The organism is Methylopila capsulata (assembly GCF_016907975.1).
GTDB classification, from domain to species: Bacteria; Pseudomonadota; Alphaproteobacteria; order Rhizobiales; family Methylopilaceae; genus Methylopila; species Methylopila capsulata.
On record NZ_JAFBCY010000003.1, the window covers coordinates 894,867 to 950,215 of the forward strand.

At 71.3% G+C, this 55,349-nt stretch carries 53 protein-coding genes and 1 tRNA gene (2 of these 54 cut by a window edge); 20 read left to right on the plus strand and 34 right to left on the minus strand.

All coding sequences use genetic code 11. The features are described from left to right. Together JOD31_RS15430 and JOD31_RS15435 are read left to right on the plus strand one after the other, a co-directional pair. A protein-coding gene (locus JOD31_RS15430) for a Tim44 domain-containing protein (protein WP_204951307.1) crosses the window boundary here: on the plus strand, nt 1–27 show its 3' end. It extends 999 nt beyond the left edge of the window; 27 of the gene's 1,026 nt are visible here — the last part of the coding sequence; the start codon falls outside the window, past its left edge; its stop codon occupies nt 25–27. Between the two features lie 169 nt (nt 28–196). Beyond that, the gene (locus JOD31_RS15435) at nt 197–2,998 is read left to right on the plus strand and encodes a [protein-PII] uridylyltransferase (protein WP_204951308.1); all 2,802 of its coding nucleotides are present in this window, start codon (nt 197–199) and stop codon (nt 2,996–2,998) included. Between the two features lie 78 nt (nt 2,999–3,076). Here JOD31_RS15435 and JOD31_RS15440 read toward each other — a convergent pair whose 3' ends face one another. Next, a complete protein-coding gene (locus JOD31_RS15440; protein WP_204951309.1) occupies nt 3,077–3,511 on the minus strand; it encodes a DUF4279 domain-containing protein in 435 nt (144 codons plus the stop codon). 188 nt (nt 3,512–3,699) lie between these two features. Between JOD31_RS15440 and JOD31_RS15445 the strand changes: the two genes are divergently transcribed. Beyond that, nucleotides 3,700–4,773, plus strand: a complete 1,074-nt coding sequence (locus tag JOD31_RS15445; RefSeq protein WP_204951310.1) for a fatty acid desaturase family protein — start codon at nt 3,700–3,702, stop codon at nt 4,771–4,773. A gap of 9 nt (nt 4,774–4,782) precedes the next feature. Here JOD31_RS15445 and JOD31_RS15450 read toward each other — a convergent pair whose 3' ends face one another. From JOD31_RS15450 to JOD31_RS15480, 7 genes are all read right to left on the minus strand, one after another. Then, on the minus strand, nt 4,783–6,369 hold the full coding sequence (locus JOD31_RS15450) for a hypothetical protein (protein WP_204951311.1): 1,587 nt from the start codon (nt 6,367–6,369) through the stop codon (nt 4,783–4,785). Beyond that, entirely contained in the window at nt 6,366–8,060 is a 1,695-nt protein-coding gene (locus JOD31_RS15455) for a molecular chaperone HscC (protein WP_204951312.1), read from the minus strand. The genes JOD31_RS15450 and JOD31_RS15455 overlap by 4 nt, the downstream gene beginning before the upstream one ends. Before the next feature lie 163 nt (nt 8,061–8,223). Next, the gene (locus JOD31_RS15460) at nt 8,224–9,873 is read right to left on the minus strand and encodes a cisplatin damage response ATP-dependent DNA ligase (protein ID WP_204951313.1); all 1,650 of its coding nucleotides are present in this window, start codon (nt 9,871–9,873) and stop codon (nt 8,224–8,226) included. Nucleotides 9,874–10,023: 150 nt separating this feature from the next. Next, nucleotides 10,024–11,082 (minus strand): ligase-associated DNA damage response exonuclease, encoded by a 1,059-nt coding sequence (locus JOD31_RS15465; RefSeq protein WP_204951314.1) that lies wholly within the window; start codon nt 11,080–11,082, stop codon nt 10,024–10,026. A 72-nt stretch (nt 11,083–11,154) separates the two neighbouring features. Beyond that, nucleotides 11,155–12,144, minus strand: coding sequence for a complex I NDUFA9 subunit family protein (locus JOD31_RS15470; RefSeq protein WP_204951315.1), 990 nt, complete (start codon nt 12,142–12,144; stop codon nt 11,155–11,157). 73 nt (nt 12,145–12,217) lie between these two features. Then, nucleotides 12,218–13,270, minus strand: coding sequence for a hypothetical protein (locus JOD31_RS15475; RefSeq protein WP_204951316.1), 1,053 nt, complete (start codon nt 13,268–13,270; stop codon nt 12,218–12,220). A gap of 131 nt (nt 13,271–13,401) precedes the next feature. Further along, on the minus strand, nt 13,402–14,376 hold the full coding sequence (locus tag JOD31_RS15480; protein WP_204951317.1) for a DMT family transporter: 975 nt from the start codon (nt 14,374–14,376) through the stop codon (nt 13,402–13,404). Nucleotides 14,377–14,579: 203 nt separating this feature from the next. On the opposite strand from JOD31_RS15480, the gene moaB reads away from it, so the two are divergent. After that, nucleotides 14,580–15,146 carry a molybdenum cofactor biosynthesis protein B gene (moaB, locus tag JOD31_RS15485; protein WP_204951318.1) on the plus strand — a complete coding sequence of 189 codons (567 nt, stop codon included), beginning with the start codon at nt 14,580–14,582 and terminating at the stop codon, nt 15,144–15,146. On the opposite strand, the gene JOD31_RS15490 is transcribed toward moaB, so the two are convergent. Then, nucleotides 15,137–15,814 carry a glycosyltransferase gene (locus tag JOD31_RS15490; RefSeq protein ID WP_204951319.1) on the minus strand — a complete coding sequence of 226 codons (678 nt, stop codon included), beginning with the start codon at nt 15,812–15,814 and terminating at the stop codon, nt 15,137–15,139. The two genes, moaB and JOD31_RS15490, sit on opposite strands and share 10 nt — an antisense overlap. Nucleotides 15,815–15,941: 127 nt before the next feature. On the opposite strand from JOD31_RS15490, the gene JOD31_RS15495 reads away from it, so the two are divergent. The 4 genes from JOD31_RS15495 (at nt 15,942) to JOD31_RS15510 (ending at nt 19,523) form a co-directional block, all read left to right on the plus strand. Next, the gene (locus JOD31_RS15495; RefSeq protein ID WP_204951320.1) at nt 15,942–17,084 is read left to right on the plus strand and encodes a PA0069 family radical SAM protein; all 1,143 of its coding nucleotides are present in this window, start codon (nt 15,942–15,944) and stop codon (nt 17,082–17,084) included. Between the two features lie 83 nt (nt 17,085–17,167). Beyond that, the gene (locus tag JOD31_RS15500; RefSeq protein ID WP_204951321.1) at nt 17,168–17,599 is read left to right on the plus strand and encodes a VOC family protein; all 432 of its coding nucleotides are present in this window, start codon (nt 17,168–17,170) and stop codon (nt 17,597–17,599) included. Between the two features lie 42 nt (nt 17,600–17,641). Beyond that, nucleotides 17,642–18,307, plus strand: coding sequence for a ribonuclease HII (gene rnhB, locus JOD31_RS15505; RefSeq protein ID WP_204951322.1), 666 nt, complete (start codon nt 17,642–17,644; stop codon nt 18,305–18,307). Between the two features lie 97 nt (nt 18,308–18,404). Then, complete coding sequence (locus tag JOD31_RS15510) at nt 18,405–19,523, plus strand: site-specific DNA-methyltransferase (RefSeq protein WP_204951323.1); 1,119 nt, start codon at nt 18,405–18,407, stop codon at nt 19,521–19,523. Between the two features lie 4 nt (nt 19,524–19,527). Here the strand turns inward: JOD31_RS15510 and JOD31_RS15515 are convergent, their stop codons facing one another. Beyond that, nucleotides 19,528–20,691 carry an MFS transporter gene (locus JOD31_RS15515; RefSeq protein ID WP_204951324.1) on the minus strand — a complete coding sequence of 388 codons (1,164 nt, stop codon included), beginning with the start codon at nt 20,689–20,691 and terminating at the stop codon, nt 19,528–19,530. Next, nucleotides 20,688–21,800 (minus strand): A/G-specific adenine glycosylase, encoded by a 1,113-nt coding sequence (gene mutY, locus JOD31_RS15520; protein WP_204951325.1) that lies wholly within the window; start codon nt 21,798–21,800, stop codon nt 20,688–20,690. Before mutY ends, JOD31_RS15515 begins: the two co-directional genes overlap by 4 nt. Nucleotides 21,801–21,866: 66 nt before the next feature. Between mutY and JOD31_RS15525 the strand changes: the two genes are divergently transcribed. The 4 genes from JOD31_RS15525 (at nt 21,867) to JOD31_RS15540 (ending at nt 28,589) form a co-directional block, all read left to right on the plus strand. Further along, nucleotides 21,867–22,388, plus strand: a complete 522-nt coding sequence (locus JOD31_RS15525) for a DUF721 domain-containing protein (protein WP_204951326.1) — start codon at nt 21,867–21,869, stop codon at nt 22,386–22,388. Between the two features lie 122 nt (nt 22,389–22,510). Beyond that, a complete protein-coding gene (locus JOD31_RS15530; protein ID WP_204951327.1) occupies nt 22,511–23,179 on the plus strand; it encodes a DsbA family protein in 669 nt (222 codons plus the stop codon). Nucleotides 23,180–23,278: 99 nt separating this feature from the next. Beyond that, a complete protein-coding gene (smc, locus tag JOD31_RS15535) occupies nt 23,279–26,728 on the plus strand; it encodes a chromosome segregation protein SMC (protein WP_204951328.1) in 3,450 nt (1,149 codons plus the stop codon). 148 nt (nt 26,729–26,876) lie between these two features. After that, nucleotides 26,877–28,589 carry an ABC transporter ATP-binding protein gene (locus tag JOD31_RS15540; protein WP_204951432.1) on the plus strand — a complete coding sequence of 571 codons (1,713 nt, stop codon included), beginning with the start codon at nt 26,877–26,879 and terminating at the stop codon, nt 28,587–28,589. A 19-nt stretch (nt 28,590–28,608) separates the two neighbouring features. On the opposite strand, the gene JOD31_RS15545 is transcribed toward JOD31_RS15540, so the two are convergent. The 5 genes from JOD31_RS15545 to JOD31_RS15565 form a co-directional block, all read right to left on the minus strand. Continuing rightward, nucleotides 28,609–29,838 carry an alpha/beta hydrolase gene (locus tag JOD31_RS15545; protein WP_210341500.1) on the minus strand — a complete coding sequence of 410 codons (1,230 nt, stop codon included), beginning with the start codon at nt 29,836–29,838 and terminating at the stop codon, nt 28,609–28,611. A 147-nt stretch (nt 29,839–29,985) separates the two neighbouring features. Continuing rightward, on the minus strand, nt 29,986–31,080 hold the full coding sequence (gene ada / locus JOD31_RS15550; protein ID WP_204951329.1) for a bifunctional DNA-binding transcriptional regulator/O6-methylguanine-DNA methyltransferase Ada: 1,095 nt from the start codon (nt 31,078–31,080) through the stop codon (nt 29,986–29,988). 170 nt (nt 31,081–31,250) lie between these two features. Then, entirely contained in the window at nt 31,251–32,960 is a 1,710-nt protein-coding gene (gene rpsA / locus JOD31_RS15555) for a 30S ribosomal protein S1 (RefSeq protein ID WP_204951330.1), read from the minus strand. Between the two features lie 364 nt (nt 32,961–33,324). Further along, a complete protein-coding gene (locus JOD31_RS15560) occupies nt 33,325–33,909 on the minus strand; it encodes a hypothetical protein (protein WP_204951331.1) in 585 nt (194 codons plus the stop codon). Nucleotides 33,910–34,004: 95 nt separating this feature from the next. Beyond that, the gene (locus JOD31_RS15565) at nt 34,005–34,931 is read right to left on the minus strand and encodes a polyprenyl synthetase family protein (protein WP_204951332.1); all 927 of its coding nucleotides are present in this window, start codon (nt 34,929–34,931) and stop codon (nt 34,005–34,007) included. A 136-nt stretch (nt 34,932–35,067) separates the two neighbouring features. Here JOD31_RS15565 and mtgA point away from each other — a divergent pair, with 136 nt between their 5' ends. Together mtgA and rpmF are read left to right on the plus strand one after the other, a co-directional pair. Beyond that, nucleotides 35,068–35,772 carry a monofunctional biosynthetic peptidoglycan transglycosylase gene (mtgA, locus tag JOD31_RS15570; protein WP_204951434.1) on the plus strand — a complete coding sequence of 235 codons (705 nt, stop codon included), beginning with the start codon at nt 35,068–35,070 and terminating at the stop codon, nt 35,770–35,772. A 150-nt stretch (nt 35,773–35,922) separates the two neighbouring features. Beyond that, nucleotides 35,923–36,105 (plus strand): 50S ribosomal protein L32, encoded by a 183-nt coding sequence (gene rpmF, locus JOD31_RS15575; protein WP_020186752.1) that lies wholly within the window; start codon nt 35,923–35,925, stop codon nt 36,103–36,105. A 91-nt stretch (nt 36,106–36,196) separates the two neighbouring features. Here rpmF and JOD31_RS15580 read toward each other — a convergent pair whose 3' ends face one another. Next, nucleotides 36,197–36,550, minus strand: a complete 354-nt coding sequence (locus JOD31_RS15580; RefSeq protein WP_204951333.1) for a YkvA family protein — start codon at nt 36,548–36,550, stop codon at nt 36,197–36,199. A 70-nt stretch (nt 36,551–36,620) separates the two neighbouring features. Continuing rightward, nucleotides 36,621–37,043, minus strand: coding sequence for a metallopeptidase family protein (locus JOD31_RS15585; RefSeq protein ID WP_204951334.1), 423 nt, complete (start codon nt 37,041–37,043; stop codon nt 36,621–36,623). 457 nt (nt 37,044–37,500) lie between these two features. Here JOD31_RS15585 and JOD31_RS15590 point away from each other — a divergent pair, with 457 nt between their 5' ends. The 3 genes from JOD31_RS15590 (at nt 37,501) to JOD31_RS15600 (ending at nt 38,919) form a co-directional block, all read left to right on the plus strand. Continuing rightward, on the plus strand, nt 37,501–37,812 hold the full coding sequence (locus JOD31_RS15590) for a hypothetical protein (RefSeq protein WP_204951335.1): 312 nt from the start codon (nt 37,501–37,503) through the stop codon (nt 37,810–37,812). A 252-nt stretch (nt 37,813–38,064) separates the two neighbouring features. Next, nucleotides 38,065–38,394 (plus strand): hypothetical protein, encoded by a 330-nt coding sequence (locus tag JOD31_RS15595; protein ID WP_204951336.1) that lies wholly within the window; start codon nt 38,065–38,067, stop codon nt 38,392–38,394. Nucleotides 38,395–38,616: 222 nt separating this feature from the next. After that, nucleotides 38,617–38,919 carry a hypothetical protein gene (locus tag JOD31_RS15600; protein WP_204951337.1) on the plus strand — a complete coding sequence of 101 codons (303 nt, stop codon included), beginning with the start codon at nt 38,617–38,619 and terminating at the stop codon, nt 38,917–38,919. Nucleotides 38,920–38,956: 37 nt separating this feature from the next. Here JOD31_RS15600 and JOD31_RS15605 read toward each other — a convergent pair whose 3' ends face one another. The 11 genes from JOD31_RS15605 to dnaK form a co-directional block, all read right to left on the minus strand. Beyond that, nucleotides 38,957–39,568, minus strand: a complete 612-nt coding sequence (locus tag JOD31_RS15605; protein WP_204951338.1) for a pyridoxamine 5'-phosphate oxidase family protein — start codon at nt 39,566–39,568, stop codon at nt 38,957–38,959. A 25-nt stretch (nt 39,569–39,593) separates the two neighbouring features. After that, a complete protein-coding gene (locus tag JOD31_RS15610) occupies nt 39,594–40,226 on the minus strand; it encodes a response regulator transcription factor (RefSeq protein WP_204951339.1) in 633 nt (210 codons plus the stop codon). 107 nt (nt 40,227–40,333) lie between these two features. Beyond that, the gene (locus tag JOD31_RS15615; RefSeq protein ID WP_204951340.1) at nt 40,334–41,524 is read right to left on the minus strand and encodes a pyridoxal phosphate-dependent aminotransferase; all 1,191 of its coding nucleotides are present in this window, start codon (nt 41,522–41,524) and stop codon (nt 40,334–40,336) included. A gap of 110 nt (nt 41,525–41,634) precedes the next feature. Beyond that, entirely contained in the window at nt 41,635–42,252 is a 618-nt protein-coding gene (locus JOD31_RS15620; protein WP_309299055.1) for a GNAT family N-acetyltransferase, read from the minus strand. After that, complete coding sequence (locus JOD31_RS15625) at nt 42,159–42,452, minus strand: DUF1330 domain-containing protein (RefSeq protein ID WP_204951342.1); 294 nt, start codon at nt 42,450–42,452, stop codon at nt 42,159–42,161. The genes JOD31_RS15620 and JOD31_RS15625 overlap by 94 nt, the downstream gene beginning before the upstream one ends. Before the next feature lie 71 nt (nt 42,453–42,523). Beyond that, on the minus strand, nt 42,524–43,231 hold the full coding sequence (gene pyrF / locus JOD31_RS15630; protein WP_204951343.1) for an orotidine-5'-phosphate decarboxylase: 708 nt from the start codon (nt 43,229–43,231) through the stop codon (nt 42,524–42,526). Then, nucleotides 43,228–43,809: an NADPH-dependent FMN reductase gene (locus tag JOD31_RS15635; RefSeq protein WP_204951344.1), complete on the minus strand. Its 582-nt coding sequence runs from the start codon at nt 43,807–43,809 to the stop codon at nt 43,228–43,230. Before JOD31_RS15635 ends, pyrF begins: the two co-directional genes overlap by 4 nt. Before the next feature lie 55 nt (nt 43,810–43,864). After that, on the minus strand, nt 43,865–44,488 hold the full coding sequence (locus JOD31_RS15640; RefSeq protein WP_204951345.1) for a class I SAM-dependent methyltransferase: 624 nt from the start codon (nt 44,486–44,488) through the stop codon (nt 43,865–43,867). 87 nt (nt 44,489–44,575) lie between these two features. After that, complete coding sequence (gene dnaJ, locus JOD31_RS15645) at nt 44,576–45,712, minus strand: molecular chaperone DnaJ (RefSeq protein WP_204951346.1); 1,137 nt, start codon at nt 45,710–45,712, stop codon at nt 44,576–44,578. A 158-nt stretch (nt 45,713–45,870) separates the two neighbouring features. Beyond that, nucleotides 45,871–46,728: an FkbM family methyltransferase gene (locus JOD31_RS15650; protein WP_204951347.1), complete on the minus strand. Its 858-nt coding sequence runs from the start codon at nt 46,726–46,728 to the stop codon at nt 45,871–45,873. Between the two features lie 64 nt (nt 46,729–46,792). Continuing rightward, nucleotides 46,793–48,706: a molecular chaperone DnaK gene (gene dnaK, locus JOD31_RS15655; RefSeq protein ID WP_204951348.1), complete on the minus strand. Its 1,914-nt coding sequence runs from the start codon at nt 48,704–48,706 to the stop codon at nt 46,793–46,795. 239 nt (nt 48,707–48,945) lie between these two features. On the opposite strand from dnaK, the gene JOD31_RS15660 reads away from it, so the two are divergent. Then, a complete protein-coding gene (locus JOD31_RS15660) occupies nt 48,946–49,539 on the plus strand; it encodes an alpha-ketoglutarate-dependent dioxygenase AlkB (RefSeq protein WP_204951349.1) in 594 nt (197 codons plus the stop codon). Between the two features lie 6 nt (nt 49,540–49,545). Beyond that, nucleotides 49,546–49,749, plus strand: a complete 204-nt coding sequence (locus JOD31_RS15665; RefSeq protein ID WP_204951350.1) for a hypothetical protein — start codon at nt 49,546–49,548, stop codon at nt 49,747–49,749. Nucleotides 49,750–49,785: 36 nt separating this feature from the next. On the opposite strand, the gene JOD31_RS15670 is transcribed toward JOD31_RS15665, so the two are convergent. Both JOD31_RS15670 and JOD31_RS15675 read right to left on the minus strand, forming a co-directional pair. Next, complete coding sequence (locus tag JOD31_RS15670; protein WP_204951351.1) at nt 49,786–50,598, minus strand: metallophosphoesterase family protein; 813 nt, start codon at nt 50,596–50,598, stop codon at nt 49,786–49,788. Nucleotides 50,599–50,799: 201 nt separating this feature from the next. Then, nucleotides 50,800–51,105 carry a hypothetical protein gene (locus tag JOD31_RS15675; RefSeq protein ID WP_204951352.1) on the minus strand — a complete coding sequence of 102 codons (306 nt, stop codon included), beginning with the start codon at nt 51,103–51,105 and terminating at the stop codon, nt 50,800–50,802. A gap of 236 nt (nt 51,106–51,341) precedes the next feature. Here JOD31_RS15675 and JOD31_RS15680 point away from each other — a divergent pair, with 236 nt between their 5' ends. Beyond that, nucleotides 51,342–52,028, plus strand: coding sequence for a DUF2161 domain-containing phosphodiesterase (locus tag JOD31_RS15680; protein ID WP_204951353.1), 687 nt, complete (start codon nt 51,342–51,344; stop codon nt 52,026–52,028). Between the two features lie 65 nt (nt 52,029–52,093). Here the strand turns inward: JOD31_RS15680 and JOD31_RS15685 are convergent. From JOD31_RS15685 to JOD31_RS15695, 3 genes are all read right to left on the minus strand, one after another. Beyond that, nucleotides 52,094–52,169, minus strand: a tRNA-Phe gene (locus JOD31_RS15685). Between the two features lie 74 nt (nt 52,170–52,243). Next, the gene (locus JOD31_RS15690; protein ID WP_204951354.1) at nt 52,244–53,479 is read right to left on the minus strand and encodes an SLC13 family permease; all 1,236 of its coding nucleotides are present in this window, start codon (nt 53,477–53,479) and stop codon (nt 52,244–52,246) included. 111 nt (nt 53,480–53,590) lie between these two features. Continuing rightward, on the minus strand, nt 53,591–55,349 hold the 3' portion of the coding sequence (locus tag JOD31_RS15695; RefSeq protein ID WP_204951355.1) for a calcium-binding protein. The gene runs 407 nt beyond the window's last position; 1,759 of the gene's 2,166 nt are visible here — the last part of the coding sequence; its start codon lies beyond the right edge, outside the window — the gene reads right to left on this strand; its stop codon occupies nt 53,591–53,593.

Sequence of the window (55,349 nt, forward strand, 5' to 3'; positions counted from 1 at the left end):
CTCTCGGGCATCCAGCAGGCGCAGTAACCGCCTCGGCATCAGCCGCCTTTCCGCTAGCGTTCTTCGAGGCGTCGCTCCGCAACCGGAGCGGCGCCTCGATCGCATCCGCTCGGCGGCGCGAACCTTGCCGCATGGCGCATTAACGTCTTCGCGCCTATGGTCCGCGGCTCATGACCTCCCAAAGCCTCGAGTCCTGATGTCCACCGTCCGCCAACGCTTGCGCGTCGCGCGCGACGCCCGCGCCCTTTGCGACCGCGCCGCCCTCGAGGCGGACCTCTCCCGGATCGCCCGCGAGGCCGGCCCGAGCCGCGACCGGCACAGCCTCATCGTCGGCCGCGTGAAGCAGGCGCTGGCCGAAGGCCGCGCCGTCGCCCGCTCCTGGCTGATCGAGGACGGCGCGGGGTCGGCCTGCGCGGAACGCCTGTCCGGCCTGATGGATTCGGTCGTGCAGGCGCTGTTCGGCCACATCGTCAGCGACCTCTACCCCCGGCTGAACCCCTCCTCCGGCGAACGGCTGGGGATCGCCGCCGTCGGCGGCTACGGGCGCGGCACCATGGCGCCGGGCTCCGACGTCGATCTGCTGTTCCTGCTGCCCTACAAGCAGACCGCCTGGGGCGAGAGCGTGGTCGAGGCCATGCTCTACGTGCTGTGGGACGCGGGGCTGAAGGTCGGCCACGCCACCCGCTCGATCGACGAGTGCATCCGCCTCGCCCGCGCCGACATGACCATCCGCACCGCGGTGCTGGAAGCGCGCCACGTCGCCGGCGACGCCGAGCTCATCGACGAGCTGATCACCCGCTTCGACGCCGAAGTGATCAGCAACACCGCGGCGGAGTTCGCCGCCGCCAAGCTGCAGGAGCGCGACGAGCGGCTCGGCAAGGCCGGCGCCTCGCGCTATCTGGTGGAGCCCAACGTCAAGGAGGGCAAGGGCGGCCTTCGCGACCTCAACACGCTGTTCTGGATCGCGAAGTACGTCTACCGCGTCCGGGACGTGAACGACCTCGTGGCCGCCGGCCTGTTCTCCGCGGCCGAGCTGAAGCTGTTCAAGAAGTCCGAAGACTTCCTCTGGGCGGTGCGCTGCCACCTGCACTTCATCACGGGCCGCCCCGAGGAGCGTCTGTCCTTCGACCTGCAGCGCGAGATCGCGATCGCGCTCGGCTACACCGAGCATCCCGGCCTGCAGGACGTCGAGCGCTTCATGAAGCACTACTTCCTGGTGGCGAAGGACGTCGGCGACCTCACCGCCATCCTCTGCCACGCGCTGGAGGAGCGCGAGGCCAAGCCCCGACCCAAACTTGACCGGTTCCTCACCAAGCTGAAGCCGCGCCGCAAGCCGAAGGAGCTTGGCGACTTCACCGTCGAGGCCGAACGGCTGAACGTGAAGGACGATCAGGTCTTCGCCCGCGATGCGGTGAACCTGATCCGCCTGTTCCACGCCGCCGACCAGAACGGCCTCGCCCTGCACCCGGTCGCGGTGCGGCTGGTGACGAAGTCGCTGAAGCTGATCGACGGCCGCCTGCGCGACAGCCCGGAGGCCAACGCGCTCTTCCTCGAGATTCTCACGTCGAAGCGCTCGCCCGTGGTGACCTTGCGGCGGATGAACGAGACCGGCGTGCTCGGCCGCTTCATTCCCGACTTCGGCAAGATCGTCGCGATGATGCAGTTCAACATGTACCACCACTACACGGTGGACGAGCATCTGCTGCGGGCGATCGGCGTGCTCGCCGAGATTGACGGCGGCGACGCGGCCGACAGCCATCCGCTCGCCAATGAGATGATGCCGACGGTGCGCGACCGCACCGCGCTCTACGTCGCGCTGTTCCTGCACGACATCGCCAAGGGCCGTCCCGAGGACCACTCGGTCATGGGCGGCCGCATCGCCCGGCGGCTCTGCCCGCGGTTCGGCCTCTCGGCCGCGCAGACCGACACGGTCGCCTGGCTGATCGAGCAGCACCTGACCATGTCGATCGTCGCCCAATCCCGCGATCTCTCCGACCGGCGCACGATCCAGGATTTCGCCAAGCTGGTGCAGAGCCCCGAGCGGCTGAAGATGCTGCTGATCCTCACGATCGCGGACATCAAGGCGGTCGGGCCCGGCGTCTGGAACGGCTGGAAGGGCCAGCTGCTCCGCACGCTCTACTGGGAGACCGAGAACCTCCTGACCGGCGGCCGCGACATCGGCGACCGGAACAGCCTGGTGGAGCAGGCGAAGACCGAGCTGCGCGCCGCGCTGCCGGACTGGAGCGACAAGACCTTCGCGGGCTACGCGCAGCGGCACTACCCCGCCTATTGGCTGCGGGTGGAGCCCGCGCGGGCCGAGGCGCACGCCCGCTTCCTGCGCGCCTCCTGCGCCGACGGCTGCAAGCTCGCGACCGACGTCAAGACCGACGCCTTCCGCGGCGTGACCGAACTGACGGTGTTCGCGCCCGACCACCCGAAGCTACTGGCGATCATCGCCGGCGCCTGCGCGGCCGGCGGCGCGAACATCATGGACGCGCACATCCACACCACCACCGACGGCTTCGCGCTGGACTCGATCTTCATCGGCCGCGCCTTCCCGGACGACCACGACGAGATGCGCCGCGCCCGCCGGATCGCGGAAAGCGTGGAGCAGGCGCTGGTCGGCGACATCTGGCTGTTCGACATCGTCGAGAAGCGCACGAAGGGCGCGGCCGCCAAGGGCCGCACCCGGCCGTTCGAAGTAGAGCCCGAGGTCACCGTCACCAACGCCTGGTCCGACCGGCACACGGTGCTGGAGCTCGTCGGGCTCGACCGGCCGGGCCTGCTCTACGAACTCACCACGGCGATCTCCAAGCTCAACCTGAACATCGCCTCCGCCCATGTCGCGACCTTCGGCGAACGCGCCGTCGACGTGTTCTACGTGACCGACCTGACCGGCGCGAAGATCACCGCGACGGTCCGCCAGGCCGCCATCCGCCGCCGCCTGCGCGCCGTGCTGGAGACCGACGACCGGGACGAGGCGAAAGCGGCGAAGTAGGAGCGGCGCTGCGGCCCACGCCTATCGACTTTCTCGCCATGTCAAACCAGAAGGGTGCAGGGCCGTGGGGGTCACCGCTCAGGCGCCGAAGACCTCTTCTGAGTGATCCGAAAGCTTCGCTATCGGACCATAAATATCGAGTCCTAACTGAATCCCTCGGCTTCCGAGCATCAACAAAATCGAAGGGTCGAGTTCGATTCCTTCGTTGACCTCACTCATGAACAGACCGCAAAACACATCGCATTCGTAATGCGTTGTGACCCTCTTCCAAACGTCGATATCACAGACCAACTTGGCGAAAATCTCCTTGAGTTGGCCGTTGAGGTCCCCGGGAACGCGAACGTCAGCTTGAAGCTGCCATCGTCCGGTTCTCTCCTTAAATTTTTTGGCTCGGACATCGCCTTTACGGGCGCTCGCCGTCGGCGAACAGCCTAGCAATTTTGTCATTTCATCCGGATCAAGATCGTCGCCGAATATCCTGAGACAGGCAATTGTTTCCGCCATGTCCGCCATCAGCAACCTCATCTTTGTTTACTGACGCTTTCTAACATCAACAGCGTCCCCAGACAAACTAGGTTATGGCTTCAATGCGCGGTCCGCCCTCCCGACGCACGCGAGCCTTTCCTTGGGCGCAGGTGTCCAAACAGGCCCCCGGTGGTATAAGCGTCCGCGTCGCTCCCGACCCGAAAGCGCATGCCCCGATGTCCGCATCCGGAACCGCAGCCCCCGAGCCGAACCTCGTCGCGCAGGCCCACAAGCTCTGCGCCGACCTCACGCCCGCGCGGCCCTGGATCTACTGGACCGACCTCGTCCTCACCGCGTTCACCGGCTACGCCGCCTTCGCCGGCGCGGCGCTCGCGCCGGGGCTGGGGCTCCGAAGCCTGTTCTTCGTGGTCGCGGCGCTCGCCTTCTACCGCGGCGTCAGCTTCATCCACGAGGTCAGCCACCTGCGCCCGCAGGACGTGCCGGGCTTCCGAAACGGGTACGACGCCTTGATCGGCGTGCCATTCCTCACGCCGTCGCTGATGTACGAGGGCGTGCACAACCAGCACCACGCCAAGTCGCGCTACGGCACCAAGCTCGACCCCGAGTATCTGCCGCTGGCGAGCGGCCCGGTCGTGCAGGTGCTGCTGTTCCTGCTCGTCTCCGCGCTTGCGCCGGTCGGCCTGTTCCTGCGGTTCGCGCTGCTGGCGCCGCTGTCGGCTCTCCACCCGAAGATCCGCGCCTTCGTTATCGAGCGCTGCTCGGCGCTCGCGATCAACCCGGAGTTCCGCCGAGACATCCCGACCGGCGACCAGGCCCGCCGCTTCCGCCTGCTGGAGACGCTGTGCTCGGTCTGGGCGATCGCGGTGCTCGCCTTGACCGCAGCCGGCGTGATCTCGCTGACCGTGTTCCTGACCGCGCTCGCGCTGGGCGCCGCAGTTGGCGTCGTCAACCAGTTCCGGACGCTCGTCGCCCACCACTGGGAGAACGACCACGGCGCCGAGATGACCGCGACCGAGCAGTTCCTCGACAGCGTCAACGTGCCGCCGCCTGCCACGCTTCCGATGCTCTGGGCGCCGGTCGGCCTGCGCTACCACGGCCTGCACCACCTGCTGCCGCGCCTGCCCTACCACGCGCTGGGCGCCGCCCACGCCCGCCTCTGCGCGACGCTGCCGCCCGAGAGCCCCTACCACAAGGGCAGCCACCGCGGCTTCTGGCACGTGACGGGGCGGCTGCTGGGCGAGATCAGGGGCCGGAAATCCGGCGTGGCTGAGGCTGTCCCTGGGGAATAGGCGTGGCGATCAGACCGGGTCGCCGCCCAACGACTGCTTGAGCTTCCGGGCGGCCGCCACGGTCTCCTGCACCGATGGCTGCGTCATGTGCCCGAAGCGACGGATCGTTTCGTCGCAGCGACCTCCAGCCTCCGCTATCTGACCTTTTCGCGCGAGGACGTTGGCCTGTCCAAGCAAAGCGCTTGCGATCTCTGGCGCGAGACCGACGTCCGCTTCTCTGTCGAACCTCTCGATGGCCTGCGCGTAGCTGGAGTAGGACTCATCGAACGCCCCGGCGGCGAAGGCGAGCCTTCCGCGATCGACCAACCCTCTGACGACGAGTTGCTTCGCGATCATGTTCTGAAACGTGCCGGCCGCCCGAACGAGGTCGCCATAGGCGCTCGCCGCGGCCTCTTTACGTTGAGCGAGGTCGAGCGCAAGCGCCTTGTTGTAGTAGGCGAGCGCGACGGCATGCTCGATCGCCGGGGTGACGATCAGTTCGGGATCCCGGATCACCCGATCGTAGCCCCGGATGGCGGCGTCGAGATCGCCAGCCGCGCGATCGTCTTTAAAAATGAGGGAAATAAGCGACCCGGCCGCCAGCCGCCGATTCGCCTCCTCGACGACGCGGACCACGGCGACCTCGCGGGCGTTCTGAACGGGGCCGTCAGCCCAGCTGTGCGCGAAGAGATAGACCAGGGCGAGCAGCCCAAGAAAGACAAAGCCGGACGAAAGAAAACTGCGGGCGTTGCGCGCTTCGGCTTCGAACCACGCCTCCACGACGTCAGGCGCGATCGCAGGCGACAGCGCCTGCACACGCCCCTCGTCCAGGCGCCTCACGAAACCCATGACGCGGCCCGTCACAAACGGCGCTCGGCTGGCGAACCTCGCCCAGGTTCGGGCTCGGGGGGCGGTGAGGACATGGGCCGCGAAGCGCGTGACGCTCCTGCTCCCGCCCAAGCCGCGCATATGATCGGCGAGATCCTTCCGGTTCCCCGGCTCGAGCAGCGCCGAGACCGTCGCGCGGCGTCGCGAGAGGTCGCCCAGCTCGACGGCGCGGCGTCGCAGCATCTCGACCGCGAGCGGGTCGCAGCCGGACAGCACGTCGTCCGCTCCGAAAGCCGCGATGACCGCCTCCAACGGCTTTGGACCGATCTCCGGCGTCTCGTCGTGCACGTAACGCAGCACGTGCCAGGCGACCGCCGACCGCACAGCCCAAGGCCAATCGGCCGTCTCCCGCGCCAGCCAGGCCGGCAGCGCCTGCGCGTCGCCGGAACGAATGCGCTCGCCCAACGCCAGGAGGAAGGCGTTGAGGTCGAGCGAAAAGCTTTCGGGTTCGTCGTCGCGCGCGCCCTCGCCCGGCCCGGCCTCGCCCTCGGCCGCCGGAGCCGCGCCGCCGCCCTCGGCGCGCGCCGAAGCTTGCTCTCCGGGGTTCGCGCTTTCGATGACATGGCGCGAGCGCACGCAGGCGAGCGCCGCCTCGTAGAGCTCGCGCAGGTCCTGGAAGGCGCGCGGGTCGTCGTCCGGCCGGGTGGATTTGAGACGCTGGGCGTAGGCGCGCTTCACCGCGCGCTCGTCGGCGTCGAGCGGAAGCCCCAGCGCGACCAACGGGTTCAACGGACGCGCTCGATGTCCGCGAGGGCGTCCGCGAAGGCGGAGCGCTCGTGCCGGATGCGCCGCTCGTCCTGGCTCTCGAGGGCTCCGCGAAACGCCAGCATCATGGCCTGCAGCCGGTCGCGGTCGACGAGTTGCTCCTCGTAGAGCCGCTCGGCGCGCGCCATCAGCGCCAGGTTTTCCTGCTTCTCGCGGGGATGCACCTTCAATTCGGCCAGGGCCGCCAGCCGATCGCGCAGCTCCCGCTCGCTCAAGGCTCCGGCGCTTTGGCGCAGGATCAGCTCATGCGTCGCGCCGGTCGCCTTCACCTTGGCTTCGACCTGCAGGATGCCGTTGACGTCGTAGGTGAAGCGCAGCAGCACGCCGCGGTCGACGTTCGGCCCGGCGGCAGGGATCGGGACCAGCAGCGAGCCGAGCTTCACGTTCTTTTCGGCGATCGGGTTCTCGCCCTGGAACACGTTGAACTCAACCTTGGTCTGCCGCTCTTCGACGGGCGAGACCTCCTGCTCCCGGCTCACCGGCACGGTGCTGCCCCGCGTGATGATCGGCAGCAGGAATCCCGGATGGTAGCCGCCGCTCCCGTCCTGGCGCACGACGTCCGTCCCCAGTGTGTAGGGGCAGACGTCCGTAAGAATGACCTCCTTGAGCGTCCCGCTTCGGGCCTTCAGTCCGCTCGCGACGACAGCGCCGCGGGCGATGGCGTGGTCGGGGTCGACATGGCGCAGAGGCAGTCTCCCGAGGAGACGGGACACCGCGCGCACGACCATCGGCATCCGGGTCGCGCCGCCGACCAAGATCACCTCGTCGAGGTCCGAAGGCCCGAGGTTGGCGTCCCGCAGCGTCCGCTCGAGCGGGATCCGGAGCCGCTGCATCAACGGTTCGGCCAACAGAGCGAACCGCGCTTCGTCGATCGACCAGGCGTGGGCGCGCCCCACCGCCACCAGTTCGACGCTCGCGGCTCCCGCGGCCTGGCTCAGGCTGGTCTTGAGCCGTTCGATCCGCCGGCGGAGACTCGCCATCTCCGCGCGCTCGACGGCCTCCGGCGCAATCTTGAGATCATCCAGCGCCGCCGCCACCAGCACGTCGAGGAAATCTTCGCCGCCGAGGAAGTTGTCGCCAGCGGTCGCATGCACCTCCACCACGTCGTCGAACATCTCCACGATCGACACGTCGAGCGTGCCGCCGCCGAGGTCGAACACCAGGAAACGGCCTTCGCCGCGGCGCTCATGCAGCCCATAGGCGAGCGCCGCCGCCGTCGGCTCGTTGATCAGGCGGTCCACCCGGAGGCCGGCCATCTCCCCAGCCGTGCGCGTCGCCGTGCGCTGGGCGTCGGAGAAATAGGCCGGCACCGAAATCACCGCTTCGGTCGGCCGCACGCCGGTGGCGGCCTCCGCATCGGCGACGAGGCTTCGCAGAACGAGAGACGACAGCTCTTCGGGCCGAAAGCGGCGGTTCCCCAACGCGGTCTCGCGGGCTGCGCCCATCCATCGCTTGAAGTGCGCGACACTCCGGTCAGGCTGGGTCAGCAGCCGATCCCGCGCGCCCTCGCCGACCAGCACGCCGCCGTCTTCGTCGACGCTGACCGCGGACGGGGTGAGCAATCCGCCCGACGCGTTCGGGAACAGCTGGGGACCATCGTCGAGATAGGCGCCGATCAGCGAATGCGTGGTTCCGAGATCGATGCCGACGATCATGATGGCTCCCGACGGCGCCGACCGCCGACGCAAGCTGCTTTTAGCCGGCCCCGCATCCTTCGAAAAGGACCGCTCGTCCCGGCTCGGGACACGCGTCCCCCTCCCCTCAAAGCCGCTCTAGCGTCGGCGATCGCGTCAGCCGCGCACAGTGCCCGGCTGACGCTCAGGCGCCGGCCGCCTCCCGCTCCTCGATCAGCCGTTCCAGGCTCTCGAGCCGGTCGGCCTCATGGGGCGGCTTGTCCCAGCGGATGCGGGCCACGCGCGGGAAACGCATCGCGACGCCCGACTTGTGGCGCGCGGACTTCGCGATGCCCTCGAAGGCGATCTCCAGCACCAGCCCGATCGCCTCGGTGTGCGTCACCTCGCGCACGGGCCCGAAGCGGTTGGTGGTGTTCTTGCGCACGAAGCGGTCGAGCTCGACCAGCTCCTCGTCGGTGAAGCCGAAGTAGGCCTTGCCCACGGGCGTGAGGCGCGGGCCCTCGGCGTCCTCGGTCCAGACGCCGAAGGTGAAGTCGGAGTAGAACGACGAGCGCCGGCCATGGCCGCGCTGGGCATACATCAGCACGGCGTCGACCGTCATCGGGTCGTGCTTCCACTTGAACCACAGCCCCTTCGGCCGGCCGACGACATAGGGGCTGTCGCGGCGCTTCACCATCAGCCCCTCGACGGCTGCCGCGTCCGCGCCGGCGCCGGCCGACGCGGGGTCGAGCCTGGCGGCGGCGAGGCCGTCCCAGTCGTCGAAGGCGACCAGCGGCGACAGGTCGACCCGGGGATTGGCCTCGCGCGCGACAAAGGCCTCCAACCGTGCGCGGCGCTCGGTGAAGGGCAGCTCGCGCAGGTCCTCGTCGCCGTCGAACAGCAGGTCGTAGGCGCGGATGTGGGCCGGGAACTCGGCGGTGAGCTTCGGCGTCACGGCTTTGCGGTTGAGGCGCTGCTGCAGCACGTTGAACGTCTGGACGCGACCCTCCCGCAGGATCAGCAGCTCGCCGTCGATCGCGCCGTCGAAGGTCAGCTTGTCGAGCAGGTCGGGGAAGGCGCCCGAGACGTCCTCGCCGGAGCGGCTCCACAGCCGCGCCACGTGGCGCCCCTCCGCGTCGCGGCCGGCCGAGGCCTGCACGCGGATGCCGTCCCATTTCCACTCCGCCGCGAACTCGCTAGGATCGAAGGCGCGGAAGTTGGCGTCCTCCAGCGGGTGGGCGAGCATCGGCGGGCGGAAGGGCGCAGGGTCCTCCGCGTTCGGCCGCTCGGCGCGGCCCTCGACCCAGGCGAACAGGGCGTCGTAGGGCGGCTCCAGCCCGGGCCACACCAGCTCCACGTCGTCGGGCTTGATGTCCTCTCCGAGCGCCGCCACCGCCGTCTTGGCGAGCCGGGCGGAGGCGCCGATGCGCAGGCTGCCGGTGATGAGCTTCAGCAGCGCCCAGCGCCCGGTCTCGTCCAGCGCGTCGAGCCACTGGGCCAGGCGCTTCGGCAGGTCGATCTTGGCGGTCGAGGTCAGGCCCTCGACGATCTCGGACAGCGGCGGCGCGCGGTTCGCCCGCGTTTCGCCCGGCCACATCAGCGCGACGGTCTCCGCGAGGTCGCCGACATAGTCGTAGGACATGGCGAACAGCGTGGGGTCGGCGCGGTCCGTGATCAGGCCGCGGATCAGCCCGGCCTTGGCGTGGCGGAACGCCAGCGCTCCGGTCAGGGCCGCCAGCGCCCAACCGCGCTCGGGGTCCGGCGTCTCGCGAAAATAGTCCGCCATCAGCCGCACCTTGGCGTTGCGGCGCGGCTCGTACGACAGGCGATCGAGCAGGAAGGCGAAGCGGTTCATGCCTTCGCGCCTCGCAGAGAGAGACGCGTCATGCCCCGGCTTGTCCGGGGCATCCGGATCCGGGACGCGCGCGGCGGCGCCCAAGCGATGCGCCGGCGCGATCCGCTTCGGGCTGGATGCCCCGGACAAGCCGGGGCATGACGGCGTGCTTTATGCTCGAGCTTGAGCACGGTCATTGCCCTCCCCCTCCCCCGCCGGCTCGTCCGTCTCGCCCTCGTCGCCGTAGCCCACCAGCCGGAGCGGGCGGGCTTTCAGGCCCGACGTCCCGCACCAGTGCACGAGGGCGTCCTCCTCGCCATGGGTGACCCAGATCTCTTCGGCGCCCGTGTCGAGAATGGTCTGGCGCAGGTCGTCCCAGTCGGCGTGGTCGGAGACGACCAGCGGCAGCTCGACGCCCTTCTGGCGGGCCCGCGCGCGGACCCGCATCCAGCCGGAGGCGGCGACCGTCACAGGGTCCGGGAACTTGCGCGCCCACAGTTCCCGCAGCGCCGAGGGCGGGCAGAGCACGATCGCGCCCGCGAGCTCCTTGCGGTCGGCGGCCTTGACCTGGACGGTCTCGCCAAGGTCGATCCCGAGATCGCGGTAGGTCTCCGTCACCCGCACCATGGCGCCGTGCAGGTGGATCGGCCGGTCCCAGCCGCGCAGCCGCAGCAGCTTCATCAGCCGCTGGGCCTTCCCCAGCGAATAGGCCCCGACAAGGTGCGCCCGCTCCGGAAACAGCGCGACGCTGTTGATCAATTTCGCCACCTCGTCAGCGGCGTCGGGGTGGCGGAACACCGGCAGGCCGAAGGTCGCCTCGGTCACGAACAGGTCGCAGGGGACCACCTCGAACGGGGCTGCAGTGGGATCGCCCTGGCGCTTGTAGTCGCCGGAGACGACCGCCCGGAACCCCTTCCACTCGAACAGGATCTGCGCCGCCCCGAGCACATGTCCCGCGGGATGGAAGCTCACGGTGACGTCGTTGATCGTCGTCTTCACGCCGTAAGGAGCCGGCTGGCGCGTGGCGCAGAAGGCCTCGCCGTAGCGCGCGGCCATGATCGCGAGCGTCTCCGGCGTCGCCATCACCGCGTCGTTGCCGGGCCGGGCGTGGTCGGCGTGGCCGTGGGTGACGAGCGCGCGGGCGACCGGCCGCATCGGGTCGATGTGGCAATCGGCCGGAGGGCAGTAGAGGCCTTGAGGCGTGGGAACGAGCAGGTCTTCGGGGCGCATCTCAGCCGGGAGATAAGCCTCCGGCGACGGAGGAACAGGCGCGCCGGACCGAAGACCCGCTTCCGCCGCCTCTTACGCTTCCCGCGCCTTGCCGAACTGGCCGGTCTTGCGGAAGCGCCAGAGGTAGCTCAGGACGACAGCCTCGATCGGGGCCGGGGTGATCCCAAGCCCTTCGAGCGTGCGGCCCGCGGCGCGGGCCTCGTCGGAGACCACATTGTCGGTCTCGAGCATCGTCACCTGGTCGACGGTGAGCGGCGCGTTCGGCAGCAGCTGCAGGATCTTGGCCTGCGCCTTGGCGAGACCGAAGGGCAGCGGCAGCAGCAGGCGCGACCGGTCGGTGACCTGCAGCACGTACTCGAGGATCTGCCTGAAGGTGAGGACTTCGGGGCCGCCGAGCTCATAGGCGGCGCCGGCCGCAAGCTCGCCGCGGAGTGCCTTCGCCACCGTCTGGGCGACGTCGCCCACGAACACCGGCTGGAACCGGGTCGTCCCGCCGCCGATCAGCGGCAGCGCGGGCGAAAACCGCGCCATGGCCGCAAAGCGGTTGAAGAAATCGTCCTCGGGGCCGAACACGATCGACGGCCGCAGGATGGCGGCGTCCGGAAAGGTGTCGAGCACGGCCTGCTCGCCGGCGGCCTTGGTCTGGCCGTACTGCGCCTTGCTGGCGCGGTCGGCGCCGATCGCCGACATCTGGACGACGCGCGCGACGCCGGCGGCCTTCGCCGCCTCCGCCACGACCTGCGGACCCTTGGCCTGGACGGCCTCGAAGCGCTGCTTGCCGCTTTCCGCCAGGATGCCGACGAGGTTCACCACCGCGTCCGCGCCGCGCACCGCCTGGGCGACCGATTCCGGGAAGCGCAGGTTCGCCTGCACCGCGACGATCTGGCCGACGCCGCCGAGCGGCTGCAGGTGGCCGGCGAGGTCGGGCCGGCGGACCGCGACGCGCACGCGCCAGCCGTCCTTCGCGAGCGCCCGCACCACGTGGCGGCCAACGAAGCCCGAACCGCCGAAGACCGTGACGAGCCTGTCGCCGATCGGACGGGAGGGAGAGGCGAGGGCCATCGCGGGCGGCTCCTTCGAGCGGTTCAAAACGCGCTCAGAGACCTAGAGCATCGTCCAAACGTCGTAAAGCGGATCAGACGCGCGCGGCCGCGAAACGCACGGCGCGGAACGACAGGTTCGACACAGCGCCCGCCAGCAGCCCGCCGAACCACAGCAGCGCGGCCCAGAGATGCGCGAGGATCATTTCGCCGAGGCGGATCGTGGGGCGGAAGCCGCGGAGCGAGGCGCGGCCGGTGAGCTCCGCCACCGCGCGCGCCTTGACGCCGAACCGCCGGGCGAAGGGCGCGAGATCGGCGAGGTCGTCGCCGGAGCGCACGAACTTCATCAGCCGCACGGTCTCCGCCGGGCCCGCCACGGCGCTCGCCGCGCGCAGCTCCCCCGCCATACCGCCGAAGGCCCGCAGGGCCGGCGTCGCCGCGCCCTCCCCGGCCCTCGCGCCGCGCAGCGCGGCGGCCTCCACCCGTCGGGCGTCCGCCGCGCGGCCCAGGGTGCGGGTCAGGTGGGCGGCGAAATCGGCGGTCAGCGTGCCGGCGCGGCGCGCGGCCTTCAGGATCGAGACGCCGACCTTGGCGGGCGCCGCGGCGCCGCCGCTCGCGACCGTCGCCGCGGTCAGCCCGACGCCGGCGGCGGCGAGCGCGATCATCAGGTCGCTATGCTCCTCGCCGCGGACGATCTTGGCGCCCTCCCCGACCAGGTCGCGCACGTCGCCGATCACGGTGAGGTCCGACGCGACGGCTCCGGCGAGCGCCGCGGGCCCGTCCGCGGAGCCTGTCGCGAACCCCTGCGCGAAGCCGCGGGTCGAGCGCCAGGCGGCGGCGCCGGGCGTCTCCGCGGCGGCGAGCCGGGCGAGCGTGTCCACTGAAAGCGGCCGGTTCAGCTCGGCGGCGAGCTCCACGTAGCCGCGGGCGAGCGCGACGTCCTCGGCGTCGAGCGCGGCGCTGGCCTGGCGTTCGAGACGATCCTGCGGCGCGACCTCGGCGAGCGTGCGCTCGATCGCGACGTCGAGCGGCACGGCGAAGCCGAAGTCCCGGGCGGTCCCGATCGCGACGGCCGCGACCGACAGGCAGAGCCCGACGCGGGAGAGCCGCGCGGTCCAGTCCACGGCGGTCGCGAGACGGGCTCCCATTCAGGCGGCGCGGTCGGCGGGAAACTGGGGAACGGCGAGGGTCATACGAGAGCCGGTTGGGACGAGACGCTTCCGAAGATGGGCGCAAGGGGTCCCGCGCTCAAGTCGGATGGATCTAACGCCGGGGCCGCTCAGCTCGCGACCCCTCGCTTCAGCGCCCGCCAGGGCCGCCCGTCGATCGCGGCGAGGCCGAGGGCGATCGCGCCCATCCCGACAAACTCCCGCGCGTCGAGCCGCTCGCCGAGCACCAGCGCGCCCAGCAGGATGGCGCTCACCGGCACCAGGAAGGTCACGAGCGCGGCGTTGGTGGAGCCCGCGCCGGCCAGAATGCGGAAGTAGATGACGAAGCCGAGGGCGGTCGAGAACAGGCCGAAAGCCACGAGCGACGCCGTCACATGCGGCGAGGGAAGCGCAGGCGCGCCCTCGAAGACCAGCAGCGCCGCGACCATGATGACGCTCGACAGGCCGAGCTGGGACGCGGCGGTGATCAGCGGCGGCCGGCCGCGGAACCGGCGGGCGTAGATGATCGCGGCGGCGTAGCACATCGCCGCGCCGACGATGCAGAGCGCCGGGAGCAGCGCGTCGCTGACGCCTTCGAGCGCCCGCGGGCCGATGATGACCGCGACCCCGACCATGCCGACGGCGACGCCCGCGAGACGGCCGCCGGTCGCGCGCTCGTCCTGGGTCGTCACGTGGGCGAGCAGCACCGTCCAGAGCGGCGTCGACGCGTTGAGGATCGCGGCGAGGCCGCTCGGAAGCCCCTGCTGGCCATAGGCCAGCAGGCAAAACGGCGCGACGTTGTTGATCAGCGCGAGCACAAGATAGTCCCGCCACAGACGCCCCTCGCGGGGAACGGCGAGGCCCTTCGCAAGGACCACCGCCCAGAGCGCAGCGGCGCCGATGCCGACGCGGGCGGCGACGAGCGTGAGCGGCGTGACCTCCGCCAGCGCCACCTTGCTCAGGAAGAACGCGCCGCCCCACAGCATGGAGAGCACGATGAGCAGGCCCCATTCGGTGCGGCTCATCGTCGGGGCGGCGACGACCGGCGGGGCGACCGGAGCCGCGGACGCTGCGACGACGGCCGCTTCGGATGACTGTATCGACATGGATGTCCGCTTCTGGCGCGCGGCCGCACCATGCTCCCTGCGAGGGCGCCGCGACCAATTCAAAAAGTCGCCCCCAGCCATTCGAGGCCGTGATCAAGCGACGAACGCATGGTAGCCGCCACCGCGGCCCATGCGCGCTCCGCTTCCGGCCGTCGAATTCCGCCCTAAGATGCCCCGACCGCACCGACCGAGGTTTCGCGCCCATGTCCCGCATCGACGACGCCCGCCCCTTCGTGCCGCTCGGCGTCGCGATCGTGACCGTCTCCGACACCCGCTCGGAGGCCGACGACACCTCGGGCGCAACGCTGGCCGCCCGCGTGACGGAGGCCGGGCACCGGGTCTCGGGGCGGAAGATCGTGCGCGACGAGCGCGAGGCGCTGCGGGCGGCGGTCTGCGCCTTCGTCGCGGACCCCGCCACCGACGTGGTGCTGACGACGGGCGGCACCGGCTTCACCGGGCGCGACGTCAGCCCGGACGCCCTGGAGCCGCTGTTCGAGAAGCGCATGGACGGGTTTTCGAACCTGTTCCACGCCTATTCCAACGGGACGATCGGGACCTCGACGCTGCAGTCGCGCGCGACGGCCGGCGTCGCCGGCAAGACCTTCGTGTTCGTGCTGCCGGGCTCCGGCGGCGCCTGCCGCGACGCCTGGGACGGGGTGCTGAAGGCGCAGCTCGACTACCGTCACCGCCCCTGCAATTTCGTGGAGATCCTTCCGCGGCTCGACGAGCACCTCAAGCGCGGGAAGCTGAAGGCGACCCCTCAGCCGTAGAGCCGCGACACCAGCCGGGGCGGCACACGCAGCATCAACAGCCCGGCGCCGAGCGCGGCCCGCGGGCCTGCGAACCTCTTCTTGAGCGTCGGCGTCAGCGCGCGGGCGCGCAGCCGCATCACCTTGCTGCGGCCGATGCGGCGGATGAGGTCGGCCTCCGCCATGGCGGGAAGCGAACGGAACCCACCGAGCTTCTCATAGAGCGCGCGATGGATCAGCAGCCCCTGCTCAAGCCGCGGCAGGCCGGTCAGCGCCTCGCCGATCCGCGCCAGGGTTTCCGAGGCGCGCGCGCCGGCGCCGAACTGGTCGAGCCCGAAGCTGAAGACGGCGGCGCGCGAGGTGGTCTCGCCGCGGCGCTCCAGCGTTTCGACCAGGCTGCGGACCTCGCGGAACCAGCCTTCGTCCAGCACCGAGCCGGGCTCCAGAAACAGGATCCAGGGCGACTTCGCGCCCCGCGCCGCCGCGTCCAGGCGGCTGGCGCGATCGGCGAACCCGCCGACCACCTTGCAGCCGGCGAGATCCGCAATCTCGAGCGTGGAATCCGTCGATCCGCCGTCGGCGATGGTGACGTCGCGCACGACGCCTTCCGCCGCCCCCGGCACCAACGCCGCAAGCGTCGCGACCAGAACGGCTTCGTCGTTTCGTGTCGGAATGACCACGCTGAGCATAGCCCCAAGCGTTAGCACGGGTTTCGCCCCGCGTCCGTCTCCTTTTTGCAGCGCGGCGCGTTCGATTTTACCGGCGCCGGACGATATCGTTCTTGTTTTGTTCGATCGGCGAGATTAGCTTCGTTGCATGTCGCAGCCAGCCCGCGCCCACATCGCCGCACCTCCCCCGACTGCCGCGCCGCCGGGCGCGCCAGTGGACCTCGCGCGCCGCAGGGGACGCGGCGCGGTCACCAACGCCAGCGGCCGGTTCGAGCCCTATGTGCGGGTGGCGGAGGACGACGGCTGGGACAGCACCGAAGAGCTGCCGCCGTTCCGCACCGAAGTGACGCTTGAGACGGCGCGCACCGCGATCACTCGCAATCAGTCGCCGGACATCGCCTTCGATCGGTCGGTCAATCCCTACCGCGGCTGCGAGCACGGCTGTGTCTACTGCTTCGCACGGCCGACGCACGCCTATCTCGGGCTGTCCGCGGGGCTCGACTTCGAGTCGAAGCTCACCGCCAAGCCGAACATCGCCGAGGCGCTGCGGCGGGAGCTTGCGGCCCCGGGCTACAAGCCGCGCACCATCGCGCTCGGGACCAACACCGACCCCTACCAGCCGATCGAGCGGACGCACCGGCTGACGCGGCAGATCCTCGAGGTGCTTGAGGAGACGCGCCATCCCGTCGGCATCGTCACCAAGTCCACGCTGGTGCTGCGCGACCTCGACATCCTCTCGCGCATGGCGGAACAGGGCCTCGCCAAGGTCGCGCTCTCCATCACGACCCTCGACGCCACGCTCGCGCGGCAGATGGAGCCGCGGGCGCCGACGCCGTCGAAGCGGCTCGAAGCGGTGGCGGCTCTGACGCGGGCGGGCGTGCCGACGACGGTGCTGACGGCGCCGATCATCCCCTCGCTCAACGACCATGAGATCGAGCGTCTGCTCGAGGCCGCGAAGCAGGCGGGGGCGAGCGAGGCCGGCTATGTGCTTCTCCGCCTGCCGAACGAGATCAAGGACCTGGTGCAGGAGTGGCTGGTCGAGCACCATCCCGCCAAGATGCGCCGCATCCTGTCGCTGGTGCGCGAAACCCGCGGCGGCAAGCTTTACGATTCCGGCTGGGGCGTGCGGCAGACCGGCGAGGGCGTGGTGGCCTGGACGATCGGCCGGCGTTTCGAGCTGGCGGCCCAGAGGCTCGGCCTCGATCGGCGTCATCTGCGGTTGCGGACCGATCTGTTCACCCCTCCCGCCCGTACGGCGAAGGACGGCGGCCTGCAGCTTTCGCTGTTCTGACGACGCCCTACGCCCAATCAGGCGTTGACGGCGGCGCGTCCGGACAGCGTTAGATGCGGCGTTGCGTATGACGAGAGCGTTCCATGCCGATTCCCCTGCGCCTGTCCCTCGTCACCCTCGGCGTCGCGGACGTCGCGCGGTCCACCGCGTTCTATGAGGCGCTCGGCCTGGTCGCCTCGTCGGCCAGCACCGAGGCCGTCACGTTCTTCAACACCGAGGGGCCGGTGCTCTCGATCTACGGCCGCGAGGCGCTGGCGGCCGACGCCCAGGTCCCCGCCGGCGGCTCGGGGTTTTCCGGCGTCACGCTCGCCTGGAACCTCGACTCCGAGGCCGACGTCGATAAGGCGACGGTGCGTGTCGTGGCGGCCGGCGGCCTGATGGTGAAGGCGCCGGAGAAGGCGTTCTGGGGCGGCTACTCCGGCTATGTCGCCGACCTCGACGGCCATCTGTGGGAGCTCGCGCACAACCCCGGCTTCGTGGTCGACGCGGCCGGCCGCCTCCGCGCGCCGGACTGATCGGTCTCGCGCGCAGACGCCGAATCGCGCGACAGTGGCGGCATGCCCGCCGCCCGACCCGACGCCAGACGATCGCCCGTCCTCAAGCTGGTCGCGACCTTCGCCCGCGAGACCGCGGCGCGCGCGGCCGGCCTCGGCCCGGTCGCGGGCGTGGACGAAGCCGGCCGCGGGCCGCTCGCAGGACCTGTGGTGGCGGCGGCCGTCGCGCTCGACCCCGAACGCATCCCCGCCGGCCTCGCCGACTCCAAGGCTCTGACGGCGGCCCGGCGCGAGGCGCTGTTCGCCGAGATCATGGCGAGCGCCGACGTCGCCTTCGTGGCCGCTTCGACCGAGCGCATCGAGCGCCTCAACATCCGCGGCGCGACGCTCTGGGCGATGACCCGCGCCGTCGCGGGACTCCAATCCCGGCCGGCGCTCGCCCTGATCGACGGGCGCGACGTGCCGCCGGCGCTCGGATGCCGCGGCGAGGCCGTGATCGGCGGCGACGCCACCGTGCTGTCGATCTCGGCCGCCTCGATCGTCGCGAAGGTCGTGCGCGACCGGATGATGACGCGGCTCGGCGAATGCGTGCCCGGCTACGGCTTCGAGCGGCACATGGGCTATGGCACGCCGGAGCACCTCGCCGCGCTGAGCCTGCTCGGCCCCTGCGCGCACCACCGGCGGGGCTTCGCGCCGGTCTCGGCGCTGCTGGCCCAGGCCGCCGGCTGAGCGTTAACCCTCCGTTCACCCTGTTCCTTGAGGCGCTCTTTACGTTACCGAACCAAGAATCCGTCCGACAGTCGCGTAAACGAACGGATCGGATCTCATGGCTCTTCGGCTCAACCGCGCCCCGGCGCGGCACGACGCTCCGGCGCTCCCCCTCGACACCATCCTGATCGGCGACTGCGTCGCGGAGCTCGAGAAGCTGCCGTCGGCGTCCGTGGACCTGATCTTCGCCGACCCGCCCTACAACCTGCAGCTTCAGGGCGACCTGCGTCGGCCGGACCAGAGCCTGGTCGACGCCGTCGACGACTCGTGGGACCAGTTCGAGAGCTTCCAGGCCTACGACGCCTTCACCCGCGCCTGGCTGATGGCGGTGCGCCGCGTGCTGAAGCCGACCGGCACCATGTGGGTGATCGGCAGCTACCACAACATCTTCCGGGTCGGAACGGTGCTGCAGGACCTCGGCTACTGGGTGCTGAACGACGTGGTGTGGCGCAAGACCAACCCGATGCCGAACTTCCGCGGCCGGCGCTTCACCAACGCACACGAGACCCTGATCTGGGCGGCGAAGAGCGCCGACGCGAAGGGCTACACCTTCAACTACGAGGCGCTGAAGGCCGGCAACGAGGATCTGCAGCCGCGCTCCGACTGGCTGATCCCGATCTGCTCCGGCGGCGAGCGCCTGAAGGGCGACGACGGCAAGAAGGTTCATCCGACCCAGAAGCCCGAGGCGCTGCTGGCGCGCGTGCTGCTGTCGTCGTCGAAGCCGGGCGACGTCGTGCTCGACCCGTTCTTCGGCTCCGGCACCACCGGCGCGGTGGCGAAGCGTCTCGGCCGTCACTTCATCGGCGTCGAGCGCGACCGCGACTACGCCGCGGCCGCCCGCGCCCGGATCGACGCGGTGGAGCCGGAGGCGGCAGACGCGATCGTTCAGGCGCCCGCCAAGCGCGAGGCCCCGCGCGTCGCCTTCGCGACCCTGGTCGAGCGCGGCCTTGTGCGTCCCGGCGCGAAGCTCGTCGACGCCCGCCGCCGCTACGAGGCCACGGTGCGCGCCGACGGCACGCTGGCCTTCGGCTCCGTCATCGGCTCGATTCACCGCATCGGGGCGCTCGCGCAGGGCGCCGATGCCTGCAACGGCTGGAGCTTCTGGCATGTCGAGGACGCGCGCGGCCTGACCTCGATCGACGCCTTCCGCGACGCGGTCCGCGCCGAAGGCGTTTGAAGGACTAGAGCTTCGCGGCGCGGCGCACGAACAGCGCGATCGCGAGCGCCGCGAACACCAGCGGCAGAAGCGCCCAGCGCAGGCCGACGCCGTGCGCGAGGAAGCCGATGAGCGGCGGGCCCAGCAGCCCGCCGCCGTAGGCCATGGTGGCGACCATCGACAGCGCCGCGCCGGGCGCGACGCCGGGCAGCCGGGCCGAGGCCGAGAACAGCACCGGCACCACATTCGCGAACCCGAGCCCCGCCACCACGAAGCCAGCGATCGCGACGCCAGGCGTCGGGGCCGCGACGACGATCGCGAGCCCCGCCGCGGCGACCGCGCCCGAGACCTGCACCGCCCGCAGCGGCCCCAGCCGCGCGACGAAGGCGTCTCCCGTCAGCCGGCCGAAGGTCATGGCGGCGGAGAAGGCAGCGTAGCCGACGGCCGCGAGCGCGGGCGTCGCCCCTGTCGCCTGGATCATGAACACCGCGCTCCAGTCGATCATCGCGCCTTCGGAGACGAACGCCGCGAGCGCCAGCGCGCCGAGGCCGAGCACCACCCCGCGCGGCAGCCTCAGGCCGTGCGGCTCGTCCGTCGGCCCGTGCGCCGCGATCGCGAGGCGGGTCGCGGCGAGCGCGACCACCGCGCCGAGCGCGAGCGCCGAGAGGCCCATGCCGGCGACGGCGCCGACGTCGAGCGCGATCAGCCCGCCGGACGCGGTCGCGCCCGCCAGTCCCCCGATCGAGAAGAAGGCGTGGATCGACGACATGATCGGCCGCCCCCACGCCGTCTCGATCGCCGCCGCCTGGGCGTTCATGGACACGTCGATGGCGCCCATCGCCAGGCCGATGAGGCCGGCGGACGCGACCAGCGCGGGATAGCTCGGCGCGAACGGCGGCAAAGCAAGCGCCGCGGCGAGCGCGAGGCCCGACGCGATGGTCATGGCGACCGCGCCGAAGCGGTGGAGCAGCAGCCCGGTGGGCGGCATCGCGCACACCGCGCCGATCCCCATCGCCAGCAGAACGAACCCCAGCGCGGCGTCGTCGACCCCGAGCCCGGCCTTGAGCAAGGGGATATGCGCCGCCCACACGCCCATTGCGGCGCCGGCCACAAAGAAGGCGGCGGCGACCGCCGCGCGCGCGAAGATCAGCCGCCGGCGATCGGCGGTCGAGGCGACGGTTGCGGTCATAGGCTTGCGGACTTCGATCGGGCGGGACCGGCGTCGGCGCGGGCGTGCGCCACGACCTTGCGGAACACGGACGGCAACGCCTCGCCGTCGAGGTCGCGCCGCGCGACCCAGCGCGCGCCCGCCGGCGCCGGCGTCGCCTGCGGCACGACGGCGGCGAGCACCGCGAGGTCGAGCGCGAAATGGCTGAAGACATGGGTCACGACGCCCGGCAGCCGCCGCCAGTCGGCTGAGAGCGGCGCCTCCTCGGCGAGCCTCCCCAGGGGCGCGGCGAGATCGACGGTCTCGCTCCAGACGCCGGTGGGCGGCTCGGTCATGCCCCCGAGCAGGCCCCTGGGCGGCCGAGACCGCATCAGCGCCGCGCCGTCGGGCCGCTCCACCCAGTAGGCCACGCCGCGCCGGGTCGGCCGGTCGGCCTTCGCCGCCTTGCGCGGAAAGCTCTCCTGGTCGCCGCGGGCGCGGGCGAGGCAGGGATCGTCCCAGGGGCAGAGCGCGCAGGCGGGCTTGCGCGGCGTGCAGATGGTGGCGCCGAGATCCATCGTCGCCTGCGCGAAGTCGCCGGGCCGCTTGGCGGGCGCAATCGTGGCGGTCAGGGCCTTCAGCCGCGGCTTCGCGCCGGGCATCGCAGCCTCGACCGCGAACAGGCGCGACACCACCCGCTCGACGTTGCCGTCCACCACCACCGCGGGCCGGTCGAAGGCGATGGCGGCGATCGCGGCGGCCGTGTAGGGCCCGACGCCGGGCAGAGCCAGCAGGTCGACCTCGGCGGAGGGAAAGGCGCCGCCGTGGCGCTCCATCACCGCCTGGGCGCAGGCGTGCAGGTTGCGGGCGCGGGAGTAGTAGCCGAGGCCGGCCCAGAGCTTCAGCACCTCCTCCAGCGGCGACGCGGCCAGCGCCGCGACGTCCGGGAAGTGCTGGAGGAAGCGCAGGAAGTAGGGTCCCGCCGCCTTCACCGTGGTCTGCTGCAGCATGATCTCGGACAGCCAGACCCGGTACGGGTCCGCCCGCTCGTCCGCCTCCGCGCGCCACGGCAGGCGCCGCCGATGACGGTCGTACCAGGCGAGCAGGGCCGAGGGATCGGGCGCGGGCAGGGTTTCGGCGGCGGTCGCCAAACGATACTCTCGGAGTTTAGGACTGGGGGCGTCGCTCGGCGCCCAACCTACAGAGCGCCGCCGCCCATGCAACCGCCCCGCCGCCGCGCCATCGCGCTGTCAGATCTGCTGCCGAACGCGCTCGGGCCGGCCGCCGCGCGTCAGGGCTTCGCGGGCGCGGAGATCATGGCGCGATGGGACACGATCGTGGGGCGGGAGATCGCGGCCTTCGCCATTCCGCAGAAGCTCGCGGCCCCGCCGCGTGGCTCCGCGACCGACCCGGACTCGCCGCCGCCGACCTCCGTTCTCCACCTGCGCGTCGAGGGGGCCTTCGCGCTCGAAGTCCAGCACCGCACGGCGGAGATCCTCGAGCGCGTGAACGCCCATCTCGGCTGGCGCTGCGTCGGCCAGCTCAAGTTCCGCCAGGGACCAATCGCAGGCTTCCGGCTGTCGCGCCGCACGCCGCCGCCCACGCTGCCCCCCGCCACGCCCGGCGAGAGCGCCAAGGTCGAAGCGGCCGTCGCTCCGGTCGCCGAACCCGAGCTTGCGGCGGCGCTCGAACGGCTCGGCCGGGCGGTGCTCGCGCGCCGACGGGTCACGGGGGCGTGAGCGCCTCCGACGAAGGCCGGGCATGCTGCCGCCACATTCCGCTTGCGAATAGAATGTGAAGCCACGACGCTGCGCGCCGCCGCGCGTTCGCCTGGCCACCGCAGATTTTTGAGGACGCCCCCGTGACGCTCACCCGCCGCCGCTTTCTCGAGACCGCCGCCGCGCTCGCGCTGACCGCAGCCGCCGCCGGGGCGCTGTCCCGCACGCCGTTCGGCCTCGTCTCCGACGCCGCCGCCCAGGCGCCGTCCGCCGAGGACCTCGCCATGGCCGGCCCGCTGGGCGACAAGGTCGAAGGCAAGGACGACGCCCCCGTCACCATCATCGAATACGCCTCGATGACCTGCGGGCATTGCGCCCAGTTCGCCGCGACGACCTTCCCGAAGCTGAAAGAAAAATACATCGACACGGGCAAGGTCCGCTTCATCCTGCGCGAGTTCCCGCTCGATCCGATCGCCGCCGCCGGCTTCATGATCGCCCGCTGCGCCGGCGACGACAAATATTTCGCGGTGGTCGACGCGCTGTTCGCCCGCCAGCGGGACTGGGCCTACGCCACCGACCCGGTCGCGGGCCTGCAGACGCTGGCCAAGCAGTTCGGATTCACACAGGAGACCTTCGAGTCCTGCTTGACGAATCAGGAGATGCTGGACGGGATCAACGCGGTGCGTGCGCGCGGCGCGGAGAAGTTCGGCGTGAACTCCACCCCGACCTTCTTCATCAACGGCAAGATCCAGCGCGGGGCGATCGGGTTTGAGGACCTGGAGAAGATCCTGGAGCCGCTGCTCAAGGCCTGACGCGTCGGGCCTGCTGGACCCGCGCGCGCCGTCGGTCCGGCGGCGGAGCTTCGGTGACCGCGGCCTGACGGGCGCCGGCGCGCGCCAGGGCCGGCGTCCATGAACTTCGCCAAGCTCAAGGTCGCAGGCTTCAAGACCTTCGTGGAGACGACCGAGGCCCCGATCGAGCCGGGGCTCACCGGCATCGTCGGCCCCAACGGCTGCGGCAAGTCCAACCTCGTCGAAGCCATGCGCTGGGTGATGGGCGAAAGCTCGTTCAAGTCGCTGCGCGCCTCCGGCATGGAGGACGTGATCTTCGCAGGCTCCGGCGGCCGTCCGGCCCGCAACCACGCCGAAGTCACGCTCACCCTCGACAACGCCGCCCGCACCGCGCCGGACCCGTTCAACGCCTCCGACGTGATCGAGGTCAGCCGCAAGATCGCCCGCGGCCTCGGCTCGACCTACCGCATCAACGGCCGCGAGGTGCGCGCCCGCGACGTCCAGCTGCTGTTCGCCGACGCCTCCTCCGGCGCGCGCTCGCCGGCGCTGGTCGGCCAGGGCCGCGTCGGCGAGATCATCAACGCCCGGCCGGACCAGCGCCGCCGCATCCTCGAGGAGGCCGCGGGCATCGCCGGCCTCTACGCCCGCCGCCGCGAGGCCGAGCAGAAGCTCGAGGCCGCGGAGGCGAACCTCGTGCGCGTCGAGGACGTGCTGGGCCAGCTCGACAGCCGCGCCGAGGCGCTCCGACGGCAGGCGAAGAGCGCCCAGCGCTACCGCGCGCTAACCGACGAGATCCGGGCGGCCGAGGGCCTTGCGCTGCTCGCCGAGCACGACGCCGCGACCGCGGGCGTCGCGGAGGCCGAACGGCTGGAGACCGCCGCCGTCGCGAGCGTCGCGGACGCCCTGCGGGCGCAGGGCGAGGCCGCCCGCGCCGAGGCGGTCGCGGCCCACGCGCTGCCGCCGGCCCGGACCGCCGCGAGCGACGCGGAAGCCGCGCTGCGCCGCCTGACGCAGGAGGCGGCGGCGCTCGAAGGCGAGGAGGCCCGCGCCCGCGCCCGCCTCGTGGAGCTCGCCCAGCGGCTGACGCAGCTCGACGGCGACCTCGCGCGCGAGCGGACGCTGGCCGAGGACGCGAGCGCCTCCCTCGCCCGCCTCGCCGACGCCGAGGCCGGCCTCGGGCCTTCCTCCGACGAGGCCGACGCCGAGACCCGGGCCGCGGCGCAGGAGCGCCTCGCGCGCGCCGACGAGGCGCTCTCCCAAGCAGAAGCCGCCCTCGCCGCCGAGACCGCCGCCGTCGCGGCGCGCCTCTCGGAACGCCGCGAGCTGGAGCGCCGCCGCCGCGAGGCCGCCGACCGGCTGTCCGCTCTCGAGCGCGAGGCCGCGACCCTCGCCGCCGAGGCGGAGCGGCTCGCCCGCGAGGCCGGCGCGGCCGGCGATCAGGCGGCGCTGAAGGAGCGGGCCGAGGCCGCGCGTCATGCGCTCGCGGCGGCCGAGCAGGCGGCGGACGCGGCCGAGGCCGCCCACGCCCGCGCCCGCGCCGACGAGACCGCCGCCCGCGCGCCCGCGGCCCAGGCCAACGCCCGCGCCGAGCGCGCCGTCACCGAGGCGCGAACGCTCGCCAAGCTGCTGGCGACCGACGAACGCCGCGCCTTCGCCGCGGTGGTGGACCTGATCTCGGTAGACCCAGGCTTCGAGACCGCGCTCGGCGCGGCCCTCGGCGACGACCTGGACGCCGCCGTCGACCCGCGCGCGCCGGCGCACTGGGCGCGGCTGGACGGTTCGTCGGACGCGGCGCTTCCCGAAGGCGCGACGCCGCTGTCGTCCCATGTCGCGGCGCCGCCGGAGCTCGCCCGCACGCTGGCGCAGGTCGGGGTCGTCGCGCGTGCGGACGGTCCCCTGCTCCGGGCTCGATTGTCGCCCGGCCAGCGGCTCGTCAGCCGCGAGGGCGACCTGTGGCGCTGGGACGGCCTGACGCTCGCCGCCGACGCGCCCACGCCGGCCGCGCGACGCCTCGCCGAGAAGAACCGGCTGGGCGCCGTCGAGCGCGCCGCGTCGGAGGCGCGCGCCGAGGCCGACCGGTTGCGGCTGGCGGTCGACGGCGCGCGCACGGCGACCGGCCGCGCCGCCAACGACGAGCGCGCCGCCCGCGACGCCGTGAAGGCGGCCCGTTCGAGGCTCGACGCCGCCCGCGAGGCGGAGTCCGCGGCCGAGCGCGCGGCGTCCAAGGTCGCCGCCAGGCGATCGGCGGTCGAGGAGGCCTCAAGCCGTGTCGAGCGCCAGCGCGCCGAAGCCAGCGCGGCAAGGGACGCGGTCGACGCGTCGCTCGCCGCGCTGGGCGAGGCGCCTGAGGGCGAGGATGTGCTGGCCCCGCTCCGCGCCGTGGTGCAGGAGACGCGCGCCGCCGCCGCCGCCCGCCGGGCCGAGGCGCAGGCGCTCGCGGCCGAGTCCCGCCGCAGGGCCGAGCGCCGCGCCGAGATCGCCGCCGAGCGCGCGTCCTGGGTCCGCCGCCGCGACGGGGCCGCCGAGCGGCTCGACAGCCTCTCCGCCCGTCGCGCGGAAGCCGAAGCGGAACGCGCCGCGCTCGCCGACCGACCGGACGCGCTGGCGGAGCAGCGGGTCGGCCTGCGCTCCGCGGTGATGCAGGCCGAGGCGGACGCCCGCGCGGGCGCCGACGCACTGGTCCTCGCCGAGACCGCCCACCGCGCTGCGGACGTCGCGGCCCGCGCGGCGCTGGATGGGCTCGCCAAGGCCCGCGAAGAGGCCGCCCGCGCCGGCGCCCGGCTGGAGGCCGCCCGCGAGAAGCGCGCCCTCGCCCTCGCCCGCATCCGCGACACGCGCGACATGACCCCTGCCGAGTTGACCGCCACGCTCGCCGGCGCGGAGCGCGGAAGCCGCGAGGAGATCGACGCCCGGCTCGCCCGCGCGCTCGCCGCTCGCGACCGCATGGGGCCGGTCAACCTGCGCGCCGAGGAGGAACTCGCCGAGGTCGAGGAGAGCCATGGCGGCCTCGCGGCGGAACGCTCGGATCTGACCGAGGCGATCGCGCGGCTGCGCGGCGGCATCCGTTCGCTCAACAGCGAGGGCCGCGCGCGGCTGCTCTCGGCCTTCGAGCGGGTCGACGCGCATTTCCGAAAACTGTTCGAGACCCTGTTCGGCGGCGGCGAGGCGCGGCTGGAGCTGGTCGAGAGCGACGATCCACTCGAGGCGGGGCTCGAGGTCATCGCGAGGCCTCCGGGCAAGAAGCCCCAGACGCTGTCGCTGCTGTCCGGCGGCGAGCAGGCGCTCACGGCGCTCGCGCTGGTGTTCGGCGTGTTCCTGACCAACCCCTCGCCGGTCTGCGTGCTGGACGAGGTCGACGCCCCGCTCGACGACGCCAACGTCGAACGCTTCTGCGCGCTGCTGGCGGAGATGCGCCGCACGACCGCGACCCGCTTCCTGACGGTCACGCACAACCCGATCACCATGGCCCACATGGATCGCCTGCTCGGCGTCACCATGGCCGAGCGCGGCGTCAGCCAGCTGGTCTCGGTCGACCTGCGCGCCGCCGAGCGGCTGCTCGAAGCGGTCTGAGCCTCGCGCAGAGCGGATGTCGCGCGCCGTCTCTGGCGTCCGCGGCCGTCCCCGCCTATCAACGGCGTCTTGTGAGCAGACGGCGTAGACGATGACCGCGGCGACCCCCACCTCGATGACCGAAACGACGTCCCCGCAGACGCAGGGCCTGCTGCGGCGGTTCCTGGGCTACTACCGGCCGCATCGGAAGCTGTTCCTGCTCGACTTCTCCTGCGCGGTGGCGTCAGGCCTGCTCGAACTCGGCTTCCCGATGGCGGTCAAGCTGTTCGTCGACCGGCTGCTGCCGAGCCAGGACTGGCTCCTGGTGGTGCTCGCCGGGCTCGGCCTGTTCGCCATCTATCTCGCGAACACCGGCCTGATGGTCGTGGTCACCTACTGGGGCCACATGCTCGGCATCAACATCGAGACCGAGATGCGCCGCAAGGCGTTCGACCACCTGCAGAAACTGTCGTTCTCCTACTTCGACGGCCAGAAGACCGGCCACCTGGTCGGCCGCCTGACCAAGGATCTCGAGGAGATCGGCGAGGTCGCGCACCACGGGCCCGAAGACCTGTTCATCGCGGTGATGACGCTGATCGGCGCCTTCGCGCTGATGTTCGCGGTCAACGCCGAACTCGCGCTGATCACCGCCGCGGTCGTGCCGATCACCGGTTGGGTCACGAGCCGCTACGGCGGCCGGATGACGCGCAACTGGCACGAGCTCTACGGCCGGGTCGGCGGCTTCAACGCGCGCATCGAGGAGAACGTCGGCGGCATCCGGGTGGTGCAGGCCTTCGCCAACGAGGAGCACGAGCGCAGGCTGTTCGCCGAGGACAACCGCGGCTATCGGACGACCAAGCTCGAGGCCTACCGGATCATGGCGGCGAGCGCCTCGCTCAGCTACCTCAGCATGCGCCTCACCCAGGTGGTGGTGATGATCGCGGGCAGCTACTTCGTGATCACGGGCTCGCTCAGCCACGGCGGCTTCATCGGCTTCCTGCTGCTGATCGGCGTGTTCTTCCGCCCGGTCGAGAAGATCAACGCCGTGATCGAGACCTATCCCAAGGGCGTCGCGGGCTTCCGGCGCTACACCGAGTTTCTCGACACCGCTCCCGACATCGTGGACCGCCCCGGCGCGGTCGCCGTGGACGGCCTGAAGGGCGAGATCGCCTATGAGCGCGTCACCTTCGGCTATGGGCCGGGCAAACCGGTGCTGCGCGGCGTGGACTTCCGCGTCCGCGCCGGCGAGACCGTCGCCTTCGTCGGACCGTCGGGCGCGGGCAAGACCACGATCTGCTCGCTGCTGCCGCGATTCTACGACGTCGACGGCGGCCGCATCACGATCGACGGGATCGACGTGCGCGACATGACGCTCGCCTCGCTGCGGAGCCAGATCGGCGTGGTGCAGCAGGACGTCTTCCTGTTCGCCGGCACGATCCGCGAGAACATCGCCTACGGCCGGCTGGACGCGGCCGACGACGCGATCCTGGAGGCGGCGCGTCGCGCGCGGCTGGACGACATGATCGCGAAGCTGCCGGCCGGACTTGACACCATCGTCGGCGAGCGCGGCGTGAAGCTCTCGGGCGGGCAGAAGCAGCGCCTCGCCATCGCGCGGATGTTCCTAAAGAACCCGCCGATCCTGATCCTCGACGAGGCGACCTCGGCGCTCGACGCCGAGACCGAACGGGCGATCCAGGGCTCGCTCGCCGAGCTCGCCCGCGGCCGCACCACGCTGATCATCGCCCATCGCCTGACGACGATCCGTAACGCCGACCGCATCTACGTGGTCGACAGCTCCGGCATCGTCGAGCAGGGCCGCCACGACGAGCTGATCTCCCGCGACGGCGGCTACCGCCGGCTCTACGAGGCGGCGGTCGGCTGAGGCCGCCGGCCGCCGGGCGTCACCGCCCGGTCGCCGTCCGCAGCGAGCCGCCGATGTTGTCGGTCGCGGCGCCGAGCTGGCTGCGGAAGCTCTCCCGCGCGCGCTGATCGACGATGGCCGCGGGCGCCGTCGCCGCCGCCCCGATCACCGAGCCTACGCCCTGCGCCGTGCCGATCGCGGTCGCGCCGAGCGTCTCCGCGAGACCGAGGTTCGACCCGGCCACCTTGTCGCCGGCGATGAGCCTGCGCCCGATCGCCTTCACCACTTCGGGGCTCTCGGCGAACTTGGTGTGGTTCAGCCCGTCGCCGGAGCGGACGCCCGAAAGATCGACCACGTTGATCCCGCGCTTCGCGAAATCCGCCTGCACGGACGGCTGGGTCAGGTCGACCGAGCCCAGCCGCTGGACGCCGCCGGCGAGACGCCGCGAGACCAGCAGCGCGCGGTCGTCCTGGGAGGTGAAGATGGTGATGCGGTTCTCCGCCGGGCCGATCGCCTTCAGCTGCTCCTGGAACACGTCGACGTCCAGATCCGGCGAGGCGAGCACGATGTTCTTCAGCTTCGGCGGCACGGCGCCCCGGCGGATCGCGAGCTGCCGGACCGCCTCCATCGACAGCCAGCTGCCCATGGAGTGCGCCATCAGCGTGATCTCGGACACGTCCGGCCGCGCAGCGGCCTGAGCGATCATGGTCTCCAGGCTGTCGCGGGAGTAGTTCGCGCTTTCCCGGTCGTAGAGATAGCCGAAGACCGAGCCCCGCGACGGCCAGGTGAACAGGATCGGGGCGGCGTCCGCGCCGGAATCGTGGCTGATCTGGGCGAAGCGGAACACCGCCTCCTCATAGGTCGAGTTGAAGCCGTGCACGAAGATCAGCACGCGCTTCTTCGGCCCGGCCGCCCGGCGGTACCAGGCGTCCGCGCCGCCGTCCTTGAGGGGCTCGACCTTGAGCGCAACGAACTCCGTCGCCGGGTTTCCCGGGTTGCGGGCGGGATAGATCACGGCGCCGGGCTTCCGCACCCCGTCCGGCGGGATCGACACCAGGATGTTCTCGAGCGACAGGCCCTTGCCGCGGTCCCCGGAGAACACCACTCCCGGCACCGGCGAGGGCGCGCGCGTGGTGGCGACGAGCATGTCGACGGTGTGGGCGCCCGGCGCGCTGGCCGACACCGGCAGCAACGTCGCGTAAGGACGGCCGCCGCAGCCGGCGAGCGCGAGCGCCGCGGCCACGAGGGCGAGAATTCGAATGGAGCGCAAGCGGGCGGCCTCGTAGACGCATGGCGGGCGCGACGCGGACCCCCACCCTGCCGATCGCCGGCCCATCGTTGGCGCCGCGGCGCCTTTTGCAAGCCTGCCCTTCGCACGAGCGGCCTGTCCGGCGGTCGCCGTGACGTTCGCGCCACGTCAGTCCGAGGCGCCGCCCTGCTCCGCTTCGCGCGCGAGAAGCGCCCGTTTGCGCTCGACGCCCCAGCGATAGCCGGAGAGGGAGCCGTCCGTGCGCACCACCCGGTGGCAGGGGATCGCGACCGCGAGCGCGTTGGCGCCGCAGGCCTGCGCCACCGCGCGCACCGCCTTCGGCGCGCCGATCGCCGCGGCGACGTCGGCGTAGCTCGCCGTCGCGCCCGCCGGCAGCTTCCGCAGCGCCTCCCAGACCCGGCGCTGAAACGCGGTTCCGCGGATGTCGAGGGGCAGATCGAGGCCGCGGCCGGGACGCTCCACGAGGCCCGCCACCTCCGCCACCACGCGCTCGAACCCCGCCTCCCCGCCGGTCAGCTCCGCCTTTGGAAACCGGTCCTGCAGGTCGCGGACGAGCGCGTCGGGATCGTCGCCGAGCAGGATCGCGCAGACGCCGCGCGCGCTGGCCGCGACCAGCAGCGCCCCGAGCGAGCACTGCGCCACCGCGAAGCGGATCGCGGCGCCCTCCCCGCCCGCGCGGTAGGCGCTCGGGGGCATGCCGAGCGCATCGTCGGCGACGGCGTAGAAGCGGCCGCTGGAGCTGAAGCCGGCCCCGTAGATCGCGGACGCGACCGAGGCCTGCGGACGGCTGAGCTCGCGGCGCATCCGGCGCACCCGCTCGCCCTGCGCATAGGCCTTCGGCGTCAGGCCGGTCTCGGCCTTGAAGGCGCTGACGAGCCGGGCCGCGCTCGTGCCGCAGGCGCGCGCGAGCCGATCGAGGGCCGGCGGCTCCTCCGCCGCCTCGATGACGCGGCAGGCGCGCGCCACCAGCGCGGCGCGCGCGGCCGTGGGGGAGACGTCGTCCGGGCGGCAGCGCCGGCAGGGACGGAAGCCGGCGGCTTCGGCGGCGGCCCCATCGACGTGGAACGCGACGTTCTGAGGGTTGGCGCGGCGCGACGGGCACGAGGGGCGGCAGTAGACCCCCGTCGTCCGGACCGAATAGACGAAGGCGCCGTCGGCGGCGGCGTCGCGCGCCGCGACGGCGTCCCAGCGGGGATCGCGGTCGGCGGGCGGTTGGTCGGCGGCTCGTGCGGGCGCGGTCATGGATCCGATCCTCTCATGGGGCGGGGAGGATGGGATAGCGCGGACGCGCGGGGCTGGCGCTCCGGTTTCGGGGGTCAAATCCGGGCCCGAAACGAAAACGGCCCGGGCGAGACCCGGGCCGTTCGTGGCGGGAGCCCGAAGGCTCCCGCTGATGTCGTCGTCGCGGACGATCAGTCGTCCGAACCCTCGGAGCGCTTCTTGAGCGCCGCGCCGAGGATGTCGCCGAGCGAGGCGCCCGAGTCGGAGGAGCCGTACTGCGCGACGGCCTCCTTCTCCTCGTAGATCTCCAGCGCCTTGATGGACACCTGGACCTTGTGGGCCTTCTTGTCGAACTGCGTGATGCGGGCGTCGAACTTCTCGCCGACGGCGAAACGCTCGGGGCGCTGATCGGCGCGCTCGCGGGCGAGATCGTTGCGGCGGATGAAGGCCGTCAGGTCGGTGTCGACGATCTTGACCTCGAGACCGCCTTCCTTGACCTCGATCACCTCGCAGGTGACGACCGAGTTCTTGCGGAGCTCGCCCGAGTCCACGAACGGATCGCCGCCGAGCTGCTTGACGCCCAGCGAGATGCGCTCCTTCTCGACGTCGACGTCGAGAACCTGGGCGCGAACGACGTCGCCCTTCTTGAACTCTTCGATGACGGCTTCGCCCGGACGGTTCCAGTCCAGGTCCGACAGATGCACCATGCCGTCGACGTCGCCGTCGAGGCCCAGGAACAGGCCGAACTCGGTCTTGTTCTTGACCTCGCCCTCGACCTCGGAGCCGACCGGGTACTTCTCGACGAAGGCTTCCCAGGGGTTCTGCATGGTCTGCTTGAGGCCAAGCGAGATGCGGCGCTTCACCGGATCGACCTCGAGCACCATCACCTCGACCTCCTGAGAGGTGGCGACGATCTTGCCCGGGTGGACGTTCTTCTTCACCCACGACATCTCGGAGACGTGGATCAGGCCTTCGATGCCCGGCTCCAGCTCCACGAACGCGCCGTAGTCGGTGATGTTGGTGACGCGGCCGGTGAAGCGGGTGTTCGCCGGGTACTTCGCCTCGATGCCCTGCCACGGATCGGCCAGCAGCTGCTTCATGCCGAGCGAGATGCGGTGGGTCTCGTGGTTGATCTTGATGATCTTCACCTTCACCTGCTGCCCGATCTGGAGCAGCTCGGTCGGGTGATTGACGCGGCGCCACGCGATGTCGGTGACGTGCAGCAGGCCGTCGATGCCGCCGAGGTCCACGAACGCGCCGTAGTCGGTGATGTTCTTGACGACGCCCTCGATGACCTGACCCTCTTCGAGGTTCTGGACCAGCTCCTGGCGCATCTCGGCGCGGGACTCTTCAAGCACGGTGCGGCGCGACACGACGATGTTGCCGCGGCGGCGATCCATCTTGAGGATCTGGAACGGCTGCGGCGTGCCCATGAGCGGGCCGACGTCGCGCACCGGGCGGATGTCGACCTGCGAACGCGGCAGGAAGGCGGTCGCGCCCTCGAGGTCGACCGTGAAGCCGCCCTTGACCTGATTGAAGATGACGCCTTCGACCTTCTGATTGTCGTTGAAGGCTTGCTCGAGCTTGACCCAGCTCTCTTCGCGGCGCGCCTTGTCGCGCGACAGCACGGCTTCGCCGAGCGCGTTCTCGACGCGCTCCAGGTAGACCTCGACGACGTCGCCGACCTTGAGCGGGTTCTCGCGGCCGTGGCCGGTGAACTCCTTGACCGCGACGCGGCCCTCGGTCTTCAGGCCGACGTCGATGACGGCCATGTCCTTTTCGATCGCGGTGATCGTGCCCTTGATCACCGAGCCTTCGGCGATGTCGGTCGTCAGAAACGATTCTTCGAGCAGCGCGGCGAAATCTTCGCGCGAGGGTGCGGCTGCGGCAGTGGCGTTCATGAAATCTCCTGCCCGTCTTCGGGCTTAGCGGCGCCGGCGTTCGGGTTGACGAAACGGCCGATCGGGCGTCCGCCGTCCGGTGCTCGCCTCCGCGTTGCGAAGACGGGCCGGCGCCGGGAACGTGGGCGACCTTGGGCCGTGTCCGGGAAAGCCTGGAGATGCGTGGCGGGCGCGATCGGCGGGAGCCGACCGAGCGAGCCAGCGTGAGCTACCTGCTCATTCCGGACGCGGGTGGTTAGCAGATCATGCGAGCCCACGCAACGCGAGCGTGGACGCCCTCGCGAGATCGCGTCCACGCGCCCCCCCGAGGCCGGCGCGTACCGCCCCGAAATGGAGCGATCGTCGCGCGCGGCGTCCCACGGGGTCAGCGGGCGGCGGCGGTCTGCAGGCGGGGCGCCGCCGCGGCCTGGGCGGCCTGGGACGTGGCGCCGGGTTCGCCGAAGCCGATCAGCACCTTCCAGCCGGCGTAGCGCCTAGCGGGCGGCAGCGAGACCTCGTCGACCAGATAGGAGAAGTGGCTGACCTTCTCAGCCGGCTTCAGCGGCGCCTGAATCCGCGCCGCGCGCACGGCCACCGCCTTACCGGAGGGATCGACGACCGTCACCGCGATCGGGGCCGTGACGGCGTCGGCGGCGGAGCCGTTGGCCGTCGCGCGGCCGACGAGGGCGACGCGCAGGATCGTCTCGGCGCCCAGGTTGGCGCAGTCGCGGGCGGCGGAGAGCAGCGAGAGCTGGGCGGGCGCCGCGGCGTAGGCGTCCGCCTCTTTCCGCACGATCACCTCGGGGCAGTTGCGCCCGACGCGCGACGTGACGCCGCCGGCGGCCAGTTTCGCGGCCACCGCCTTGGAGCTGCGGAGGTTCTCGGCGGCTCCCGCCGCGCCGGCGAAGCAGCCGACCACGACCGCGAGCCCAAGCGCCGCGCGGCCGACAGTTCGCATGACGGTCGACATGACTGTCTCCCAAAACGTTCAACGCCCGATCACCAGAAGCGTTAACGAATCAGGCAGAAGTGAGCCCTCAGGACACGGTCAAGAAAATTTCGCTCTCAAACGCGCCGATCGGCGACGAAGCGGGCGGCGGAGCTCAAACCCTCGGCGCGCGCTCCGAAGGGTGCGATCGCGGCGATCGCCTGGGCGGTCAACGTCTCGAGGCGCGCGCGGGCGCCGTCACGCCCGAGCAGATCGACCAGCGTCGCCTTGCCCGCCGCCGCGTCCTTGCCCGTCGCCTTTCCGACCGTCTCGGCCGCCCCTTCGGCGTCGAGCAGGTCGTCGGCGATCTGGAACGCAGCGCCCAGCGCATGGGCGTAGACGCCGAGCGCCGCCCGGTCCGCCTCGTCGGCGCGGCCGAGCGCCGCCGCCATCTGGATCGGCGCGGCGATCAGCGCGCCGGTCTTCATCGCCTGGATGCGCGCCACCGCGGCCTCGTCATGGGCCTCGCGGGCCGCGGAAAAGCGCCCTTCGGCGGCGAGGTCCAGCATCTGGCCGCCGACCATCCCCCCGAACCCCGCGGCCCGGGCAAGGATGCGCACGAGCGCGATCCGCGCCGCGGGATCCGGATCGACCCGCGGGTCGCTGAGCACGTCGAAGGCGAGCGTCAGCAGCGCGTCGCCGGCGAGGATCGCGGTGGCCTCGTCGAAGGCGCGGTGCACGGTCGGCCGCCCACGGCGCAGGTCGTCGTCGTCCATGGCCGGCAGGTCGTCGTGGATCAGGCTGTAGCCGTGCACGCACTCGACGGCGAGGCAGGCTCGCAGCGCCCGCTCGGGCGGGACGTCGAACAGTTCGGCCGCCGCCAGCCCCAGCGCCGGCCGCAGACGTTTGCCGCCGCCGAGCATGGCGTGGCGCATGGCGTCGACCAGCCGCGCGGGACGCGCGCTCTCGCCGGCCTCGGGCTCGGAGGTCAGCAGCGCGTCGAGCGCGGTCTCCACGGCGGCCGCGACGGCGGCGAGGCGATGGTCGAAGGATGCGTCGGTCACGTGCGCCGAACTCCGAAAGGGCCGCTGGCCCCGTGCCCGAGCGGGCGGGCGACGTCAAGACGCCGTGAGATGGCGGGCGCGGATCGCTCTGCTAGAGTGCGCCGGGCACAAAGGGGCGACGGCGTAGATGGCGGCAATGTACGGCTTTGGAACGGCGGCCGTCCGCGGGCGGCCCTCGCTCCTCCGCAAAGCCGTGCTGGCGCTGGTCGTGATCGCCGCGGCGCCCTTCGTCCTCACGTTGATCTACACGGTCGTTCCCCCGGTCTCGACGCCCATGCTGGCGCGCTGGCTGACGCTCAGGCCGGTGACGCGGACCTGGATTCCGCTGCAAAACGTGTCGGCCGCCCTGCCCCGGGCGGTGATCGTCTCCGAGGACGCGCGCTTCTGCGCCCACGCCGGGGTCGACTGGCAGGCGATCAGCCTCGTGCTCGACCAGGGCGGCGACGGCGGCCCGAGCCGCGGCGCCTCCACCATCACCATGCAGGTCGCGAAGAACCTCTTTCTCTGGCAGGGCGCGGCCTATCTGCGGAAGCCGTTCGAGATCGTGCTGGCGCACTGGATCGACCTCGTCTGGTCCAAGCGGCGGGTGATGGAGGTCTATCTCAACATCGCGGAATGGGGGCCCGACGGCGTGTTCGGCGCCGAGGCCGGCGCCCGCCGCGCCTTCGGCAAGAGCGCCGCCCGCCTGAGCGCCCGCCAGGCGGCGGTGATGACGGCCGCGCTGCCGAACCCGGTGCTGCGCGACCCCAAGCGGCCGAGCCGCCACGCCTCGACGCTCGCCTCCGTCATCATCCGCCGCGCGGGAGGCGCCGCGGGGCTGACGGGCTGTCTCGCCCGCTGAGCGTCGATCGGCGCCATTCACCGGCGAGGGGGCTGGCGTTTCCGGCATGATGCCGCTATAAGCCCGCCCCTGAGTTAAGGCGGCGCGACGCTCCGCCCGCACATCCGCGCGCGCGCAAGCGCTGCGACCAGATCCGACGGAGTGAATGACATGGCCGTTCCGAAGCGAAAGACCTCCCCGATGAAGCGCGGCCACCGCCGCTCGGCCGACGCGCTCAAGGCCCCGACCTATGTCGAGGACAAGGACTCGGGCGAGCTGCGCCGTCCGCATCATGTCGACCTGAAGACCGGCATGTACCGCGGCCGCCAGATCCTGACCCCGAAGGAAGCCTGAGGCTTTCTGAGGAGGTCCGGGTCCCCGGACCCGACATCGAGATATGCGTCACGCCCGGCCCCTTGCGCCGGGCGTTCGTCGTTTCAGCCGATCAGGCGACGTCGGGGTCTTCGGCCAGCGCCCGGCGCGCGGCGTCACGGTGGCGGTCGGTCATGTGCATCCGCACGTTGGCGATCGCGGCCGCAAGGATGCTGGCGTCGTCCGCAAAGCCGAGGATCGGGAGGAAGTCCGGCACGGCGTCCACGGGCAGCACGAAATAGGCCAGCGCGCCGATCAGCGTCGCCCGCACGTGCAGCGGCGTCTCGCGGTCGAAGGCGCAGTAGTAGGCCGCGACCGCGTCCTCCGCGAAGGGGATCGACCGCGCCACCTTCTTCAGCTTGGGCCAGAACTCGCGGCTCACCCGCGAGGCGTCGCGCTCGAACCCGCCGGTCGTGCCTGCGTCCATGCCTCGTCTCCTCGATCGGGCCCCATGTGCGGCCCATCGTGGGACAAGGTGGCCCCGCACCTTCCGGCGATCAAGCCTCGGCGGCCGCCTTCTCCTCGAGCGCCTCCATGTCCTCGTCGGACAGCCCGAAGTGGTGCCCGATCTCGTGGATCATGACGTGCGCGACGATCGCGCCGAGCGTTTCCTCGTGCTCCGCCCAGTAGTCCAGGATCGGACGTCGGTAGAGATGGATGACGTTCGGCATCTGCCCGGTCTGGGCGACGGCGGCTCCCTGCGCCAGCCCGATCCCGGTGAACAGCCCGAGCAGGTCGAACTCGCTCTCCGCGCCAAGCTCGCGCACCACCTCCTCGGTGGGGAAGTCATCGATCTGGATGACCACGCCGTCCGCCAGCTCCCGGAGCGAGAGCGGGAGCCCGAACAGCGTCTCGTGCGCGATCGCCTCGAGGTCGGCGAGGCTCGGCGCCGCCAGCGCGGCCCAGTCGATCGTCGTCATTCCTACCCTCCCGGAACGCCATAGGTTGCGAGCGCCCATGCGATCAGGGCGACCGAGGCGAGGATAGCAAGCCCGCGCCCGAACCGCCGAGCCCAGAGTTCCACCGCATCCTCGGGCGCGCCCGAGGGGCCGGAGCCCGTCCCCTGCGCCGTCGAACCGCCGAACAGATCCTCGCTGGGGCGAAGGTCTGCGCGTGAGTCCCGCGAGTCGTCTCGTCGCATTTTCTTGAACCTTTTTGGAACGGTTACCAATCTGGAACAGTTTATCGCATACGAGAACTCAATAACGCACGCCGGCCGCTGCAGCTAAAACGCCTCGCGGCGGGCTAGCGCGCCCGCGGGTCGACGCTGATCTGAGCGCCGCGTTCCATGAACTGCGGAACGATGGCTTGCATCAAGCGGCGACGAGCCGGCGGTCCAAATTAATCTGCTGAAGAACAAACCGGAGAGAAACACCTATGAAGACCATTCTGTATTCGACCGCGTTCGCCGCAGGCCTCGCCGCGCTTTCGCTCACGCCCGCCTCGGCCGCAGGCGTGATGACCAGGGCGCCGGTGGCGACCTCGCCGCTCGTCACGGACGTCGCGTGCCGCACCGTCGAAACCCGCAAGGTCCGCAACGGCGTGACCCGCATCGAGCGCAAGCAGGTCTGCAACAACGACCGCCGCGCCTACCGCGACGATCGTGACCGCCGCCACCGCGACCGTCGCTATGTGGAGGACCGCCGCTACGATCCGCGGCCTGGATTCAACATCCGAATCGGTCAGTAAGCCCACCCTATCTTGCTTGAAACGCCCCGGCCCCGCCGGGGCGTTTCTTTTGCGTAAACAAGGCCTGTGGCCTTAAGTCCTGCTGTCCGGCGCGCACGGCGCGCTATCTGCTTTCGGGTTCGACGGCGGACGTCCGCCCGTGAACGGCGGATGAACGTCGATCTCAGATCAAGTTCATCGCTTTCGAGCGACGATAAATCCCATAAGACGCCACGCCGCACGTGGCGATGACGTGAACCGAGGAGTATTCGCATGAAGGGTCTGATCTTGTCGGCCGGCCTGGCTCTCGGCCTCGGCGGCCTCAGCCTCGCTCCCGCCGCCGCCGCCCCGCTGGCGCCCGTCGGCGTCGTCGTGGCGCCGAGCCTGGTGGACCAGGTCGCCTGCCGCACCGTGACGAAGTCCGTGCGCCGCAACGGCGTGACGCGCATCACCAAGACGCAGCAGTGCACGCCCAACCGCTACGGCCAGCGCCGCGTCTACGGCAACGGCGGCCGGGTCTACGACCGCCGCGTCTACCGGAACGACCGCCCGTACTATCGTCCGGCCCCGCGCCCCGGCTTCACGGTCCGCGTCAACCCGTGACCGCTTGATCTTAGTAGGTCTTAACGCCTGTTAATAAAAAGGCCCGGATCGCTCGCCGATCCGGGCCTTTTGCTGTCTATCGGCCCGACACATTCCCCGCAAAAAGTTTTAGACATGGTCTTCACGTCGCCGAGCACTTGCCGTGATTTCGCCATGACGGGAATCGATCGTCCCCAGCTGTGGGGCATGAGACGCCGTCCATGTCTTGGGGAGTATCGTGAGATGAAAGTTCTGGTTCTGGGAGCGGCCGCAGCGATCGTCTGCGGAGCCGCGCTGTCGGCTGCTCCGGCGTCCGCCGGATCCTATTTCGAGTTCGGCGTCGGGCCGTCGCGGCACTATTATGCGCCGCCCCCTCCGCCTCCGCCCGCGTACTACCCGCCGCGCCGCGCCTATTACTACGAGCCGGCGCCGGTCTATCGCGCGCCTCCGCGCGAGGTGTGCCGGGTGCGGACCGTTCGGGAATGGGGACCTTATGGTCCCTACGACAAGCGCGTCGAAACCTGCCGCCGCAACGACGGCTGGTGACCGCGGAGCCGCCGGACGCGGGCGCCGCGACGGCGGCTCACCACAGCGTCTTGGCGGCCTTCGCCGGCCACTCCCGATCGTAGGTCTCGCCGCCGATGCGGTCGGCGCTGATCGTCGCCAGAATGCGGCCGGGCGTCGGAAGGGCGCCCGGCGCGACGAAGGTGCTCGGGTCCCAGAGGCCGGAGCGCATGATCGCGCGCGCGCACTGGAAGTAGACCGCCTCGATCGTGATGACCAAAGCGGTGTGCGGCGCGGCGCCGTCGACCGCGAAGGACGCGAGCAGCTCGGCGTCGGCCGAGATCGCGGCGCGGCCGTTGACCCTGAGCGTCACCCCGGAGCCGGGGATCAGGAACAGCAGCGCGACGCGCGGATCCACGAGCAGGTTGCGCAGGGAATCGATGCGATTGTTGCCGCGGCGGTCCGGCAGGATGAGCGTCGCGTCGTCCGCCACCCGGATGAAGCCGCGGCCGTCGCCGCGCGGCGAGCAGTCCAGCCCCTCGGGACCGGAGGTGGCGAGCGCGACGAAGGGCGACGCCTCAATCATCGCCCGGTACTCCGGGGTGAGGCGAGCGACCTGTTTGACGAGCGAGGCCTCGGCCGGATGGCCGTAGATGGCATCGAGCTCCGCGAGGGTGGTGATCGTGCTCATGCGCGTCTCATCGGCGGGGAAAGCGTCAGCGGCGTTCGCCCGACGTCGACGACATCACGATGCGCACGAGATCGGCGGCGTTCTTCGCGCCGATCTTTTCCATGATTCGCGCACGATGCACCTCGATCGTCCGGGGGCTGATCCCCAACGCGCGGCCGGCTTCCTTGTTGGACTGGCCGGCGGCGACCAGCGACAGCACCTCGCGCTCGCGCGGCGTGAGGTGATCGCTCACCAGGACGTGGGAGCCGCCCTCCACCCGCGCCTCGGCGCGCGCGCCGCTCGCGGCGAGCGCCTCGACCACGCGGTCCACGATCCTCAGGGGATCGAACGGCTTCTCGATGAAGTCGAGCGCGCCATGCCGGATCGCCTCGACGGCCATCGGGATGTCGCCGGAGCCGGACACGATGAACACGGGCGCCGCGTAGTGGCGCTGGTTGAGGCGCTTGAGGATCTCGAGCCCCGACAGGCCCGGCATCATGACGTCCAGCAGGACGCAGGCGGGCGTCTCACGCTCGGCGCGCTCCAGGAAGTCCGCGCCGTCCGCGAACGCCAGGACCTCGAACCCGTCGGCCTCGAAGGCCGCGGTCAGAACGTCCCGGATCGCCTCGTCGTCGTCGACGATGAAGATCCGCCGCCGCGCCCCTCGGGAGACTGCCATAGGTTTACGCCGACGCTCCCCATTCCTAAAGCATACGTCGAATTACTCAGTCCCGAACTTCTGCGGGAAGAAAAGGAAGAGTGCAAGCGGGCGACGCCGATACCCTTCTAAATCCGGGGCGTTTCGGCGCGCTTGATCCATGCGGCGAGCCGCGTCCCCGCTTCCGCCACCTGGGCGGGCTCGCGAAGGTAGCAGAGCCGCAGGAAGCCCTCGCCGCCGGCGCCGAAGGCGGTTCCGGGGGCCACTCCGACGAGCGCTTCGTCGACGAGCCTGAGGGCGAGCGCGCGCGTGTCCGGCAGGCCGTCGATCGCGACGAACAGGTAGAACGCGCCCGCGGGCTCCGCGTAGCGCACCCGGCCGGTGGCCGACAGCGCCTCGACCAGCGCCGCCCGGCTCTCCGCGGCGCGCTCGATCTGGCGCGCGATGAAGGGATCGCCCTGCTCGACCGCCGCCACCGCGCCGCGCTGGAGGAACGGCGGCACGCCGGAGGTCGAGTACTGGATCAAGCTTTCGATGGTCGGCCCGAGCGAGGGATCGGCCTCGATCCAGCCCATCCGCCAGCCGGTCATAGCCCAGTTTTTCGAGAAGGTGTTGGTGTAGAGGATGCGATCCTCGGGATCGGCGACGTCGTGGAACGACGGCGCCCGCCCGCCGGCGTAGACGAAGCGGCCGTAGACTTCGTCGGCGACGATCCAGAGCCCGTGGCGCCGCGCGAGCGCGAGCAGGTTCTTGAGGTCGTCGAGGCTCGCGACCCAGCCCGTCGGGTTCGACGGCGAGTTGACGAGGATCGCCCGCGTGCGGGGCGTGACCGCCGCCTCCAGCCGCTCGATGTCCGGCGTCCAGCCGTCGTTCCCGAAGCTCATGGGGACCTGCACCGGCTTCGCGCCGCCGACGCCTGCCGCCGCCGCGAAGTTCGGCCAGGCCGGGGTGGGCACGATCACCTCGTCGCCGGCCCCCGCCACCAGGCGGATCGAGATCTGGATCGCCTGCATGCCGCCGACGGTGACGTAGAACCGCGTGTGGTCCTCCGAGACGCCGTAGAGGCGGGCGTGGTAGCGCGCGAGCGCCGCGCGGAGCTCCGGCACGCCGGCCTGCCAGGTGTAGAAGGTCTCGCCGCCGCCGAGCGCCGCCGAGGCCGCCTCGGCGATGAAGCCCGGCGTCGGCAGGTCGCCCTCCCCCACCCACAGCGGGATCAGCCCCTCGCGGCCGCGGCCGTAGTTGAACACTTCGACGATGCCGCTCTTGGGCGCGCGGCGGGCGGGCTCGGCAAGGGCGGCGAACAGGGAAGACGAGGTCATGGCGGAGAAATGTCGGTCTCTGGAGCTGCGGACCGCCGCACCTTACCCGCGGGGCGGCGCGGCCGGGGATGAATATCCGTGACGGAAACCATCACGCCGGCGTCGCGGCCTCAGAGCAGGCGCGCCATGGCGAGCCGGGGTCCCAGCGCGTCGAGGCCGATCGCGCGCTCGCGGGCGCGGACGCCGGCGAGGCCCGGCGCGAGCAGCGCGTCGTCCGCCGCAAGGAAGCCGAGGCTGCGGTAGAACGGGGCGTTCCAGGGCACGTCGCGAAAGGTCGTCAGCGTCACGGCGGGCCAGAACGCCCACGCGGCGTGTTCCAGCGCAGCCGTCATGAGCGCGCGCCCGAGCCCGCGCCGCATATGCGCGGGATCGACGGCGATCGTGAAGACGTGGAGGGCCGCGTCCAGCGGCGCGGCGGCGACGAAGCCCGCCGTCCGGCCGTCCTCGACCTCGGCGACGAGCAACAGCCCGTCGGCCAGCGCCCGCCGGAGCGGCTCCTCGGGCGGGAGGGCGCCGTCCGGCGGAAGCGGGATGCCGACCGTCCGGAACAGATGGTCGGCGCGGGCTTCGAGCGCGCAGAGCGGGGCCGGGTCGTCGTCCCGGCCGTCCCGCAGCCGAAATCCGCGCGGGGCGCTCAGCCCTCGTAGCCTTCGATCGCCATCAGGTCGATCTCGACCGCGCCGTCGCGCTTGGCCTTGGCGCGCTGGTACTCGGGCGACTTCCAGCAGGCGACGGCCTGCTCGTAAGACGGGAATTCGATCACGACGTTGCGGGCGCGGGCCTCGCCCTCGAGCGCTTCGAGCTTGCCGCCGCGCACGAGAAACCGGCCGTCGTACTTAGCGAAGGCCTCGGCGTTGTCGTTGCGGTAGGCGTCGTAGCCGGCCTGGTCCGTGATGTCGATGCGAACGATCCAATAGCCCTTGGGCATGAAAGGCGTCTCCTGGCTCCGGCGCGGCGTCTCGCGCGGGGACCGCAGGGATACGCCGCCCGGCCCGAGAATCAACCCGCCGCAGCGGCGATCTCGGCCACGATGGCCTCGGCGGCGGCGCGAGGATCCTCCGCCGAGAGGATCGGCCGCGCCACGACGAGGCGGTCGGCGCCGGCGCGGATCGCCTCAGCCGGGGTCGCCACGCGCTTCTGGTCGCCGAGCGCCGCGCCGGCCGGCCGCACGCCGGGCGTCACCGCGAGGAACGGCGAAGGCGCGATCCGGCGGACGGCGGCGAGATCGGTCGGCGCGCAGATCACGCCGTCGACGCCGGCCTCGCGGGCCTGCCGCACCCGCCGCGCGACCAGCGCCTCGGGGCCTTCGCGGAAGCCGGCCTCCTTCACGTCGGCCGCGTCCCACGACGTCAGCACAGTGACGCCGAGCACCTTCATCGGCGACCCCTCCCGGCCCGCCGCGGCGGCGCGCAGGGTCTGCGGGTAGGCGTGCACGGTGAGGATCGCCGCGCCGAGCTTGGCGACCTGCCGCGTCGCCTTCTCCACCGTGGCGCCGATGTCGTGGAGCTTCAGGTCCACGAACACCTGCTTGCCGGCGCCCGCCAGCCGCTCCGCCAGCACCAGGCCGCCGGCGAAGGAGAGTTCGTAGCCGATCTTGTAGAAGGTCACGGCGTCGCCGAGCCGGGCCACCATCGCCTCGGCGTCCAAGACGGTGGGGAGGTCCAGGCCGACGATCAACCGGTCGCGCGGGTCGAGCGTCTCCGTCACGCCAGGCGCCCCGCTTCCGTGACGAGCCGCGCCACGACCGACGCCATGAAGTCGGCGGTGCGGGGGTTGGACAGCCGGCCGTCATCGGTGAAGGCATCCGCCGCGTTGCCCACCGACACCATCTCCGGCAGCACCAGCGCGCCGAGCCCGAGCTCCATCATCGCGCGCAGCTGCGTCAGGCCGCGGTAGCCGCCCATCGCGCCGTTGGTGACCGAGCCAAGCGCGAAGACCTTGGTCTTGAACGCGGGCAACGGCGGCTTGCCCTCGACGCTGACGCGGGACATCCAGTCGAAGGCGTTCTTCAGCAGCGGCGGGAAGCTGGCGTTGTACTCCGGGCTCGCCACGAAGGCGCCGTGCTGCGCGAGGAACAGGTCGACCAGCGCCTTGGCCGCGTCCGGCACGCCCTCGCGCGCCTGCAGGTCGCCGTCGTAGAGCGGCAGCGGGTAGTCCTTCAGCGAGATGTGGGTGGTCTCCGCGCCGGCGTCCTCGAGCGCGCGCGCGACCACGGCCGCGAGCTTTTCGTTGAGCGAGCCGGTGCGGATCGATCCCGCGAGCACGACGATTTTCGGCGCGGCCATAGCGTCTTCCTTCCAGCGGTCGTGCGGCGTGTGTCGGAACGGCGTCGTCGGGGGATCAGGCCGGGCGGCGGTAGATCCACACCCGCGCCGGCGGCAGGTTCAGCCACACCCGCGGCGAGCCCGCCGCGGTCGTCTCGCCGATCGCCTCGCGCGGGATCGGCGGCACGACGCCGTAGGTGAACTGGATGAACGGCGCGCCGGGGCGGGACATATGAAAACAGTCCTCCAGCAGCGCGACGCGCTGGCGGATGGGCTTGGTCAGCAGCGGCAGGCTGCACACCGTCGCCGTCAGCGGCTGCTCCAGCACGCCGGCGAGCGTCTGGCGCGCGGCGTAGGCGTCGCCCTGCACCACCGTCACGCCGGGAAAGCGCTTGCGCAGGAGCGTCACGAATTCCGGGTTGAACTCGACCAGCACCAGCCGCTCGGGCGCGACGCCGCGCTCGAGCAGCGCTTCCGTGACCGGACCCGTGCCAGGGCCGATCTCCAGCACCAGGCCCGGTTCGTCCGGATCGACGTAGCGCGCCATCATGCGCGCGAGGCCCTTGCCCGAGGGGCTGACCGCGCCGGTCACAAGCGGCTTGTCGAACCAAGACTTCAAGAACCGCGCCTCGTCGGCGAGATCGATGCCCTTGGGGCGAGCGTCTGCGCGGCGAGGGGAGCGCCTTGCGGGCTCAAGCATGGACGACGAGGCTCCGGTGACGACACGAAGGCGAGACGACGGTCATACGATGATCAGGATCGCGCTTATGTGACAAGCGCCGGAAGGTCACGCTCCGCCGAAAAACTCTTTCACACGCGAAAAGAACCCGGTCGATTCCGGATGGTTCGCCTCGGACTCCTCCGCGGCGAAAGCCTCCAGCAACTCGCGCTGCTTGCGCGAGAGCTTCTGGGGAATCTCGACCACGGCCTGGATGTACATGTCGCCGAAATCCTTGGAGCGCAGGATCGGCATGCCCTTGCCGCGCAAGCGGAATTGCATGCCCGACTGGGTGCCCTCGGGGATCTTCACGCGCGTCCGGCCGCCGTCGATGGTGGGCGCCTCGAACGATCCGCCGAGCGCCGCCGTCGTCATCGCGATCGGCACCCGGCAGTAGAGATCGGCCCCGTCGCGCTGGAACAGCGCATGGTCTTCGAGCGACAGAAAAATGTAGAGGTCGCCCGACGGGCCGCCGCGCAGGCCCGCCTCGCCCTCGCCCGACAGGCGGATGCGGGTGCCGTCCTCGACGCCCGCCGGGATCGCGACCTCGAGCGTGCGCTCCTTGGTGATGCGGCCGGCGCCGCCGCAGGCGTCGCAGGGGTCGTCGATCACCTCGCCCCGGCCCTGGCAGGTCGGGCAGGTCCGCTCCATCAGGAAGAAGCCCTGGCTGGCGCGCACCTTGCCGGCGCCGCCGCAGGTGGCGCACTGGCGCGGCTTCGAGCCGGGCTTCGCGCCGGTGCCGGAGCAGGCCTCGCAGGCGAGGCTGGTCGGAATGCGGATCTGCGCGGTCTTGCCGGCGAAGGCGTCCTCGAGCGTGATCTCCATGTTGTAGCGGAGATCGGCGCCGCGCTCGCGCCCACTGCTCGATCGGCCGCGCCCTTGCCCCCCGCCGCCGCCGAAGAAGGAGTCGAAGATGTCGGACATGAAGTCCGACATGTCCGGTCCCGCGCCGCGCGGACCGCCGCCGCCCATGCCGCCCTGCTCGAAGGCCGCGTGGCCGAAGCGGTCGTAGGCCGCCCGCTTGTCCGCGTCCTTCAGGCAGTCGTAGGCCGCGTTGATCTCTTTGAAGTTGGCCTCGGCCGCCTGATCGCCCGGATTGCGGTCCGGATGCCAGCGCATCGCCGCCTTGCGATAGGCGACCTTCAGCTCCGCGTCGCTCGCCGTGCGCTCGACCTCGAGAACCTCGTAGAAGTCGCGTTTCGCCATTCCGCCACCAGTTTTGGACCGCACCCGACAGGACGGCTAGATAAAGTCATGAAGGTCGACCCGCAAGAACGCTGCGTTTCGACCGCGAAGAGAGCGACGCCAGATCAGGAGGCGGCGCTTGGCGCGCGCCCATTGAGCTTGGGCGCCGCCGCGAACATCTAAACCGACCGCGCCGCGACCACGTTGAGCCGGGTTCGCGCCGCGATCCGGTAGCCATTCGAGGCGAGCAGCTGCAGCATCGGCCCCGCTTCCGCGGCGGTGCGCCCGACCTCGACCACCAGCATGCGCGGCAGTTGCGCGGCGGGCGCCTGCTCGAACAATCCCGCAAGCGCCTCGAAGTCCATGCCCTCGACGTCGACCTTCATGGCGTCGACGGAGACGACGCCATGCCGTGCGAGAATCACCGGCAGCGGCTGCACCTCGACCTCCACGCCGTCGCCTCGGGCGTCGTTGACCAGCCGGACCTCGCCGCGGTTGCGGGCGTGCTCGATCAGGAAGGCCGCGCCCGGCTCACGCCCGACCGCGGACGGATCGATCGTCACGTCCAGCCCGCTCGCCGCGACGTTGGCGGCCAGCCGCGCCCGGTTGGTCGGGTCGGGCTCGATCGCGATCACCCGCAGACGCCGTCCGGCGCGGCGGGCGACAGAAGCCAGCGACAGCCCGTAGAAGCCGACGTTCGCGCCGACGTCCACGAAGGTCGCTTCCGCCTCGGGATCGCCTTCCAGCACCGCCCCTTCGAGCAGGCCGCGCTCCTCGGCGTCCCAGAGATGGGGCGCCAGGAACACGCGCTTTTCCGTCCGGTTGGTCGCCGGGCGGAGCCGCGCGTGGACCGAGGGGAACACTTCGACGTCGTAGGGACCTGCGCCCGCCGCGAAGCAGATCTGCCGCAGCAGGGATGCGAGACGGAGACCCGCCGCGTTGGCCGGAACGCGCGATCCGAGCGCGCGCAGCGTCTCGACGACGCGCGGGGGACGATGCGCGCCATAGGGAGGGTCGGTCTGGACGGCGTCCGTCATGTCGGGGCAATCGCGACGGGCGGCCCGCTGTCCGTCACGGACAGCGGGCCGCCTCGGGAGCGGATCAGGCCGACTTCTTGCGGTCGTCGACTTCCTCGAAGTCGGCGTCGACGACGTCATCCTTCGGCTGGCCGTTGGCGGCGCCCGCCTCGGGGCCGCCCTCGGCGCCCTCGGGCCCCTGCGCGTACATCGCCTCGCCGAGCTTCATCGACGCCTGCATCAGGGCGTTGGTCTTGGCCTGGATGGCCTCGACGTCCTCTGCGGCCAGGGCGGTGCGGAGTTCGGCCACGGCGGCCTCGATCGCGGCCTTGTCGCCGGCCGGGGCCTTCTCGCCCAGATCCGCCACCGTCTTCTCGGTGGAATGGATCAGCGCCTCGCCCTGGTTCTTCGCCTCGACGAGCGCCCGGCGCTTCTTGTCCGCTTCGGCGTTGGCCTCGGCGTCCTTCACCATCTTCTCGATGTCGGCGTCCGACAGGCCGCCCGAGGCCTGGATGCGGATCTGCTGCTCCTTGTTGGTGGCCTTGTCCTTGGCGCCGACGTTGACGATGCCGTTCGCGTCGATGTCGAAGGTCACCTCGATCTGCGGCATGCCGCGCGGCGCGGGCGGGATCCCGACGAGGTCGAACTGGCCGAGGATCTTGTTGTCCGCCGCCATTTCGCGCTCGCCCTGGAACACGCGGATCGTCACCGCGGTCTGGCCGTCTTCCGCTGTCGAGAAGGTCTGGCTCTTCTTGGTCGGGATGGTGGTGTTGCGGTCGATCAGGCGCGTGAACACGCCGCCGAGCGTCTCGATGCCGAGCGACAGCGGGGTCACGTCGAGCAGCAGCACGTCCTTGACGTCGCCCTGCAGCACGCCCGCCTGGATCGCGGCGCCGATGGCGACGACCTCGTCCGGGTTGACGCCCTTGTTCGGCTCCTTGCCGAAGAACTGCTTCACCACGTCCTGGATCTTCGGCATGCGCGTCATGCCGCCGACCAGAACCACCTCGTCGATCTGGCCCGCCGAAAGACCCGCGTCCTTGAGCGCCGCCTTGCACGGCTCGATCGTGCGCTGGACGAGATCGTCCACAAGGCTCTCGAACTTGGCGCGGGAGAGCTTCAGCGTGAGATGCTTCGGCCCGGTCGCGTCGGCGGTGATGTAGGGCAGGTTGATGTCGGTCTGCGCCGAGGACGACAGCTCGATCTTGGCCTTCTCGGCCGCTTCCTTCAGGCGCTGCAGGGCGAGCTTGTCGTTGCGGAGGTCGATCCCCTGCTCGCGCTTAAACTCGTCCGCGAAGTAGCTGACGAGGCGCATGTCGAAGTCTTCGCCGCCGAGGAAGGTGTCGCCGTTGGTCGACTTCACCTCGAACACGCCGTCGCCGATCTCGAGGATCGACACGTCGAAGGTGCCGCCGCCGAGGTCGTAGACCGCGATGGTGCCGGCGGTCTTCTTGTCGAGGCCGTAGGCGAGCGCGGCGGCCGTCGGCTCGTTGATGATGCGCAGCACCTCGAGGCCGGCGATGCGGCCGGCGTCCTTGGTGGCCTGGCGCTGGGCGTCGTTGAAGTAGGCCGGGACGGTGATGACCGCCTGGTCGACCTTCTGGCCGAGGTGGGCCTCGGCCGTCTCCTTCATCTTCTGCAGCGTGAAGGCGGAGATCTGCGCCGGGGAGTACGACTTGCCGTCGGCCTCGACCCAGGCGTCGCCGTCGCCGCCCTTCACGATCTTGTAGGGGACGAGCTTCTTGTCCTTCTCGACGGTCGGGTCCTCGAACCGGCGGCCGATGAGGCGCTTGACCGCGAAGAAGGTCTTGTCGGGGTTGGTCACCGCCTGGCGCTTGGCCGGCTGGCCGACCAGACGCTCGCCGCCGTCCGCGAAGGCGACGATCGACGGCGTGGTGCGCGCGCCTTCCGAATTTTCAATGACCCGAGCCTGCCCCCCGTCCATCACGGCGACGCAGGAGTTGGTGGTTCCGAGGTCGATCCCGATGACCTTGCCCATGTGTCCCATTCCTCTTCTCTAACGCGTTAAGCGGACCGAACCGGCCCCGTAGCGGCCTGACGCGAAACGCTCCGGGCGAGCGCCCCTCACGTCCCGTCGGTCCCTTGGAAATTCCGCGGTTTCCGCGGGTCGGCGGGTATATAAGGAGAGGCCCAATAAGCCGCAAGGCGAGAGATGACGCCGGCGTGAGGCGGCCGTGGCGTTGGTCTTGCGGTCGCGCCCCGCTATCTGGACGGCGGATGAAGCATATTCCCGGCTACCTCGACCCCGAGCGTCAGAGCGCCCTGCTCGCGCTGCTGCGCGCGGCCGTCGCCGAGGCGCCGCTGTTCACGCCGACCATGCCGCGCACGGGCAAGCCGTTCTCGGTGCGGATGACCAACCTCGGCCCTCTCGGCTGGGTCTCCGACAAGGACCGCGGCTACCGCTACCAGCCGACCCACCCCGTCACCGGCGCGCCCTGGCCCGCGATCCCCGACCTCCTGCTCGACGCCTGGCGCGAGGTCGGCGGCTACGACCTGCCGCCGGAGGCCTGTCTTCTGAACTGGTACGAGCCCGGCGCGAAAATGGGACTGCACCAGGACCGCGACGAGCAGGACCTCGACGCCCCGGTGGTTTCGCTGTCGCTTGGCGACGCCGCCACCTTCCGCATCGGCGGGACGGCGCGCTCGGATCCCACGCGCTCGTTCCGGCTCACCTCCGGCGACGCCATGGCGCTCGCGGGCGAGAGCCGCCTCGCCTTCCACGGCGTCGACCGCGTGCTCGCCGGCACCTCCGACCTGCTGCCCCGCGGCGGCCGCATCAACCTCACGCTCCGCCGCGTCTCGGCGCGGTAGGATCCCATGCCCGTCGAGATCTTCTTCATCCCGCTTCTGCTTCTAGTGATCTATTTCATTGTCGCGCTCTCGGCCCGTTTCGGCGACATGAAAGACGGCATAACCACAAAATGGAGCGAAGAGCACCTTGGTCCGACACTCCGGTTGTTCGGACCGCTGTTCGGCGCGATGCTCGTGCTGTTCGCTCTCATGGCGTTGTTCGGCGAGTAGCGTCGACGTGTGGACCTGTCGTCGCAGAGCCGCGCTTCACCCCAGGATCAGCCGCACGCACTCGTCCGGCGCGCGGCGACCCTGCCACTCCCGCGGGTTGCCGAGCGAGACCTCGTGGAACGGCACGCCGTCGATCCGACGCTCGGAGCGCAGGTGGAGGTGGCCGGAGACGACCGCGCAGGCGTTGAACCGGCGGTGCCAGTCGGCGGTCAGGCGCGTGCCGCACCAGGGCGCGAAGCGGGGGATGCGCGGGGCGCGCGCCAGCGCCTCCACCAGCGGCCAGTGGTTGGCGAGCACCAGCGGGCCGCCGTCCGCAGCGGCCTCGGCCAGCCGCGCTTCGGTCTCCGCGCAGCGCGCGCGGCACCAGGCGTCGCGGTCGGGATAGGGGTCGGGCCGCAGCAGGTATTCGTCGGCGCAGCCGACGCCGGTTTCCCGCGCCCAGGCCACGACCTCGTCGCGGGCCACGTCGTCCGGGCGGAAGCTGTAGTCGTAGAGCGTGAACAGCGGCGCGATCCGCACCGTGCGTCCGCCGAAGGTCTCCACAGGATAGGGATCTTCCGGCGTCAGCACGCCCCGCGCCCGGCAGAGCGCGACGAAACGCTCGTAGCGCGCGACGCCCCGGAGCGGCGTCCCCGACGGCAGCGCCCAGAGCTCGTGGTTGCCCGGCAGCCAGACCAGCCGCTTGAACTTCGGCTGCAGCGCGTCGAAGGCGAACTGCAGATGCGCCTCGGTCTCGCCGACGTCGCCGGCGAGGATCAGCCAATCGTCCGGCCGCGCGTGGATCTCGGCCAGCGCCGCCCGATTCGCCTCGGCCGCGAGATGCAGGTCGCTGATGGCGTGAAGTTTCATCGCAGGCGTTCCTGCGCGCGACGCGGGGCGCGCGATGAACGGGAGAGTCAGGTGGGCGGCGTGGGGTTTATCACCACAGGCCGCGCCGACGCGCCAGCCGCATCGTCGTGCGTCGGGTCTTCCCGGCGCGCCTCGCCCCGCATGAAAAGGGGGCCGTTCGCCCGAAGGCCGGCCCCCTTTCCAGCAGCGCTCAGCTGCAGCTCAGCGCGGCACGACGACCGTCGTGGACGGCGGCTCTTCGATCGTGGTCGTGGAGGAGCCGCCGCTCGGCTCAGTGGTCTTCGAGCGGGTCACCGACCCGTCGGGGTTTTCCGTCTTGGTCTTGGTGGTCCGTTCGATGCCGTCGTCCTCCACCTTGGTCTTGGAGGTGGATTCGGCGGGCGGATCGGTCGTGATCACCGTCGTCTGGGCCAGCGCGGGCGCGCCGGCCAGTCCGACGGCGAACGCCGCGGCGGCGCACACAGCGCCCAGCGGACGGGCGACGGCGTCGATGTCAAAGCTCTTCACGGTCGTTCTCCTCCTGGGCGGCGACTGAGGCCGAAGCGCCAGGCCGCGCTGAGCCCGCTCCTGGCGTCCCGGAACGAGTCGTCCCGGAAGCCGTGCGGTTTCGACGCGGGCCTTGATCGCTTCAGGTCGGCCGTTCGCCCTTTTTTGCCCTCGCAAAAGAACGATCGGCGCACCGGGAGAGTTCCGAGCCGCAGCGGCGGGTGAACCGAGCCCCGCAAACCGGCTATCCTGCCGCGATGGAGACCACGCTCTACCCGCCCGTCAAAACCTTCCTCGAGACCCTCGGCTTCGCCGTGAAGGGCGAGATCGGCGGCTGCGACCTGCTGGCGCTGCGGGACGGCGAACCGCCGCTGGTCGTGATCTGCGAGCTGAAGCAGCGCTTCAACCTCGACCTCGTGCTGCAGGGCGTCGACCGCGCCGCGGCCTGCGACGAGGTCTGGCTCGCGGCCACGATCGGCCGCGGCCGGGGCGGCCGGGAGCACGACCGGCGGTTTCGGGACCTGTGCCGCCGGCTGGGGTTCGGGCTGCTCGGGGTGACGGCGCGGGGCGAGGTCCAGATCATCCTCAGCCCGGCCGCGCCGGCGCCGCGCCGCGACCCCAAGCGCCGCTCGCGCCTCGTCGACGAGCACAACCGCCGCCGCGGCGACCCTGCGGTCGGGGGCGGCTCACGCGTGCCCATCATGACGGCCTACCGCCAGCAGGCGCTGCTCTGCGCCGCCGCCATGAGCGCGGCCTCCGTCCGGCCCCGCGACCTCAAGGCGGCCGCGCCGAAGGCGGCGACGATCCTCCGGGCGAACGTCTACGGCTGGTTCGTCCGGATCGACCGCGGCCTCTACGGCCTCACCGACGCCGGGCGGGCCGCGCTCACGCGCTGGCCGCAGGACGGCGACGCGGGGCCGGAGTCCGCCGAAGCGGCGGAGTGACCCGCGCGATGCGGCGGGACAGACGTCATTGAAAACTGTGGGACTTCAATCGCCTAGAAAGGCGATGGTGCCCGGAGGCGGACTCGAACCACCGACACGCGGATTTTCAGTCCGCTGCTCTACCAACTGAGCTACCCGGGCAGGGGCTCCACCAAGCCGAGGCGCGGCGGAGCGAGCCGCCTTATAGGGAACAGCTTCCGGCCTGTCCAGCGCCCTCACACCAGGAAAACGCCGACGGCGATCGTCGCCAGCGTCAGCGGCGCGCCGACCTTGAAGTAGGTCCAGAAATCGACGTCGACGCCGAAGGCGCGGGCGCGCTCGGCGACGATCAGGTTGGCGATCGAGCCGACCAGCGTGAAGTTGCCCGCGAGCGTCGAGGCCATCGCCACCACGAGCCAGGCGCGCTGCGGGTCGGCGAGGCCCTTCACGAAGGGCTCCAGCACCAGCACCGCCGGCACGTTGCTGACGACGTTCGACAGCGCCGCGGTGACGAGGCTGAGCACGGCCGTGTCGTCGAGCGCGAGGCGGCCCGCGGCCTTCACCACGTCGGGCGTGATCAGGGCCTTCTCGACGCCCGCGGTGACCACGAACAGGCCTGCGAACATCACCAGCAGCGGCCAGTCGATCTCGGCCCAGACGCGCGCGGGCTTCACCCGGCGCGTCAGCAGCAGCGCGGCGCCGGCGACGATGGCGGCGGTCGCGATCTGCGCGCCCAGGAAGAAGGCCGCGACCATGGCGGCGGCCACCAGCCCGGTCTTGATCGCGAGCGGGCGGTTCACCTGCGCCCGCGCGGCCGCCGCCTCGTCGTCCGCCGGCGCGAAGGCGCCGTTCGAGAGGAACTCGCGGCGGAACGCCACCGCAACGAAGACGATCGTCAGCGCGAGGCCCGCGGCCGCCACCGGCGCGAGCGTGGCCGCGAAGGTCGCGTAGGGCACGCCCGAGAGCGAGCCGATGATCATGTTCTGCGGGTTGCCGGTGATGGTCGCGACGCTGCCGACGTTGGAGGCGATCGCGATCGCGATCGCGTAGGGCACCGGGTTGCGCTTGAGCTTCAGGACGAGCGCCATGACGAGCGGCGTCATGACGAGGCACACCGTGTCGTTGACGAGGAAGGCCGACAGCGCGCCCGCGGCCAGCGCGACCGCGACCAGCAGCGTGAAAGCGTGGCGGACGCGCGCGGCGATGGCGGCGTTCACCAGCGCGAAGAAGCCGGAGAGCTTGAGGTTCGCCACCACGATCATCATGCCGAGCAGCAGCACGATGGTGTTGTGGTCGACCGCGGCGAAGGCGTCCTCCGGGGTGAGCACGCCGAGGCCGACCATCGCCGCGCCGCCCGCGAGCGCCGCCCCCGCGCGGTCGATCCGCACGAAGGGCGCCCGGCCGAAGGCGACGACGCCATAGGTCGCGACGAAGACGAGGACCGCGGCGGCGGTCGTGAGGTCGAACGGCAAGGGCTGAGGTCCGCGGACGACGGCCCAGGGGGCGGGCGCGCGAGGGTCAACCTAGCGCGTCCGCCGCCGCGCGACAGCGCTCCGGCCGTGGGACCGGCGCGCCATGGCGTCTCAGGTGACGATGAAGTCCGTGTTGGACAGCGTCACGGCGCCGCCAAGCGTCGCGAACTGCACCTGGGCCGCGGCGCCCGTGCCGTCCGGATCGTAGTACAGCGAGCGCGTGGTCGCGTCGTAGATGATGCGGTCGTTGGCGTCGCCCGCCGCCGTCCCCAGCCGGAAGAAGCCGGCCGACAGCGTCGCCGCCGCGGTGATCCCGACGAAATTGGCGTTCTCGAGCGAGAACCTGTCGGTCCCCTGGACGAAGTCGCCGACGTAGTCCACGCCCGCCGCGCCCGGGTCGACGTCGAAGCGGAACACGTCCGCCCCGCCCTGCCCGTAAAGCAGATCCGACGCCGCGCCCCCGCTCAACACGTCCGCGCCCTCGCCGCCGTAGAGCGTGTCCGCGCCGGTGCCGCCGCTCAGGGTGTCGGCGCCGAGCGCGCCGTTGAGATAGTCGGCGCCGCCGAGCCCGTTCAGCTTGTCGTTGAAGATCGAGCCGTCGAGCGAGTCGCCGGCGGCCGTGCCGTTCACGGTCAGCCAGGCCGCGTTCGGCGTCGTCAGCGAGACGGTGGACGAGCCGTCCTGGAAGGTGACGCGCTCCACCCGCGCCTGGGCGCCCGTGCCCGCGGCGTACTGGTCCTGGATGGTGACCTGGTCCTCGCCGACGCTCACCACCAGGTCGTCGCCGATGACGCGGAACGAGACGTCCGCCCCGGAGATGTCCGGCGTGAAGCGGATCGAGTCGGTGCCGGTCCCGACGGATTCGACGACCGTGTCGCGGCCGAAGCCCTCGGAGAAGGCGAAGACGTCGTTGTCGACGCCGCCCACGAGATAGTCGTCGCCGAAGCCGCCGGTCAGCAGGTCCGCCCCGGCGTCGCCGTAGATCACGTCGTCCTCGTCGCCGCCGTTCAAGGCGTCGCCGTCCGCGCCGCCGTACAGCGTGTCGGAGCCGACGCCGCCGTTCAGCTGGTCCGCGCCCACCCCCCCGCTGAGAACGTCGGAGCCGCCGGCGCCGTTGAGCGTGTCGTTGAAGATCGATCCGGAGACATTGTCGTTGCCCGAGCTCCCCTCCCGCACGAGCCAGGCGGACTGGACGGACTTCAGGCTCACGCGCGAGCCGTCCGAATGCTGCAGCGTCTCGACCCGCGCGTCGGCGCCGACGCCGGTCGCGAACTGGTCGAGGATGCGGACGCTGTCGTCGCCGTCGGAGATGTAGAGGTCGTCGCCCTCGATCCAGATGTCGACGTCGGCCTTGTCGACGCCGGCGTTCAAGCGGATGAGGTCCGCGCCGCCGTTGACGGCCTCCGAGATCTGGTCGCGGCCGAAGTCGGGGCTGAAGTAATAGACGTCGGCGCCGGCCTCGCCCGCGAGGTAGTCGTCGCCCGCGCCGCCGGTCAGCCGGTCGCCGTCCGCGCCGCCGTAGAGCACGTCGTTCTCGGAGCCGCCGTCGAGATTGTCGACGCCCGCGCCGCCCTGCAGGTTGTCGTCGCCGGAGCCGCCGAGCAGGCGGTCGTCGCCGACGCCGCCGTAGAGCGTGTCGCGCCCGCCGGCGCCGGACAGCGTGTCCGCGAAGATCGAGCCGGTCATGGTTTCGTTGCGGCCGGTCCCCGTGCGGGTGAGCCAGGCGGACTGGACGGTGGTGAGGTCGATCGGGGCGCCCGTCGAGAAGCGCATCTCCTCGACGCGGGCGCTGCTCCCCACCCCGCTCGCGAACTGGTCCTCGACGAAGATCTCGTTGTCGCCGAACTGGATGCGCAGGTCGTCGTTCTCG

Excerpts from the sequence above, each read along its gene's own strand:
- JOD31_RS15525 (WP_204951326.1), top strand. The coding sequence starts at position 21,867 with ATGCAACCGCCCCGCCGCCGCGCCATCGCGCTGTCAGATCTGCTGCCG.
- JOD31_RS15660 (WP_204951349.1), top strand. The coding sequence starts at position 48,946 with ATGAAGCATATTCCCGGCTACCTCGACCCCGAGCGTCAGAGCGCCCTG.
- dnaJ (WP_204951346.1), bottom strand. The coding sequence starts at position 45,712 with ATGGCGAAACGCGACTTCTACGAGGTTCTCGAGGTCGAGCGCACGGCG.
- JOD31_RS15595 (WP_204951336.1), top strand. The coding sequence starts at position 38,065 with ATGAAGGGTCTGATCTTGTCGGCCGGCCTGGCTCTCGGCCTCGGCGGC.
- JOD31_RS15495 (WP_204951320.1), top strand. The coding sequence starts at position 15,942 with ATGTCGCAGCCAGCCCGCGCCCACATCGCCGCACCTCCCCCGACTGCC.
- JOD31_RS15665 (WP_204951350.1), top strand. The coding sequence starts at position 49,546 with ATGCCCGTCGAGATCTTCTTCATCCCGCTTCTGCTTCTAGTGATCTAT.
- JOD31_RS15680 (WP_204951353.1), top strand. The coding sequence starts at position 51,342 with ATGGAGACCACGCTCTACCCGCCCGTCAAAACCTTCCTCGAGACCCTC.
- moaB (WP_204951318.1), top strand. The coding sequence starts at position 14,580 with ATGTCCCGCATCGACGACGCCCGCCCCTTCGTGCCGCTCGGCGTCGCG.
- JOD31_RS15470 (WP_204951315.1), bottom strand. The coding sequence starts at position 12,144 with ATGGCCCTCGCCTCTCCCTCCCGTCCGATCGGCGACAGGCTCGTCACG.
- JOD31_RS15600 (WP_204951337.1), top strand. The coding sequence starts at position 38,617 with ATGAAAGTTCTGGTTCTGGGAGCGGCCGCAGCGATCGTCTGCGGAGCC.
- JOD31_RS15500 (WP_204951321.1), top strand. The coding sequence starts at position 17,168 with ATGCCGATTCCCCTGCGCCTGTCCCTCGTCACCCTCGGCGTCGCGGAC.
- dnaK (WP_204951348.1), bottom strand. The coding sequence starts at position 48,706 with ATGGGCAAGGTCATCGGGATCGACCTCGGAACCACCAACTCCTGCGTC.
- ada (WP_204951329.1), bottom strand. The coding sequence starts at position 31,080 with ATGACCGCGCCCGCACGAGCCGCCGACCAACCGCCCGCCGACCGCGAT.
- JOD31_RS15465 (WP_204951314.1), bottom strand. The coding sequence starts at position 11,082 with ATGCGCCCCGAAGACCTGCTCGTTCCCACGCCTCAAGGCCTCTACTGC.
- JOD31_RS15435 (WP_204951308.1), top strand. The coding sequence starts at position 197 with ATGTCCACCGTCCGCCAACGCTTGCGCGTCGCGCGCGACGCCCGCGCC.
- JOD31_RS15490 (WP_204951319.1), bottom strand. The coding sequence starts at position 15,814 with ATGCTCAGCGTGGTCATTCCGACACGAAACGACGAAGCCGTTCTGGTC.
- JOD31_RS15455 (WP_204951312.1), bottom strand. The coding sequence starts at position 8,060 with ATGATCGTCGGCATCGATCTCGGAACCACGCATTCGCTGATCGGCGCC.
- rpsA (WP_204951330.1), bottom strand. The coding sequence starts at position 32,960 with ATGAACGCCACTGCCGCAGCCGCACCCTCGCGCGAAGATTTCGCCGCG.
- JOD31_RS15590 (WP_204951335.1), top strand. The coding sequence starts at position 37,501 with ATGAAGACCATTCTGTATTCGACCGCGTTCGCCGCAGGCCTCGCCGCG.
- JOD31_RS15440 (WP_204951309.1), bottom strand. The coding sequence starts at position 3,511 with ATGGCGGACATGGCGGAAACAATTGCCTGTCTCAGGATATTCGGCGAC.
- smc (WP_204951328.1), top strand. The coding sequence starts at position 23,279 with ATGAACTTCGCCAAGCTCAAGGTCGCAGGCTTCAAGACCTTCGTGGAG.
- JOD31_RS15560 (WP_204951331.1), bottom strand. The coding sequence starts at position 33,909 with ATGTCGACCGTCATGCGAACTGTCGGCCGCGCGGCGCTTGGGCTCGCG.
- JOD31_RS15625 (WP_204951342.1), bottom strand. The coding sequence starts at position 42,452 with ATGCCCAAGGGCTATTGGATCGTTCGCATCGACATCACGGACCAGGCC.
- JOD31_RS15635 (WP_204951344.1), bottom strand. The coding sequence starts at position 43,809 with ATGGCCGCGCCGAAAATCGTCGTGCTCGCGGGATCGATCCGCACCGGC.
- JOD31_RS15510 (WP_204951323.1), top strand. The coding sequence starts at position 18,405 with ATGGCTCTTCGGCTCAACCGCGCCCCGGCGCGGCACGACGCTCCGGCG.
- JOD31_RS15445 (WP_204951310.1), top strand. The coding sequence starts at position 3,700 with ATGTCCGCATCCGGAACCGCAGCCCCCGAGCCGAACCTCGTCGCGCAG.
- JOD31_RS15605 (WP_204951338.1), bottom strand. The coding sequence starts at position 39,568 with ATGAGCACGATCACCACCCTCGCGGAGCTCGATGCCATCTACGGCCAT.
- mtgA (WP_204951434.1), top strand. The coding sequence starts at position 35,068 with ATGTACGGCTTTGGAACGGCGGCCGTCCGCGGGCGGCCCTCGCTCCTC.
- JOD31_RS15650 (WP_204951347.1), bottom strand. The coding sequence starts at position 46,728 with ATGACGGACGCCGTCCAGACCGACCCTCCCTATGGCGCGCATCGTCCC.
- JOD31_RS15580 (WP_204951333.1), bottom strand. The coding sequence starts at position 36,550 with ATGGACGCAGGCACGACCGGCGGGTTCGAGCGCGACGCCTCGCGGGTG.
- rpmF (WP_020186752.1), top strand. The coding sequence starts at position 35,923 with ATGGCCGTTCCGAAGCGAAAGACCTCCCCGATGAAGCGCGGCCACCGC.
- JOD31_RS15610 (WP_204951339.1), bottom strand. The coding sequence starts at position 40,226 with ATGGCAGTCTCCCGAGGGGCGCGGCGGCGGATCTTCATCGTCGACGAC.
- JOD31_RS15515 (WP_204951324.1), bottom strand. The coding sequence starts at position 20,691 with ATGACCGCAACCGTCGCCTCGACCGCCGATCGCCGGCGGCTGATCTTC.
- JOD31_RS15640 (WP_204951345.1), bottom strand. The coding sequence starts at position 44,488 with ATGCTTGAGCCCGCAAGGCGCTCCCCTCGCCGCGCAGACGCTCGCCCC.
- JOD31_RS15670 (WP_204951351.1), bottom strand. The coding sequence starts at position 50,598 with ATGAAACTTCACGCCATCAGCGACCTGCATCTCGCGGCCGAGGCGAAT.
- rnhB (WP_204951322.1), top strand. The coding sequence starts at position 17,642 with ATGCCCGCCGCCCGACCCGACGCCAGACGATCGCCCGTCCTCAAGCTG.
- JOD31_RS15585 (WP_204951334.1), bottom strand. The coding sequence starts at position 37,043 with ATGACGACGATCGACTGGGCCGCGCTGGCGGCGCCGAGCCTCGCCGAC.
- JOD31_RS15480 (WP_204951317.1), bottom strand. The coding sequence starts at position 14,376 with ATGTCGATACAGTCATCCGAAGCGGCCGTCGTCGCAGCGTCCGCGGCT.
- JOD31_RS15615 (WP_204951340.1), bottom strand. The coding sequence starts at position 41,524 with ATGACCTCGTCTTCCCTGTTCGCCGCCCTTGCCGAGCCCGCCCGCCGC.
- JOD31_RS15460 (WP_204951313.1), bottom strand. The coding sequence starts at position 9,873 with ATGAACCGCTTCGCCTTCCTGCTCGATCGCCTGTCGTACGAGCCGCGC.
- JOD31_RS15475 (WP_204951316.1), bottom strand. The coding sequence starts at position 13,270 with ATGGGAGCCCGTCTCGCGACCGCCGTGGACTGGACCGCGCGGCTCTCC.